At 71.3% G+C, this 54851-nt stretch carries 57 protein-coding genes (1 of these 57 cut by a window edge); 35 read left to right on the top strand and 22 right to left on the bottom strand.

Translation table 11 applies throughout. The features are described from left to right. The first annotated feature begins 499 nt into the window (after nucleotides 1–499). Genes BM041_RS13055 through BM041_RS13075 form a run of 5 tightly spaced genes read left to right on the top strand, consistent with a single transcriptional unit; the run spans nucleotide 500 to nucleotide 5582 of the window. A complete protein-coding gene (locus BM041_RS13055) occupies nucleotides 500–2113 on the top strand; it encodes an ABC transporter substrate-binding protein (RefSeq protein WP_092960122.1) in 1614 nt (537 codons plus the stop codon). Nucleotides 2114–2123: 10 nt separating this feature from the next. Next, nucleotides 2124–3131, top strand: coding sequence for an ABC transporter permease (locus tag BM041_RS13060; RefSeq protein ID WP_092960124.1), 1008 nt, complete (start codon nucleotides 2124–2126; stop codon nucleotides 3129–3131). Next, entirely contained in the window at nucleotides 3128–4021 is an 894-nt protein-coding gene (nikC, locus tag BM041_RS13065; RefSeq protein WP_092960126.1) for a nickel transporter permease, read from the top strand. The genes BM041_RS13060 and nikC overlap by 4 nt, the downstream gene beginning before the upstream one ends. Then, a complete protein-coding gene (locus BM041_RS13070; RefSeq protein ID WP_092960128.1) occupies nucleotides 4018–4851 on the top strand; it encodes an ABC transporter ATP-binding protein in 834 nt (277 codons plus the stop codon). Before nikC ends, BM041_RS13070 begins: the two co-directional genes overlap by 4 nt. Beyond that, a complete protein-coding gene (locus tag BM041_RS13075; RefSeq protein ID WP_092960130.1) occupies nucleotides 4848–5582 on the top strand; it encodes an ABC transporter ATP-binding protein in 735 nt (244 codons plus the stop codon). Before BM041_RS13070 ends, BM041_RS13075 begins: the two co-directional genes overlap by 4 nt. A gap of 26 nt (nucleotides 5583–5608) precedes the next feature. Here BM041_RS13075 and BM041_RS13080 read toward each other — a convergent pair whose 3' ends face one another. Together BM041_RS13080 and BM041_RS13085 are read right to left on the bottom strand one after the other, a co-directional pair. After that, complete coding sequence (locus BM041_RS13080) at nucleotides 5609–6205, bottom strand: type 1 glutamine amidotransferase domain-containing protein (RefSeq protein ID WP_092960132.1); 597 nt, start codon at nucleotides 6203–6205, stop codon at nucleotides 5609–5611. Nucleotides 6206–6320: 115 nt separating this feature from the next. Next, nucleotides 6321–7361 (bottom strand): MBL fold metallo-hydrolase, encoded by a 1041-nt coding sequence (locus BM041_RS13085; RefSeq protein ID WP_092960134.1) that lies wholly within the window; start codon nucleotides 7359–7361, stop codon nucleotides 6321–6323. 287 nt (nucleotides 7362–7648) lie between these two features. Between BM041_RS13085 and BM041_RS13090 the strand changes: the two genes are divergently transcribed. The 13 genes from BM041_RS13090 (at nucleotide 7649) to BM041_RS13150 (ending at nucleotide 22207) form a co-directional block, all read left to right on the top strand. After that, a complete protein-coding gene (locus BM041_RS13090) occupies nucleotides 7649–8425 on the top strand; it encodes an ABC transporter ATP-binding protein (RefSeq protein WP_092960136.1) in 777 nt (258 codons plus the stop codon). Next, nucleotides 8418–9128, top strand: coding sequence for an ABC transporter ATP-binding protein (locus BM041_RS13095; protein WP_092960138.1), 711 nt, complete (start codon nucleotides 8418–8420; stop codon nucleotides 9126–9128). The genes BM041_RS13090 and BM041_RS13095 overlap by 8 nt, the downstream gene beginning before the upstream one ends. A 45-nt stretch (nucleotides 9129–9173) precedes the next feature. After that, complete coding sequence (locus tag BM041_RS13100) at nucleotides 9174–10424, top strand: ABC transporter substrate-binding protein (RefSeq protein ID WP_092960140.1); 1251 nt, start codon at nucleotides 9174–9176, stop codon at nucleotides 10422–10424. A gap of 104 nt (nucleotides 10425–10528) precedes the next feature. Beyond that, a complete protein-coding gene (locus BM041_RS13105; RefSeq protein ID WP_245762069.1) occupies nucleotides 10529–11380 on the top strand; it encodes a branched-chain amino acid ABC transporter permease in 852 nt (283 codons plus the stop codon). Nucleotide 11381: 1 nt separating this feature from the next. Then, nucleotides 11382–12377, top strand: a complete 996-nt coding sequence (locus tag BM041_RS13110; RefSeq protein WP_092960144.1) for a branched-chain amino acid ABC transporter permease — start codon at nucleotides 11382–11384, stop codon at nucleotides 12375–12377. Nucleotides 12378–12450: 73 nt separating this feature from the next. Continuing rightward, entirely contained in the window at nucleotides 12451–14430 is a 1980-nt protein-coding gene (locus tag BM041_RS13115) for a methyl-accepting chemotaxis protein (protein ID WP_092960146.1), read from the top strand. A 126-nt stretch (nucleotides 14431–14556) separates the two neighbouring features. Continuing rightward, nucleotides 14557–15279 carry a DUF1028 domain-containing protein gene (locus BM041_RS13120; RefSeq protein ID WP_092960148.1) on the top strand — a complete coding sequence of 241 codons (723 nt, stop codon included), beginning with the start codon at nucleotides 14557–14559 and terminating at the stop codon, nucleotides 15277–15279. After that, on the top strand, nucleotides 15279–16268 hold the full coding sequence (locus BM041_RS13125) for an ABC transporter ATP-binding protein (protein ID WP_217648709.1): 990 nt from the start codon (nucleotides 15279–15281) through the stop codon (nucleotides 16266–16268). The genes BM041_RS13120 and BM041_RS13125 overlap by 1 nt, the downstream gene beginning before the upstream one ends. After that, nucleotides 16265–17317: an ABC transporter ATP-binding protein gene (locus BM041_RS13130; RefSeq protein WP_092960150.1), complete on the top strand. Its 1053-nt coding sequence runs from the start codon at nucleotides 16265–16267 to the stop codon at nucleotides 17315–17317. Before BM041_RS13125 ends, BM041_RS13130 begins: the two co-directional genes overlap by 4 nt. A 5-nt stretch (nucleotides 17318–17322) precedes the next feature. Continuing rightward, on the top strand, nucleotides 17323–18834 hold the full coding sequence (locus tag BM041_RS13135; protein WP_245762070.1) for an ABC transporter substrate-binding protein: 1512 nt from the start codon (nucleotides 17323–17325) through the stop codon (nucleotides 18832–18834). An 11-nt stretch (nucleotides 18835–18845) separates the two neighbouring features. Further along, on the top strand, nucleotides 18846–20348 hold the full coding sequence (locus BM041_RS13140) for an ABC transporter substrate-binding protein (protein ID WP_092960154.1): 1503 nt from the start codon (nucleotides 18846–18848) through the stop codon (nucleotides 20346–20348). Nucleotides 20349–20375: 27 nt separating this feature from the next. Continuing rightward, nucleotides 20376–21323 (top strand): ABC transporter permease, encoded by a 948-nt coding sequence (locus BM041_RS13145; protein WP_092960156.1) that lies wholly within the window; start codon nucleotides 20376–20378, stop codon nucleotides 21321–21323. Continuing rightward, a complete protein-coding gene (locus tag BM041_RS13150; protein ID WP_092960158.1) occupies nucleotides 21320–22207 on the top strand; it encodes an ABC transporter permease in 888 nt (295 codons plus the stop codon). The genes BM041_RS13145 and BM041_RS13150 overlap by 4 nt, the downstream gene beginning before the upstream one ends. Nucleotides 22208–22296: 89 nt before the next feature. Here the strand turns inward: BM041_RS13150 and BM041_RS13155 are convergent, their stop codons facing one another. From BM041_RS13155 to BM041_RS13170, 4 genes are read right to left on the bottom strand one after another with little or no spacing between them, the layout of a single operon-like run. After that, nucleotides 22297–22824: an SRPBCC family protein gene (locus BM041_RS13155; RefSeq protein ID WP_092960160.1), complete on the bottom strand. Its 528-nt coding sequence runs from the start codon at nucleotides 22822–22824 to the stop codon at nucleotides 22297–22299. Beyond that, a complete protein-coding gene (locus BM041_RS13160) occupies nucleotides 22821–23186 on the bottom strand; it encodes an ArsR/SmtB family transcription factor (RefSeq protein ID WP_092960162.1) in 366 nt (121 codons plus the stop codon). The genes BM041_RS13155 and BM041_RS13160 overlap by 4 nt, the downstream gene beginning before the upstream one ends. A 60-nt stretch (nucleotides 23187–23246) precedes the next feature. Then, entirely contained in the window at nucleotides 23247–25166 is a 1920-nt protein-coding gene (locus BM041_RS13165) for an ATP-binding protein (protein ID WP_092960164.1), read from the bottom strand. Nucleotides 25167–25194: 28 nt separating this feature from the next. Continuing rightward, nucleotides 25195–26049 carry a phosphate/phosphite/phosphonate ABC transporter substrate-binding protein gene (locus BM041_RS13170; protein ID WP_092960166.1) on the bottom strand — a complete coding sequence of 285 codons (855 nt, stop codon included), beginning with the start codon at nucleotides 26047–26049 and terminating at the stop codon, nucleotides 25195–25197. Between the two features lie 180 nt (nucleotides 26050–26229). On the opposite strand from BM041_RS13170, the gene BM041_RS30565 reads away from it, so the two are divergent. The 4 genes from BM041_RS30565 (at nucleotide 26230) to BM041_RS13185 (ending at nucleotide 29358) form a co-directional block, all read left to right on the top strand. Then, nucleotides 26230–26406: a hypothetical protein gene (locus BM041_RS30565; protein WP_175533905.1), complete on the top strand. Its 177-nt coding sequence runs from the start codon at nucleotides 26230–26232 to the stop codon at nucleotides 26404–26406. Continuing rightward, entirely contained in the window at nucleotides 26403–27173 is a 771-nt protein-coding gene (locus tag BM041_RS13175) for a hypothetical protein (RefSeq protein WP_092960168.1), read from the top strand. Before BM041_RS30565 ends, BM041_RS13175 begins: the two co-directional genes overlap by 4 nt. After that, entirely contained in the window at nucleotides 27170–28252 is a 1083-nt protein-coding gene (locus tag BM041_RS13180; protein ID WP_092960170.1) for a toxic anion resistance protein, read from the top strand. Before BM041_RS13175 ends, BM041_RS13180 begins: the two co-directional genes overlap by 4 nt. Nucleotides 28253–28389: 137 nt before the next feature. Further along, nucleotides 28390–29358, top strand: coding sequence for a tripartite tricarboxylate transporter substrate-binding protein (locus BM041_RS13185; RefSeq protein WP_217648710.1), 969 nt, complete (start codon nucleotides 28390–28392; stop codon nucleotides 29356–29358). A 4-nt stretch (nucleotides 29359–29362) separates the two neighbouring features. On the opposite strand, the gene BM041_RS13190 is transcribed toward BM041_RS13185, so the two are convergent. After that, nucleotides 29363–29893 carry a YidB family protein gene (locus BM041_RS13190; protein WP_281244544.1) on the bottom strand — a complete coding sequence of 177 codons (531 nt, stop codon included), beginning with the start codon at nucleotides 29891–29893 and terminating at the stop codon, nucleotides 29363–29365. Nucleotides 29894–29975: 82 nt separating this feature from the next. On the opposite strand from BM041_RS13190, the gene BM041_RS13195 reads away from it, so the two are divergent. Then, nucleotides 29976–30458 (top strand): hypothetical protein, encoded by a 483-nt coding sequence (locus BM041_RS13195; protein ID WP_092960174.1) that lies wholly within the window; start codon nucleotides 29976–29978, stop codon nucleotides 30456–30458. On the opposite strand, the gene BM041_RS13200 is transcribed toward BM041_RS13195, so the two are convergent. After that, on the bottom strand, nucleotides 30459–31748 hold the full coding sequence (locus BM041_RS13200) for an NtaA/DmoA family FMN-dependent monooxygenase (protein WP_092960176.1): 1290 nt from the start codon (nucleotides 31746–31748) through the stop codon (nucleotides 30459–30461). Nucleotides 31749–31915: 167 nt separating this feature from the next. Here BM041_RS13200 and BM041_RS13205 point away from each other — a divergent pair, with 167 nt between their 5' ends. The 3 genes from BM041_RS13205 (at nucleotide 31916) to BM041_RS13215 (ending at nucleotide 35489) form a co-directional block, all read left to right on the top strand. Beyond that, on the top strand, nucleotides 31916–32995 hold the full coding sequence (locus BM041_RS13205) for an alcohol dehydrogenase (protein WP_092960178.1): 1080 nt from the start codon (nucleotides 31916–31918) through the stop codon (nucleotides 32993–32995). A 119-nt stretch (nucleotides 32996–33114) separates the two neighbouring features. Beyond that, on the top strand, nucleotides 33115–34497 hold the full coding sequence (locus BM041_RS13210; RefSeq protein ID WP_092960180.1) for a cytochrome P450: 1383 nt from the start codon (nucleotides 33115–33117) through the stop codon (nucleotides 34495–34497). Beyond that, nucleotides 34494–35489, top strand: a complete 996-nt coding sequence (locus BM041_RS13215) for a lysophospholipid acyltransferase family protein (RefSeq protein ID WP_175533906.1) — start codon at nucleotides 34494–34496, stop codon at nucleotides 35487–35489. The genes BM041_RS13210 and BM041_RS13215 overlap by 4 nt, the downstream gene beginning before the upstream one ends. Nucleotides 35490–35547: 58 nt before the next feature. On the opposite strand, the gene BM041_RS13220 is transcribed toward BM041_RS13215, so the two are convergent. The 3 genes from BM041_RS13220 to BM041_RS13230 all read right to left on the bottom strand — a co-directional run bounded on the left by BM041_RS13220 (nucleotide 35548) and on the right by BM041_RS13230 (nucleotide 37830). Continuing rightward, a complete protein-coding gene (locus BM041_RS13220; RefSeq protein WP_245762071.1) occupies nucleotides 35548–36060 on the bottom strand; it encodes a cupin domain-containing protein in 513 nt (170 codons plus the stop codon). A 60-nt stretch (nucleotides 36061–36120) separates the two neighbouring features. Further along, entirely contained in the window at nucleotides 36121–37071 is a 951-nt protein-coding gene (locus BM041_RS13225; protein ID WP_245762072.1) for a CHAP domain-containing protein, read from the bottom strand. A 408-nt stretch (nucleotides 37072–37479) separates the two neighbouring features. Continuing rightward, nucleotides 37480–37830 (bottom strand): RidA family protein, encoded by a 351-nt coding sequence (locus tag BM041_RS13230; protein ID WP_092960524.1) that lies wholly within the window; start codon nucleotides 37828–37830, stop codon nucleotides 37480–37482. 47 nt (nucleotides 37831–37877) lie between these two features. Here BM041_RS13230 and BM041_RS13235 point away from each other — a divergent pair, with 47 nt between their 5' ends. Beyond that, entirely contained in the window at nucleotides 37878–38228 is a 351-nt protein-coding gene (locus BM041_RS13235) for a hypothetical protein (protein ID WP_139226047.1), read from the top strand. Here BM041_RS13235 and BM041_RS13240 read toward each other — a convergent pair. Genes BM041_RS13240 through BM041_RS13255 form a run of 5 tightly spaced genes read right to left on the bottom strand, consistent with a single transcriptional unit; the run spans nucleotide 38198 to nucleotide 41856 of the window. Then, nucleotides 38198–38500: a hypothetical protein gene (locus BM041_RS13240; RefSeq protein ID WP_092960187.1), complete on the bottom strand. Its 303-nt coding sequence runs from the start codon at nucleotides 38498–38500 to the stop codon at nucleotides 38198–38200. The genes BM041_RS13235 and BM041_RS13240 overlap by 31 nt on opposite strands. Nucleotides 38501–38541: 41 nt before the next feature. Beyond that, nucleotides 38542–39519: a Gfo/Idh/MocA family protein gene (locus tag BM041_RS13245; RefSeq protein ID WP_092960189.1), complete on the bottom strand. Its 978-nt coding sequence runs from the start codon at nucleotides 39517–39519 to the stop codon at nucleotides 38542–38544. Nucleotides 39520–39538: 19 nt separating this feature from the next. Beyond that, nucleotides 39539–40792, bottom strand: coding sequence for an MFS transporter (locus BM041_RS13250; protein WP_245762073.1), 1254 nt, complete (start codon nucleotides 40790–40792; stop codon nucleotides 39539–39541). Nucleotides 40793–40803: 11 nt separating this feature from the next. After that, nucleotides 40804–41265, bottom strand: a complete 462-nt coding sequence (locus BM041_RS31305; protein ID WP_139226048.1) for a hypothetical protein — start codon at nucleotides 41263–41265, stop codon at nucleotides 40804–40806. Between the two features lie 21 nt (nucleotides 41266–41286). Beyond that, nucleotides 41287–41856: a hypothetical protein gene (locus BM041_RS13255; RefSeq protein ID WP_245762074.1), complete on the bottom strand. Its 570-nt coding sequence runs from the start codon at nucleotides 41854–41856 to the stop codon at nucleotides 41287–41289. A gap of 75 nt (nucleotides 41857–41931) precedes the next feature. Between BM041_RS13255 and BM041_RS13260 the strand changes: the two genes are divergently transcribed. Then, nucleotides 41932–43200, top strand: coding sequence for an amidase (locus BM041_RS13260; RefSeq protein WP_092960193.1), 1269 nt, complete (start codon nucleotides 41932–41934; stop codon nucleotides 43198–43200). Nucleotides 43201–43223: 23 nt separating this feature from the next. Here the strand turns inward: BM041_RS13260 and BM041_RS13265 are convergent, their stop codons facing one another. Beyond that, the gene (locus tag BM041_RS13265) at nucleotides 43224–44774 is read right to left on the bottom strand and encodes a methyl-accepting chemotaxis protein (protein ID WP_092960195.1); all 1551 of its coding nucleotides are present in this window, start codon (nucleotides 44772–44774) and stop codon (nucleotides 43224–43226) included. Nucleotides 44775–45089: 315 nt separating this feature from the next. Here BM041_RS13265 and BM041_RS31825 point away from each other — a divergent pair, with 315 nt between their 5' ends. Further along, nucleotides 45090–46556: a methyl-accepting chemotaxis protein gene (locus tag BM041_RS31825; RefSeq protein ID WP_281244545.1), complete on the top strand. Its 1467-nt coding sequence runs from the start codon at nucleotides 45090–45092 to the stop codon at nucleotides 46554–46556. Here BM041_RS31825 and BM041_RS13275 read toward each other — a convergent pair whose 3' ends face one another. Continuing rightward, a complete protein-coding gene (locus tag BM041_RS13275) occupies nucleotides 46557–47366 on the bottom strand; it encodes a helix-turn-helix domain-containing protein (RefSeq protein ID WP_092960197.1) in 810 nt (269 codons plus the stop codon). A gap of 111 nt (nucleotides 47367–47477) precedes the next feature. Here BM041_RS13275 and BM041_RS13280 point away from each other — a divergent pair, with 111 nt between their 5' ends. The 6 genes from BM041_RS13280 to BM041_RS13300 all read left to right on the top strand — a co-directional run bounded on the left by BM041_RS13280 (nucleotide 47478) and on the right by BM041_RS13300 (nucleotide 51082). After that, nucleotides 47478–47885 carry a hypothetical protein gene (locus BM041_RS13280; protein WP_175533907.1) on the top strand — a complete coding sequence of 136 codons (408 nt, stop codon included), beginning with the start codon at nucleotides 47478–47480 and terminating at the stop codon, nucleotides 47883–47885. Next, nucleotides 47882–48712 carry an alpha/beta fold hydrolase gene (locus BM041_RS13285; protein ID WP_092960199.1) on the top strand — a complete coding sequence of 277 codons (831 nt, stop codon included), beginning with the start codon at nucleotides 47882–47884 and terminating at the stop codon, nucleotides 48710–48712. The genes BM041_RS13280 and BM041_RS13285 overlap by 4 nt, the downstream gene beginning before the upstream one ends. Nucleotides 48713–48790: 78 nt before the next feature. Next, on the top strand, nucleotides 48791–49591 hold the full coding sequence (locus BM041_RS29995) for a hypothetical protein (protein WP_139226049.1): 801 nt from the start codon (nucleotides 48791–48793) through the stop codon (nucleotides 49589–49591). Between the two features lie 95 nt (nucleotides 49592–49686). Continuing rightward, complete coding sequence (locus BM041_RS13290; protein WP_092960201.1) at nucleotides 49687–50157, top strand: hypothetical protein; 471 nt, start codon at nucleotides 49687–49689, stop codon at nucleotides 50155–50157. Then, nucleotides 50154–50729, top strand: coding sequence for a hypothetical protein (locus BM041_RS13295; RefSeq protein ID WP_092960203.1), 576 nt, complete (start codon nucleotides 50154–50156; stop codon nucleotides 50727–50729). The genes BM041_RS13290 and BM041_RS13295 overlap by 4 nt, the downstream gene beginning before the upstream one ends. After that, nucleotides 50726–51082, top strand: coding sequence for a hypothetical protein (locus BM041_RS13300; protein WP_092960205.1), 357 nt, complete (start codon nucleotides 50726–50728; stop codon nucleotides 51080–51082). Before BM041_RS13295 ends, BM041_RS13300 begins: the two co-directional genes overlap by 4 nt. 231 nt (nucleotides 51083–51313) lie before the next feature. Here the strand turns inward: BM041_RS13300 and BM041_RS13305 are convergent, their stop codons facing one another. The 4 genes in view from BM041_RS13305 to BM041_RS13320 are tightly spaced (each overlapping or abutting the next) and all read right to left on the bottom strand, a layout consistent with a single transcriptional unit that may run on beyond the window. Beyond that, nucleotides 51314–52960, bottom strand: a complete 1647-nt coding sequence (locus BM041_RS13305) for an NTP transferase domain-containing protein (protein WP_092960207.1) — start codon at nucleotides 52958–52960, stop codon at nucleotides 51314–51316. Next, nucleotides 52957–53655, bottom strand: a complete 699-nt coding sequence (locus BM041_RS13310) for an XdhC family protein (protein WP_175533908.1) — start codon at nucleotides 53653–53655, stop codon at nucleotides 52957–52959. Before BM041_RS13310 ends, BM041_RS13305 begins: the two co-directional genes overlap by 4 nt. Further along, nucleotides 53652–53981 (bottom strand): XdhC family protein, encoded by a 330-nt coding sequence (locus BM041_RS13315; protein ID WP_092960209.1) that lies wholly within the window; start codon nucleotides 53979–53981, stop codon nucleotides 53652–53654. The genes BM041_RS13310 and BM041_RS13315 overlap by 4 nt, the downstream gene beginning before the upstream one ends. Beyond that, nucleotides 53978–54851, bottom strand: the 3' portion of a protein-coding gene (locus BM041_RS13320) for a vWA domain-containing protein (protein ID WP_092960211.1). Its footprint extends 350 nt past the window's final position; 874 of the gene's 1224 nt are visible here — the last part of the coding sequence; its start codon lies beyond the right edge, outside the window — the gene reads right to left on this strand; its stop codon occupies nucleotides 53978–53980. Before BM041_RS13320 ends, BM041_RS13315 begins: the two co-directional genes overlap by 4 nt.

Genomic DNA, 54851 nt, shown 5'->3' on the forward strand with positions numbered 1-54851 from the left:
GATGGCGGCGATGAGGCCGTATTCGAGGGCGGTCACGCCCTTCTCGTCCTGGCGGAGAGCGGCGACGAGGCGGCGGAAATCGGAGAACGACATGGGGTGATCCCTTTCTGGTCTGCCCCGCGGCCTTCGCCAGGGGTGGGTTGGTGGTTGCACCGCGGTCCCGGTTGGGCTGCGATGCGTGGCTTTATTGAGCCGGTAACGAATTTATGAGTTGTGCGCCCGTCGGTTGCAAGACTAATTATAGTCCTAATTTCTAGACGTTGTTGGATGTGCGCCAACGGCACATCAAAAAAGCCGCAGCCGGCTGCGGGTCAGCCGATAACCCTCGCCGTCTCAACTTATGCGGATCATGGCCGCGATCCGGGTTGCGGCAATGACTACTCACGATTGCGTGATGTGGCGTTTTACGAGCTTCGTCTAAAAAGAAGTTCCGTTCCTCTGGGCTTCCCGCCAGCGCGGCGCTGCCGCTACGCTCTCCGCCATCCCCGGAGGATCCCCCATGCTGCCAACCGTGACCCGCCGTGCCCTGCTCGCCACCGGCACCGCCGCCGGGGCCGCAACGGCCTTCCTGGCCCCGGGAATCGGGCCGGCCACCGCGCAGTCCCCGCCCGGCGTCATCGTCATGGCCAAGCAGATCGACGACATCACCAGTCTCGATCCCGCGGAGGCATTCGAATATACCGGAACCGAAATCATCGGGAATGTTTACCGTAAGCTGGTGACCACCCCGAACGACGATCCGGCGCGGCTGGTCGGCGACCTGGCCGAAAGCTGGGCCACGAGTGATAACCGGATCTTTACGTTCACCCTCAAGGCGGGCGCGAAATTCGCCTCCGGCGCGCCCGTGACGGCGGAGGATGCGGCCTTCTCGCTCCGCCGCGCCGCCATCCTCAACAAGTCGCCCGCCTTCATCATCAACCAGTTCGGCTTCACCAGGGACAATGCGGAGGCGCGAATCCGCGCGACCGACGCCCGCACCCTGGTCCTCGAATGCGCCGCGCCGACCTCGCCCAGCTTCCTCTACTACTGCCTCTCCGCCGCGGTCGGATCGATCGTGGAAAAGGCGGTGGTCATGGCCCGCGCCCAGGGTGACGATCTCGGCAATGGCTGGCTGAAGCAGAATTCCGCCGGCGGCGGCGCCTATGTGCTCCGCCAGTGGCGGGCGAGCGAGAGCGTCATGCTCGACGCCAACCCGAATGCCGATCCCGCGCCGCGCACCCGCCGGATCATCATCCGCCACATGCTGGACAGCTCCGCCCAGCTGCTCGGCCTGCAGCGCGGCGACATCGACATCGCCCGCAATTTGGTGGCGGACCAGATCAACGCGCTGCGGTCCGACAGCCGCTTCCGTGTCATGCCCCAGCGCAAGGCCAGCCTGATGTATCTCAGCCTGTCCCAGCGCCACCCCGCCCTGGCCAGGCCGGAAGTCCGCCAGGCCATCAAGCTGGCGATCGACTATGAGGGCATCCAGCGCAACATCGTCTCCACCACCTATGCCGTCCACCAGGCCTTCCTGCCGGAGGGCCTGCCCGGCGCGCTGACGGAAAAGCCCTTCGCCCAGCGGCAGGAGGAAGCCCGCGCGCTGCTCCGCCAGGCCGGCTTCCCGAACGGGCTGGAGGTGGCGCTGGACTACAGCTCCGGCGCGCCGATCTCCGACATCGCCCAGGCCATCCAGGCGCAGCTCGGCGCCGTGGGCATCCGCCTGCGGATGGTGGCCGGGGAGATGCGGCAGGTCATCACCAAGACCCGCGCCCGGCAGCATGAGATGGCGATCGTCCGCTGGGGGTCCGACTATTTCGACCCGCACAGCAATGCGGAAGCCTTCAGCATGAACCCGGACAATGGCGACAACGCCCGCAACCGGACGCTGGCCTGGCGCGCGAGCTGGGAGATCCCGGACCTCACCGCCCGCACCGCCGCCGCGGTGACGGATACCGACGGGGCCCGCCGCGTCGCCACCTACCAGGCGCTGCAGCGCGAACACCAGCAGGTCTCCCCCTTCGTCATCCTGCTGCAGGAGATCGAGGTGGCGGTGACCCGCGCCAATGTCACCGGCCTCGAACTCGGGCCGATGAGCGACCGCACCAGCTTTTCCGGCATTGTGAAGGCGTGAGGCTGCCTCAGTGAGGTTGAAGGCGCTCGGCGCCACCCTGGTCACGGTGCCGATCACGCTGTTCGGCCTGGTGCTGGTGACCTTCCTGATCGGCCGGGTCGTCCCCATCGACCCGGTGCTCGCCATCGTCGGCGACCGCGCGCCGCAGGAGGTGGTGGAGAGGGCGAGACTCGAACTCGGCCTCGACCGGCCCCTGATCGAGCAGTTTCTCAGATTCGTCGTGCAGATCGCGTCCGGCGACCTTGGGCGATCGGTGATGACGGCCAATCCCGTCACGCAGGATATCGCGCGCTTCTTTCCCGCCACCTTCGAACTGGCGACGGTCGCGATCATCCTGGCGAGTCTGGTCGGCGTGCCGCTCGGCGTGCTGGCGGCGGTGCGGCAGGGGGGCTGGCTCGACCAGTCCGTGCGGCTCTTCTGCCTGGCGGGGCACAGCCTGCCGGTCTTCGTGCTCGGCCTGCTGTCGCTGCTGCTGTTCTACGCCAAGCTCGGCTGGGCGCCGGGGCCGGGCCGCCAGGGCATCGCCTATGAGGATATGGTCGATGTCCGCACCGGCGTGCTGACGGTCGATGCCCTGCTGGCCGGGGATTGGGGCGCCTTCTGGGACGCGCTGGCGCATCTGGCGCAGCCCGCGGGGGTGCTGGCCTTCTTCTCCCTCGCCTATATCGCCCGCATGGCCCGCGCCTTCATGCTGGCGGAGCTGTCATCGGAATACGTCACCACCGCCCGCGCCAAGGGGCTGTCGGAAACCCGCATCATCTGGCGCCACGCCTTCCGCAACATCGCCGTGCCGCTGGTGACGGTGCTGGTGCTGACCTATGCGGGGCTGCTGGAGGGCGCGGTGCTGACGGAGACGATCTTCTCCTGGCCCGGCCTCGGCCAATACCTGACCGTGTCCCTGCTGAACGCCGACATGAACGCCGTGCTGGGGGCGACGCTCGTGGTCGGGCTGATCTATGTCGTGCTCAACCTCTTCGCCGACCTGCTCTACCGCCTGCTGGACCCGAGGGTGCGATGATTTCCTCGGATTGGCTTCTCTCATCTGAGCCTGCTTCGCGCAGGCAGGCCGCCTGGGGCCGGCGCTACCAGGCCTGGCTGGCGTTCCGGCGCAACCCGCTGGCGGTGGCGGGGCTGGCGGTGGCGCTGGCCATGCTGCTGATGGCGGTCTTCGCGCCGCTGCTCGCCACCCATGATCCCGGCGCGCAGAACCTGGCGAACCGCCTGCAACCCCCCTCCGCCGCGCATTGGTTCGGCACGGATGAGCTGGGGCGGGACGTCTGGACGCGCATCCTCTACGGCGCGCGCATCACGCTCGGCATGGTGGTCGCGGTGGTGCTGCTGGTGGCGCCCGTGGGGCTGCTGGTGGGCTGTGCCGCGGGCTATGCGGGCGGGTGGCTCGACCGCATCCTGATGCGCGTCACGGACGTCTTCCTCGCCTTCCCCCGGCTGATCCTCGCGTTGGCCTTCGTCGCCGCCATGAAGCCCGGCGTGGAGAGCGCGGTCGCCGCCATCGCGCTGACCGCCTGGCCGCCCTATGCAAGGCTCGCGCGGGCAGAGACGCTGCGCATCCGCGATGCCGATTTCATCGCCGCCGTGCGGATGGCCGGCGCCTCCCCCTGGCGGATCGTGCTGCGCCATGTCGCGCCGGTCTGCATCCCCTCGCTCATCGTTCGCGTCACGCTGGACATGTCCTCCATCATCCTGACGGCGGCCGGGCTCGGCTTCCTGGGGTTGGGCGCGCAGCCGCCGCTGCCGGAATGGGGCACGATGATCGCCACGGCCCGGCGCTTCATCCTGGACCAGTGGTGGGTGCCGGTGATCCCGGGCATCGCGATCTTCCTGGCGTCGCTGTCGTTCAACCTTCTCGGCGACGGGCTGCGGGACGTGCTGGACCCGAAGCAGCGATGACCAACCCTTTGGTTGAGATAAACGACCTCCGCGTCGATTTCCCCGGCCCGAACGGCTTCGTTCCCGCCGTGCGTGGCGTGTCGCTCACGATGGGGCGGGAGAAGCTCGGCATCGTCGGCGAAAGCGGCTCCGGCAAATCCGTCACCGGCCGCGCGCTGATGCGCCTGCTGCCGCCGCAGGCGCGCGTGGCAGGGTCGCTGCGCTTCGATGGCATCGACATCGCGGCCGCCACGCCCCGCGCCATGCGGGCGCTCCGCGGCGCCCGCATCGGCCTGGTGCTCCAGGACCCGAAATTCTCCCTGAACCCCATCATGACCGCCGGCGCGCAGATCGCGGAGGCCTGGGCCACGCACCGGCGCGGCTCCGCGAAAGAAGCCCGCGACGCCGCCATGTCCCTGCTGGACCAGGTGCTGATCCGCGATCCCAGGCGCGTCTATGATGCCTATCCGCATGAACTCTCCGGCGGCATGGGCCAGCGCGTGATGATCGCGATGATGCTGGCGCCGCAGCCGGACCTGCTGATCGCGGACGAGCCGACCAGCGCCCTCGATGCCACCGTGCAGGCCGAGATCCTGCGCCTGATCGATCGCCTCGTCACCGATCGCGGCATGGGCCTGATGCTCATCAGCCACGACCTCCCGCTCGTCTCCCGCTTCTGCGACCGCGTCGCCGTGATGTATGCCGGCCGCATCGTCGAGGAGATCGCGGCGCGCGACCTGCACGCCGCGACGCATCCCTATACCCGCGGCCTGCTGGACTGCATGCCCCGCCTCGATGCCCCGCGTGCCCGGCTGCCCGTGCTGGCGCGCGATCCCCGGTGGCTCGCGTGATCGAGGTTCAGGACCTCGATGTCCGCTTCGGCGCCGTGCACGCCGTGCGCGGCGTCTCCTTCGCCATCGCGGCCGGGGAGAGTTTCGGCCTGGTGGGCGAAAGCGGCTCCGGCAAATCCACCGTGCTGCGCGCGCTCGCGGGTCTGATCCCCGGCTGGACCGGCGCGATGAGCCTGCAGGGCAGGGCACTCGGCCCGAAGCGCGACCGCACCTTCTTCCGCAGCGTGCAGATGGTGTTCCAGGACCCCTACGGGTCGCTGCATCCCCGCCAGACCGTGGACCGCATCCTGGCGGAGCCGCTTGCCATCCATGGCCTGGACGGGGCGGAGGCCCGGATCCGCCGCGCGCTGGAGGAAGTCTCCCTCTCTCCCATCGTCCGTTTCCGCTACCCGCACCAGCTCAGCGGCGGGCAGCGCCAGCGGGTCGCGATCGCGCGTGCGCTGATCGCGGACCCCTCCGTGCTGCTGCTGGATGAGCCGACCAGCGCGCTGGATGTGTCGGTGCAGGCGGAGGTGCTGAACCTCCTGGCCGACCTCCGCGCCGCCCGGCAGCTGACCTGCATCCTGGTCAGCCACAACCTCGCCGTGGTGGCGCATCTTTGCGAGCGCCTCGCGGTCATGCAGCAGGGGAAGGTGGTGGAGGCGCTGGACGTCGCCGCGCTCCGCGCCGGCCAGGCCCAACACCCCCACACCCGCGACCTCATCGCGCTATCGCGCGACCTAGATGGCTGACCCGCGCTATCGCGCGACCTGGAGGCTTAGCCCACCGCTTGCGTCGAACCCTGCTGGTCGTTCGCGCCACGGCGGTCATGCCGCCCCTCGCGGAACTCCTCGATCATCTTGCGGCAGAAGGCCGGGATGTCACCGGGGTTGCGGCTGGTGACGAGGCCCTGGTCGGTCACGACCGCCGAATCCTCCCAGATCGCGCCCGCATTCCGCAGATCCGTCTTCAGCGACGGCCAGGAGGTGATGCGCCGCCCGCGCACGCCATCGGCCTCGATCAGCGTCCAGGGGCCGTGGCAGATGGCGGCGATCGGCTTGCCGCTGGTCACGAAGTGCCGCGTGAAGGCAACGGCCTTCTCCGTCATGCGCAGCGTGTCCGGGTTCATCACGCCGCCGGGCAGCACCAGCGCGTCGAAGCCCTCGGCCTTCGCCTCCTCCAGCGTCTGGTCCACCGCGACGCTGTCGCCCTTCTCGTCATGCCGGAAGCCCTGGATCGTGCCGGGCTTGAGGGAGACGATGGTCACGCTGGCGCCCGCGTCCCGCAGCGCGCGGACGGGCTCCGTCAGCTCCACCTGCTCATACCCATCGGTCGCCAGCACCGCGACCTTCTTCCCGTTCAGTTCACCAGCCATGCCCGGATGCTCCTCGACGTGTTCCGGGGCAGAGCGCGCCGCACCCGCCGCGGTTCCCCGGGCCAGGCACAGCACCACCGCGGATCGCGCCGCGTCCGGGGAACAGGCGGTTGTCTCAGCCGGCCACGCGATACCGCACCACGCCATCGCCGCCGCGCGCCGCCACCAGCCGCCCGCGCGCCAGCAGCCAGTTGAGATGCGCCAGCCCCTCGCCGATCACGAACAGCATCTGGTCCATGTCGTAGTCCCGCTGGAACATCAGCCGCGCGGCCTCATAGGCCGTGCGCGGCGTGGCGCAGATGTCCTCCAGCAGCGCCAGCCGTTCCGCGTGATGCGCGGCCAGCACGGCAATGCGGTCATGCAGCCCGAAGAAGGGATCGCCGTGGGAGGGCAGGACAAGCGTGCCTTCCGGGAGTGCCAGCAGGCGGCGGTTCGACTCGAGAAAATCGGAGAGCGGATCGGCCTCCGGCTCCGGCGGGAAGACGCCGACATAGGGGGAGATGCGCGGCAGCACCTGGTCGGCCGCGATCAGCACGCCCTGTGCCGCATCGTGCATCAGCATCATCTCCGGCGCATGGCCGCCGCCGCGATGCAGCGTCCAGTCGGTCTCCCCCACCCGCAGCACCTGCCCGGCGGCGATGCGCCGGTGGCGCAGCGGCAGGGGCACCACATCCGGGCGGTAGAAAGGGCGTCGCCCCAGCAGGTGCCGCAGGTACTCGGCCGGCGCCCCGGCGGCCTCCCCCAGCGCGGCCTGTTCCGCCAGCAGCGACTCCGGCGCCTCCAGCAGCAGCAGCCGGGCCTGGAGGTATTCGCTGCGCGCCATCAGCAGCGGCGCGCCCCAGCGGTCGCACATCCACCCGGCCAGCCCGACATGGTCGGCGTGGAAATGGGTGACGAGCACGCGCGTCACCGGCAGGCCATCGAGGTGGGTGCCGAGGATCGCCTCCCAGGCCCGCCGCGTCTCCGGCCGGTCCAGCCCGGCATCGACCAGCAGCCAGCCGGGCCCGTCCCGCAGCAGCCAGCAGTTCACATGCCACGGCGGGCCGGCCAGCGGCATGCGGACCCAGAGCAGCCCGGTGCGGATCGCCACCGCCTCCCCGGGGGGCGGGGGATCGGGAAGCCGTGGGGCGGAAACCTCGCCGTCGGGAATGGTCATGGCCTCTTCATCTGCCGTTGTCCTGCCTACAGCCCGGGGCGGGCAGGGGCCACCCCGGCCATCGCGCCGGGCGTGACGCCGGCAGCCGTTCAACACCGGCCGGTAGCCTCCGGGCTTCCCACTGTTTCAGCCACATGCGCCCTTGCGTCGCGCGCCGCGCCCCTCCATGAATGCAGGCAGCGCACGGCGGGCATGCGCCGGGGGCATCCCGACCGGATCACCGGTCGGGCGCCCCCCGGCGCCCCACGACCTCGTCCGGCGCCAGGGGCAATGGGAGGCGTTCGAGGGTGTCCGACACGATCCTCGAGACCGAGGGAATGACGAAGGAGTTCCGCGGCTTTGTCGCGGTCAGCGACGTGCGCCTGCAGGTCAGGCGGGGCACGATCCACGGCCTCATCGGTCCCAACGGCGCGGGCAAGACCACCTGCTTCAACCTGCTGACCAAGTTCCTGCCGGTGACGCGAGGGAAGATCATCTATGAAGGCCGCGACATCACCAACCTGAAGCCCGCGGACATCGCGCGGCTCGGCCTGGTGCGGTCCTTCCAGATCTCGGCGGTGTTTCCCCACCTGACGGTGCTGGAGAATGTGCGCCTCGCGCTGCAGCGCGCGCGGGGCAATTCCTTCGATTTCTGGCGGCCGGAATCGCTGCTGAAGCGCTACGACAGCCGCGCCATGGAATTGCTGGAGGATGTGGGCCTGACCGAGTACGCCCGCCACAACGCCGGCGAACTCTCCTACGGCCGCAAGCGCGCGCTGGAGATCGCGACCACGCTGGCGCTGGAGCCCACCATGATGCTGCTGGACGAACCGACGGCCGGCATGACGCATGACGACGTCGATCGCATCGTGGCCCTGGTGCGCCGCGTCGCCGCGGGGCGGACGGTGCTGCTGGTCGAACACAATCTGAAGGTCGTCGAGGGTCTCTGCGACACCATCACCGTCCTGGCGCGCGGCAGCGTGCTGGCGCAGGGGGACTACGCCACGGTGTCGCGCAACCCCGACGTCCAGGCCGCCTATCTCGGCACCGATCCCGGCATCTCGGGGGGTACCGCCCATGGCTGACGCCACCGCGATGCTGCAAGTGCGCGACCTGGAAGCCTGGTATGGCGAAAGCCATGTCCTCCACGGGATGAATATCGACATCCGGCAGGGGGAGGTGGTGACGCTGCTCGGCCGGAACGGCGCGGGCAAGACCTCCACGCTCCGCGCCATCATGGGCCTCACCGGCCGCCGCACCGGGTCCATCAAGTTCGAGGGGCGGGAGATGCTGACCCTCCGCCCCGACCTGATCGCCCGCGCCGGCATCGCCTATTGCCCGGAGGAGCGCGGCATCTTCGCCTCGCTCGACGTGACGGAGAATCTGATGCTGCCCCCGGTGATCGCGCCGGGCGGCCTGAGCCTGGAGGAGATCTACACCCTCTTCCCCAACCTCAAGGAACGCGCGCGCAGCCAGGGCACGAAGCTGTCGGGCGGCGAACAGCAGATGCTCGCCATCGCGCGCATCCTGCGCACCGGCGCGCGGCTGCTGCTGCTGGACGAACCTTCGGAAGGCCTCGCCCCCGTCATCGTCCAGCAGATCGGCGCCATGATCCGCAACATCAAGCAGCGCGGCTTCACCGTGCTGCTGGTGGAGCAGAATTTCCGCTTCGCGCAGACCGTCGCGGACCGGCACTATGTCGTCGAACACGGGCGCGTCGTGGATGAGGTGGCGAACCATGAACTCACCGCCAGCCTCGACCGCCTGCACGAATACCTGGGCGTGTAAGCCCAGTCGGCCGGTTCACCTGGACCCCCATCGGAGGAAGCAAGCATGAGTCTCGACCGCCGTTCCATCATCAAGGGTGCCGTCGGCGCCGCCACGCTGCCGGCCCTCGGTGGCCTGCCCTATCGCAGCGCCCGCGCGCAGGCCGCGAACACCATCCGCATCGGCGTGCTGAACGACCAGTCCGGCCTCTATCGCGACATCTCCGGCCCGGGCTCCACCCACGCCGTGCAGATGGCGGTGCGGGAATCCGGCATCACCCAGCGCGGCATCAATGTCGAAGTCGTGCAGGCGGACCACCAGAACCGCCCCGATGTCGGCTCCACCGTCGCGCGCCAGTGGTACGACCAGAACGGCATCGACGTGATCGTCGATGTGCCGACCTCCTCCGTGGCGCTCGCCGTCAGCACCATCACGCGGGAGAAGAACAAGCTCTTCATCAATTCCGGCGCCGCGACGTCGGACCTGACGGGCTCCGCCTGCTCCCCCAACACCATCCACTGGACCTACGACACCTACATGCTCGCCAAGGGCACGGGTGGCGCCATGGTGGCGGCGGGCGGCCGGACCTGGTTCTTCATCACGGCGGACTACGCCTTCGGCCATGCGCTGGAACGTGACACGACCGCCTTCGTCAACGCCGCCGGGGGCCGCGTGCTGGGTGGCGTCCGCACGCCCTTCCCGGGCACGACGGACTTCTCCTCCTTCCTCCAGCAGGCGCAGCGGTCCCGCGCCAATGTCATCGGCCTGGCCAATGCGGGCGGTGACACGATCAACTCCATCAAGCAGGCGGCGGAATTCCGCATCACCCGCGGCGGCACCAAGCTCGCCGGCCTGCTGGTCTTCGTGACCGACGTCCACTCGCTGGGCCTCGAAGTCGCGCAGGGCCTGGTCGTGACGGAAAGCTTCTACTGGGATCTGAACGACCGCACCCGCGCCTTCACCCAGCGCCTCGGCGCCACGCCGGGCAACCTCCGCCCCTCCATGGTGCAGGCCGGCTGCTATTCCGGCGTGCTGCATTACCTGAAGGCAGTGGCGGATATGGGCGTCGCGGCCGCCAAGGCCAGCGGCGCGGAAGCCGCTAACCGCATGAAGGCGATGCCGACCAGCGACGATGCCTTCGGCGAAGGCACGGTCCGCCCCGACGGCCGCAAGGTCCACCCGGCCTATCTGTTCGAGGTGAAGACCCCCGCCGAAAGCCGCGGCGCCTGGGACTACTACAAGCTGGTCTCCACCATCCCGGCGAACGAGGCCTTCCGCCCGATCACCGAGGGTGGCTGCAGCCTCGTCCGGTCCTGATGCCGACCGCCCCGGGGGTGATCCCCCGGGGCCTTCCTGTCTGACCACCTGAGCGGGGCAAGCGCTGCGGTATGGAAGACCTGCTGTTCGAAATCCAACTGGCCATGCCGCAGGTCGTCCTCGGCGTGATCAACGGTGCCTTCTACGCGCTGCTGTCGCTCGGCCTCGCCGTCATCTTCGGCATGCTCAACGTCATCAACTTCGCCCATGGCGCGCAGTTCACGCTGGGCGCCTTCGTCGCCTGGATGCTGCTGTCCTGGCTCGGCGTGGGCTACTGGCCGGCGCTCATCCTCGCGCCCCTGATCGTCGGCGCGATCGGCGTCGCGATGGAACGCACGATGATCGCGCGATTGTATCGCATCGATCATCTCTACGGCCTGCTGCTGACCTTCGGCTGCGCCCTGGTGATCGAGGGCCTGCTCCGCAACAGTTTCGGCTCCTCCGGCCAGCGCTACGCGCCGCCGCGTGAATTCGCCGCCCTCGACCTCGAACTCGGGGATTTCTTCCTGCCGGGCTATCGCGTCTGGGTGCTGATCGCCGCCAGCACCGTCTGCCTTGCCACCTGGCTGATCATCGAGAAGACGAAGGTCGGCAGCTACCTCCGCGCCGCCACCGAACGGCCCCAACTCGTGCAGGCCTTCGGCATCAACGTGCCCCTGATGATGACGCTGACCTACGGCGCGGGCGTGGCGCTGGCCGCCTTCGCGGGCGTGCTGGCCGCGCCCATCTATTCCGTCAGCCCCGCCATGGGCGCCAACTTCATCATCACCGTCTTCGCCGTCGTCGTCATCGGCGGCATGGGCTCCATCGCGGGCTCCATCGTCACCGGCTTCATGCTGGGCCTCATCCAGGGCATCACGGAGGTGTTCTGGCCGGAAGCCTCGCAGACCGTCGTCTTCGTCATCATGGCCGTGGTGCTGCTGACGCGCCCCGCCGGCCTGTTCGGGAGGGCCTGACATGGCCGAGGGCAGCATCGCCACCGCGCCATCGCCCGGCGCCCCTTCCGTGGACGAGGAGGTGTTCTTCGGCTTCACCCGCCCGCAGGCCGCCGCCTTCCTGGCGCTGGTCGTGATCGTCGTGGCCAGCCCCTTCGTCATCTACCCCTTCTTCCTGATGAAGCTGCTGTGCTTCGCGCTGTTCGCCTGCGCCTTCAACCTGCTGATCGGCTATGTCGGGCTGCTCAGCTTCGGCCACGCCGCCTATTTCGGCATGGGCGCCTATGTCAGCGGCTATGCCGCCAAGGAATGGGGCGTGACGCCGGAGGTCGCCATCCTGCTCGGCGGCGCCACCGGCGCGCTGCTCGGCATCCCCTTCGGTTGGCTCGCTATCCGCCGCACCGGCATCTACTTCGCCATGATCACCCTGGCGCTGGCCCAGATGGTCTATTTCTTCTGCGTCCAGGCCCCCTTCACGGGGGGCGAGGACGGCATCCAGGCCATCCCGCGCCGTTCGCTGTTCGGCGTATTCAGCCTCGACAGTGATTTCGCGATGTACTGGGTGGTGGCCGGCGTCTTCCTCGGCGGCTTCCTGCTGATCCACCGCGTCGTCCATTCCCCCTTCGGCCAGGTGCTGAAGGCGATCCGGGACAATGAACCGCGCGCCATCTCGCTCGGCTACCGCACTGACGACTACAAGCTGATGGCCTTCGTCCTCTCCGCCGGCATCGCCGGCCTGGCCGGCGCGGTGAAGGCGCTGGCCATGAAGATCGCGACGCTGACCGACGTGCTCTGGACCATGTCCGGAGAGGTCGTGCTGATGTCCCTCGTCGGCGGCCTCGGCACCATCTTCGGCCCTGTCGCGGGCGCGGCCTTCATCGTCACCATGCAGACCTACCTGGCGGAATTCGGCGCCTGGGTGCTGGTGATCCAGGGCGTCATCTTCATCGCCGCCGTGCTCGCCTTCCGCCGCGGCCTGGTGGGTGAGGTCGGGCACCTGCTCAAGGTGAAGCTGTAGGGCCGGCAGCCCTACAGCAACGGTTAAGACTTCCGGTGCAAGGCTGCATCCCAGACCCCTGGGGTGCATCACGATGCCGCGATTTTTCCGGACGCTCGCCGCGAGGATCCAGATCGTCCTGGTCCTGCTTGCCCTCTGTGGCGTTGGGGGTGGCGTCGCCGCGCTCTACATCGTCACGGGCTACAATGGCGATGTGGAGGAGATGGAGGTGGCCCTCGCCCGCGCCCGGCTGACGGCGCAGCTGGATGGCCAGGTCTATGCCGCGGTGATGGAAAGCCGCGGCCTCTACCTCAGCAAGGACATGGCGGAGGTCAACCGCTTCGCCGCCGGGCTTCGCCGCCACCTCGCCAACCTCGACCGCCACCTGAAGGAGCTGGAGGCGAAGACGCCCCCCGGCGACCCCACCGTGGCGCCCGTCGCCGCCTCACTCCGCGAGTTCATGCGCTTCCGGGAGGAGATGGTAAGGGTCGCGCTGGTCGAAGGGGCCGCCGGCGCCGACCGGCTCGGCAACAACGAAGCCAACCGCGCCAACCGCAGTGCGGTGAACCGAGCCCTCGATGCCGCGACGCAGCGCTTCATGGCGGAAGCCGATGCGCTGACGGCGGAGATCAAGCACCATGGCAGCACGCTCGGCCTGACCGCGCTGCTGGTGATCGGCGGCCTGTCCGTCCTGGCCGGCCTGGCCGCCATCCTGCTGCTGCGCCGCCAGGTCATCCGCCCGCTCTCCCGCCTGACCGGTGCGATGGAGCGTTTGGCGGAAGGCAGCCTCGACATCGCGGTGCCAGAGGCCGGCCGCCGGGATGAGGTCGGCGCCATGGCCGCGGCGCTGGAAGTGCTGAAGCAGCGCAGCCGCGACGCCGTGCGCCTCCGCGACGAACAGGACGCCATCCGGGAAGCCGCCCATGCCGCCGAGACCCGCTCGCTCCGCGCCATGGCGGACCGGGTGGAGGCGGAGGCCCGCACGGCGGCGGAAGCCATGGGCCACCAGGTCGCGCAGGTCGCCGCCGATGCCGATGCGATGAGCGACCGCGCCGCCGCCGCCGCCGGCACCACCGCGGAAGTCGGCGCCGCCGCCCGCGCCGTGCTGGAGAATGCGGAGAACGGCGCCGCCGCGACCGAGCAGATGACCGCCAGCATCCAGAGCATCGCCTCCCAGGTGAAGGCCGCCGCCACCGCCACCGGCCGCGCGGTGCGGGAGACGGAGGCCGGCACCCAGGCCATCGCCGGGCTGCAGCAGGCGGTGGCGCGCATCGGCGACGTCGCCCGCCTGATCGGCGACATCGCCGGCCAGACCAACCTGCTGGCGCTCAACGCGACGATCGAGGCCGCCCGCGCCGGCGACGCCGGCAAGGGCTTCGCGGTCGTAGCCTCCGAGGTGAAGTCCCTGGCGACGCAGACCGCCCGCAGCACGGAGGAGATCGCCCGCCACATCCAGGAAGTCGGCACCGCGACAGAGGCCGCCGTCGGCGCCGTGCGGGCGACGCTCGGCACCATCGCCGAACTCGACACCATCGCGGGCAGCATCGCGACCGCCATGGCGCAGCAGCAGGGCGCGACGACGGATATCGCTCGCACCGTCTCCTCCACCGCCACGGCGGCGCGGGACATGGCGGGGCGCATCGCCGCCGTCGGCGATGCCAGCCGGGAACTCGGCGACCGCGCGGCGACGGTGAATGGCGCGGCTGCCAGCGTGGCCGATGGCATGGGCGCGCTGCGCCGCGCGCTGGTGGACGCCGTGCGCGGATCGGCCGATGCGGTGGATCGCCGGGGCGCGCCGCGCTTCCCCGCGGATCTGCCGGCCGTGCTGCGGGAAGGGGGGCGCGTCCATGCCGTGCGGGTGGAGAACATCGCCCGGGGCGGCGCCGCGCTGCGCCAGGCCCCCGCGCTGCCCGCCGGCACGCAGGCGTCGCTGGAGATGCCGGCCATCGGCCGCGCCTTGGCGGTGCGCGTGCTGGGCCAGGAAGCCGGGCAACTCCGCCTGGCCTTCGCCGCCGCGCTGACGGAGGCGGAGGTGGAGTCCCTGGCCGGCAGCGGCATGCCCATCGCCGCCTGATATCGGCGGGTTCTGCTGACGACCGGGGCAGCTTGTCCGGTCATTGGGCAGTTTCCTGCCCCGTGACGCGCCAAGGGGCTGGGATACAGGCTTGCGTCCACGCAAGTCTGTGTCACATGACCGCCCATGACCTGGTCCATCCTTGCGCGTGACGCGGCGACGGGCGAACTCGGCGTGGCCGTGGCCAGCCGCTTCCTGGCCGTGGGCGCCCTCTGCCCCCGCGTGGAGGGCGGCGTCGGCGCCGCGGCCACCCAGGCCCTGGTGAACCCCTGGATCGCGCCGCGCGCCCTCGCGGCGCTGAAGGCGGGGCAGGGGGCGGAAGACGCCCTCGGCAGCCTCATCGCCGCCGATGCCGGCCGCGCCACCCGCCAGGCGCATGTGCTTTCCGCCGATGGCCGTTCCGCGCGCCACACCGGCGCGGATTGCATCGGCTGGTGCGGCCATGTCGCGGCGCAGGATGTCTCCGTCGCCGGCAACATGCTGGCCGGCCCGCAGGTGATCGAGGCGACTCGCGACGCCTTCCTCGGCAGCGCCGGCCTGCCGCTGGCCGAACGCCTGATGCTGGCGATGGAAGCCGGGGAGGCTGCGGGCGGCGACAAGCGCGGGCGGCAATCGGTCGCGCTCCAGGTGGCGTCCGATGGCCCGATCCCCGACCTCGACCTGCGGGTGGATGACCATGCGGACCCGCTGGCGGAACTGCGGCGCATCTACCGCGTGTGGCACGGCTACACGCGCCATTTCCGGCGCTTCCTGCCCAGCGTAGACCAGTGGGGCGCCGACCACCCCGGCGTCTTCGACCGCGCCGTGATCCAGGCGGCGATCAGCGCCGCCCAGGCGGAGCAGGAATAGTGGCCGACAACGTCCTCGAACTGCGCGACGTCACCGTCAGCTTCCCGACCGATCGCGGGTTGCTGCGCCCGGTCGATGGCATCTCCTTCGCCGTCGCGCCGGGGCGCACCACCGCGGTCGTCGGCGAAAGCGGCTGCGGCAAATCCGTGACCGCGCTGGCCATCATGGGCCTGCTGCCGGGTGGCGGCCGCATCGGCGGCTCCATCCGCCTGGCGGGGAGGGAGGTTTCGACCCTGACGCCCGAGGAATGGCGCGGCAAGCGCGGCGGCGAGATGGCGATGGTGTTCCAGGAGCCGATGACGAGCCTGAACCCCGCCTTCACCGCCGGCGAACAGGTGGCGGAGGCGCTGCGCATCCACCAGAAGCTGGATCCCAAGGCGGCCTTCGACCGCGCGGTGGAGATGCTGGCCCGGGTCCGCATCCCCGATGCCGCCCGCCGCGCCCGCCAGTATCCGCACCAGCTCTCCGGCGGCATGCGCCAGCGCGTGATGATCGCCATGGCGCTGGCCTGCAAGCCGCGGCTGCTGATCGCGGACGAACCCACCACCGCGCTCGACGTCACGGTGCAGGCGCAGATCCTGGCCCTGATCGACGAGTTGAAGCGGGAGACGGGGACGGCCGTCGTGCTCATCACCCACGACCTCGGCGTGGTGGCCGACCATGCCGATGATGTGGTGGTGATGTATGCCGGCCGCGTCGCCGAACGCGCCCCGGCGGAGCAGTTGTTCGCCACGCCGCAGCACCCCTACACCATCGGGCTGCTTGGCGCCGCGCCGAAGCTGGAAGGCGGCGCCGCCCGCCTCGCCAGCATCGAGGGCACGGTGCCGGACCTGATGCACCCGCCGCCCGGCTGTCGCTTCGCCGCGCGCTGCCCCTTCGCGGTGGCGAAATGCCGGGAGGAAGCGCCGCCACTCGGGGAAGTCCTGCCCGGCCACCACGTCGCCTGCTGGCGTGAACCGCTCGATACGCTTCTTGAGAACGCCGCATGACCGCGCCGATGCTGGAACTCCGCGACGTCGTCCGCGCCTTCCCCGTGCGCGATGCGCTCGGCCGGTCGAAGGGCGCGGTGCGCGCGGTGGATGGCGTTTCGCTGAGCGTGCCGCGCGGCAGCGTGCTCGCCATCGTCGGCGAATCCGGCTGCGGGAAATCGACGCTCGGCCGCCTGGCGCTGCGCCTGATCGAACCCGATTCGGGACAGATCCTGTTCGAGGGCGAGGACCTTCGCAGCCTCTCCCCCGCCGCGCTGCGCGCCCGGCGGCGCGACATGCAGCTGATCTTCCAGGACCCCTTCGCCAGCCTCGACCCGCGCATGACGGTGGAGCAGGCGGTGGCGGAACCGCTGCGCCTGCACGGCATCGTGCCGCGGGCGAAGGAACGCGACCGCGTGGCGGAGTTGCTCTCCCGCGTCGGGCTCCGCCCCGAACTCGCGCGGCGCTGGCCGCATGAATTCTCCGGCGGCCAGCGCCAGCGCATTGCCATCGCCCGCGCGCTCGCCTCCGGCCCCCGGCTGATCGTCGGCGACGAACCGGTCTCCGCGCTGGATGTCTCGGTGCAGGCGCAGGTCATCAACCTGTTGCAGGACCTCATCCGCGAACTCGGCCTGACCTTCGTGCTGATCAGCCACGACCTCGGCGTGGTGCGCCACATCGCGGATCGCGTCGCCGTCATGTATCTCGGCCGCATCGTGGAGGAAGGCCCCACCGCGGAGGTTTTCTCGAACCCGAAGCACCCCTACACCCGCGCGCTGCTCGCCGCCGTGCCGGGGCAGGGCCACACCAAGGGCGCGGCCGCGCTGCTGGAAGGCGATGCGCCGAGCCCGATCGATCCGCCCAGCGGCTGCCGCTTCCGTACGCGCTGCCCCCATGCCGAGGCGATCTGCGCCGCGCAGATACCTCCCCTGGCGGATCACGGGCACCGCGCCGCCTGCCACCGGCAGGCGGAACTGCCCCCCGCCGCCGCGCGGCATGAACGCGATGCCGGCGGCGAACGCCTCAAGCGCCTGCAAGCCTTCTTCAGCGACCAACGAACGGGAGAATGACGGCAATGATCCGCAAGACCCTCGCCATGGGCCTCGTCGCCCTGGCCGCCCTTTCCGCCGCGCCCGCCGCGCAGGCGCAGAACATCCGCATCGGCCTGCGCGAGGACCCCGATATCCTCGACCCCACCCTGGCCCGCACCTTCGTCGGCCGCATCGTCTTCGCCGGCCTCTGCGACAAGCTCTTCGACATCAATGAGAAGCTGGAGATCGTCCCCCAGCTCGCCACCGGCTATCGCTGGGAAGACCCGCAGAGCCTGCTCATCACCATCCGCCAGGGCGTGAAGTTCCACGATGGCGACACGATGACGGCGGAGAGCGTCGTCTATTCGCTGACCCGGCACCTGACCATGCAGGGCAGCTTCCGCCGTGGCGAGATCAACTCCATGACCTCGGCCGAGGTGGTGGACCCCCAGACCGTCCGCGTGCGCCTGCGCGAACCCTTCGCGCCCTTCGTGTCGCAGCTCACCGACCGCGCCGGCATGATCGTGAGCCCCCGCGCCGCGGAGGCCGCCGGCCGCAATTTCGGCAACCGCCCCGTCTGCGCCGGCCCGATGCGCTTCGTGGAACGGATCGCCCAGGACCGCATCGTGCTGGAACGTTTTCCTGAGTACTGGGACGCGTCGCGCATTCACATCAACCGCGTGACCTACCTGCCGATCCCGGACAACACCGTCCGCCTGGCCAATCTGCAATCCGGCTCGCTGGAACTGGTGCAGACGATCGAGCCCGATGACCTCCGCCAGGTGAACCGCAATTCGCGGCTCCGCGTCAGCGTCTCCGACGAACTCGGCTACCAGGGCATCACCATCAATGTCGGCAATGGCGCCCGCGCGCAGACGCCGATGGGGCAGGACCCCCGGGTGCGCCGCGCCTTCGAACTCGCCATCGACCGCGCCGCCATCAACCAGGTGGTCTATGAGGGCCAGTACACGCCGACCGCCCAGGCCGTGCCGCCCTCCAACCCCTATCACGCCCGCTCCATCACCGCGCCCGCGCGCGATGTCGCCCGCGCCCGCGCCCTGCTGGCCGAGGCCGGCGTACGCACGCCCGTCCAGGTGGAGATGACCATCCCCAACAACCCGGATCTCCGCCAGGTCGGCGAGGTCATCCAGGCCATGGTGCGCGAAGCCGGCTTCGAGCTGCGGCTGAACGCGATGGAATTCGCCTCCTCCCTCCAGGCCGCGACGCGCGGTGAGTTCGAGACCTATCTGCTCGCCTGGTCGGGCCGCGCGGACCCCGATGGCAACATCTTCACCTTCATCCACAGCCAGGGCCCGCAGAATGACGGCAAGTATTCCAACCCCGAGGTCGATCGCCTGATCGCCGCCGCGCGGGTGGAATCCGACCAGGCCCGCCGCGCTGCGCTGTATGAGCAGATGTGGCGCGCCCGGGCGCAGGACCTCGGCCTGATCTACCTCTGGCACCGCAAGAACATCGTCGGCCACACCACGCGGCTGACGGGCTTCGTGCCGGTGCCGGACGGGCTGATCCGCCTGCAGGGCATGCGCCTGAACTGAGGAAGCGACCGATGCGCGGTGTCCTGACGCTTCTCGCGCTTCTCGCGGCGGTCGCACCCGCCGCGGGACAGCCGCTGCGCATCGGCCTGAAGGACGACCCCGACATATTGGACCCGACGCTGGCGCGCACCTTCGCCAGCCGCACGGTCTTCATCGGGCTCTGCGACAAGCTGTTCGATGTGGATGACAAGCTGGGGCTGGTGCCCCAGCTCGCCACCGGCTGGTCCTGGGCGGACCAGCGAACGCTGCGCATCACGCTCCGCCCCGGCGTCACCTTCCATGACGGCCGCCCGATGGATGCGGAGGCCGTGCGCCATTCGCTGCATCGCCACCTGACCATGCAGGGCAGCTTCCGCCGCGGCGAACTCACCAACCTCCAGGCGATCGAGGTGGTGGACCCGCTGACCATCCTGCTCCGCCTCGATGCCCCCTCCGGCGCCTTCCTGTCCCAGCTCTCCGACCGCGCCGGCATGATCCTGAGCCCCGCGGCGACGGAATCCATGGGTCGTGAATTCGGCCGCGCCCCCGTCTGCGCCGGCCCCTTCCGCTTCGTGGAACGCATCGCCCAGGACCGCATCGTCCTCGACCGCTTCCCGCAATACTGGGACGCGGCCCGCATCCACATCCCGCGCGTGACCTTCCAGGCCATCCCGGACAACACCGCGCGCCGTGCCAACCTCCAGGCCGGCGCGCTCGATGTCGCGATGCAGGTGGAGCCGGATGACGTGCCCGCGCTCCGCCGCAACGCGCGCCTCCGCATCGCCCAGGCCGAGGAACTCGGCTACCAGGTCATCACCTTCAACATCGCCAACGGCCCGCGGTCCCGCACGCCCTTCGGCCAGGATGCCCGGATCCGCGCGGCGTTCGAGGCCGCGATCGACCGGCAGGCCATCAACCAGGTGGTCTATGGCGGCCAGTACACGCCCACCGTCCAGCCCGTGCCACCGGCCTCCCCCTACCACCTCCGTGCCATCGGGCCGGTGCCGGGCAGGGACCTCGACCGCGCCCGCGCGCTTCTGCGCGAAGCCGGCGCCACGACACCCGTCTCCCTCTCGCTGACCGTCCCCAACAGCCCGGACCTGCGGCAGGTGGGGGAGATGATCCAGGCCATGGTGCGGGAAGCGGGCTTCGACCTCCGCCTCAACGCCATGGAATACGCCTCCGGCCTCGCCGCCTCGAACCGCGGGGATTTCGAGGCTTCGCTGACCGCCTGGTCCGGCCGCCCCGATCCCGATGGCAACATCTACCACGGCGCCCACAGCCGGGGTGCCACCAACGAGGGCAAGTACGCGGACCCCGAGGTGGACCGCCTGCTGGACGAAGCGCGCGCGGAGACCGATCCGCCGAAGCGCCTCGCGCTCTATGACGCCGCCTGGCGCATCGCCATCGGGCGGGACCGCAGCCGGATGTATCTCTGGCACCGCATGAACATCACCGCCTACAGCGCCCGTGTCCGCGGCTTGCAGGCGCATCCCGATGGCCTCATCCGCCTGCAGGATGTTCGCCTTGACTGACCATCTGACCCAAAGGATCGCCTGACCATGTGGGCCTGGCTCCTGCGACGCATCGGGCAGATCATCCCGACGCTCATCATCCTCTCCTTCATGATCTTCGGCCTGCAGCAGTTGATGCCCGGCGATCCCGCGCTGATCCTGGCCGGCGAGGAACGCGGCGACCCGCTGGTGCTGCAGCAGATCCGGGAGGAACTGAAGCTCGATCGCCCGATCGTGGAGCAGTACCTGTATTGGGTCGGCAATGTCGTGCAGGGGGATTTCGGCTTCTCCTGGCGCATCCGCATGCCGGTGACGGACCTCATCCTCCAGAAGCTGCCGGTGACGATCCAGCTCGCCACCATGTCCTTCATCATCGCCATCATCATCGGCGTGCCGCTCGGCATCCTCTCCGCCGTGAAGCGGGACACCGCGACGGATTGGGCGGCGAACGGCATCGCGCTGTTCGGCATCTCCACGCCGAATTTCTGGCTCGGCATCATGATGATCCTGCTGTTCAGCGTGGAACTCGGCTGGCTGCCGCCATCGGGCTACGTGCCGCTGTGGGAAGACCCCGTGCAATCGCTGGCCACCACCATCATGCCCGCCTTCGTGCTGGGCACCGGCGTCGCCTCCGTCCTCATGCGCCACACCCGCGCGGCGATGCTGACGGCACTCAGCCAGGACTACATCCGCACCGCCCGCGCCAAGGGCGTGTCGGAGAAATCGGTCATCCGCCGCCACGCGCTGCGCAACGCGCTGATCCCGGTGGTCACGCTCGGCACCATCGAATTCGGCCGCCTGCTGGCCGGCGCCGTGCTGACGGAGCAGATCTTCACCATCCCCGGCTTCGGCAAGCTGGTCGTCGATGCCGTCTTCAACCGGGATTATCCGGTGGTGCAGGGCGTCGTGCTGGCCACCGCGCTGATCTTCGTCCTCCTCTCCCTCATCGCCGATATCCTCTACATGGCGATCAACCCGCGCCTGAGGCAGGCATGAGCACCACCGTCGCCACCAAGGCGCCGCCGCTGGAGCGCGGCCAATCCCCCGCCCGCCGCGCCGTCCGCCGTTTCCTGCGCCACAAGCTGGCGGTGGCGGGCCTGGTGGTGGTGCTGTCCTTCATCCTGATCGCGGCGCTGGCCCCCTGGATCGCGCCCTACGACCCCATCGCCACCAGCTGGTCCAACATCCGCAAGCCGCCCTCAGCGCTGCACTGGTTCGGCACGGATGAGAACGGGCGGGACGTGCTGTCGCGCCTGATCTGGGGGGCGCGGGCGTCCCTCATGGCCGGCGTCATCTCCGTGCTCGGCGCGGTGCTGATCGGCGTGCCCATCGGCCTGCTTGCGGGCCTGGCGGGGGGCTGGGTGGATGCGACGATCTCCCGCATCGCGGATGCCATGCTCTCCGTCCCCTTCCTGATCCTGGCGATCGCGCTGGCGGCCTTCCTCGGCCCGGCGCTGGAGAATGCGATGATCGCCATCGCCATCACCGCCAGCCCCGTCTTCGTCCGCCTGGCCCGCGGGATGGCGCTGGATGCGAAGAGCACGGATTGGGTGGAGGCATCGCGCGCGCTCGGCAACCCGCCCTGGCGCATCGCCTTCGTCCACGTCCTGCCCAACATCATCCCGCCCCTGCTGGTGCAATCCACGCTGGCGATCGCGGAGGCGATCATCGCCGAGGCTTCCCTCAGTTTCCTCGGCCTCGGCCAGCAGCCGCCGGCGCCGTCCTGGGGGTCGATGCTCAACAGCGCCCAGCGTTTCCTCGATGGCGCGCCCTGGCTCGCCATCGCGCCGGGCGCTGCCATCTTCATCGTGGTGCTCGCCTTCAACCTGGTCGGCGACGGGCTGCGGGATGCGCTGGATCCCCGCGCCGACAGGCGCTGAAGGCAAGGGCGCCGACAGGCGCTGACGGCAAGGGCGCCGACAGGCGCTGAAGTCAAAGGCGCCGACAGGCGCTGAGGGGCGGGGGGCGCTCAGCCCCCCAGCCTTGCGGCATAGTCCTGCTTCAGCCGCAGCCACCCCGGCCAGAAGGGCGGCGGCAGCCGCTCCTCCGCCACCGCGACCAGCACATCCAGATGGGCGTGCCAGCCCGCGCTGACATTCAGCAGCGTCGCGCGCTCCGCCACCCGGCGATGCGTCAGGGTCAGCAGCACATGGCCCCCGGCAGGTTCCAGCAGGAAGGTCACGCCGCCCGTGCTGCCCCATTCGATGGCCAGCAGCCGAGGCGCTTCCAGCGCCGTGATGCGGCTCCGCATCCGGTGCTCCGCCGGGAAGCCTTCCGGCCGGGCGCCGGCGCCGCCGCTGAGGTCGTCGTTCCGCCAGACGAATTCGAACTCGGCGCCGACGCGCATCTCCATCTCGCCGGCCGCCAGCCATTGCCGGCGCAACGCGCCCTCCGTCAGATAGGCCCAGACCCGTTCGATGGGGCCGGGGAGCAGGCGCTGGATCGTCAGCGTGGAATCGGCATCCACTACGCCATGGGTATCGAGCAGGTCGCTCATCCTTCGTCTCCCTTCGGGGTCCGGTTGCGCATCGCCTCCTCCTCCCGGAGCAGGCGTTCGAGCACGTCGAGCCGGCCGGTCCAGAAGCCCTCGTAGAAGGCCAGCCAGCGATGGGCGGAAGCCAGCGGCCCGGGCGCCAGCCGGCACCAATGGGTGCGGCCCCGGACCTCACGGTGGATCAGCCCGGCCCGTCCCAGCGCCTGGATGTGCCTGGACGCGGCGGCGAGGGACATGGCAGCCGGCGCGGCCAGGTCGCCGACCGTCCGCTCCCCCGCCGCCAGGTCCTGCAGCATCCGGCGCCGCGTGGCATCGCCAAGGGCGCGGAAGACGCTGTCGAGGGCTGCCGGTTCTGATTCAACCATGTAGTTGAATATCGGCTGCGCCGATCTGTCAGTCAACCTTTATGTTGACTATCAGCGGCACTACCGCGCCGTCGCCTCCGCCACCGCGGACTGGATCGCGGGGTGCAGGTCCCGCAGCCGCATGGGCTTGGCCAGCAGCCCCGCCAGCCCCGCCGCCCCGCAGCGTTCGCGCAGCGCCGGGTCGGGCTGTTCGGAGGTGCCGATGATCGGCACCGCCGCCCGCCGCGCCGTGATGCCGCGCAGCCGCGATGCCATCTCCCACCCATCCGGCGCGTCGAGGTCCAGCATCACCACGTCGAAGGGATGGTCCCGCAGCGCCGCGGCCGCCGCTTCCCCGTCGCCCACGGCGGTGACGGCATGGTCCAGCTGCCGCAGCAGGGCGCCCGCCGCGGTGCGGTGGCTCGGCAGCGTCTCCACCACCAGCACGCGCCGCCCGCCCGACGCCTCCATCCGCGCCTGCGCCGGCAGGCCGAGCGGCAGTTCGAACCAGAAGGTGCTGCCAAGGCCGGGCTGGCTGTCGAAGCCGATCCGCCCCCCCATCAGCTCCACCAATTGGCGGGAGATCGCGAGGCCGAGGCCGGAGCCGCCATAGCGCCGCGTCGTCGACATCTCCGCCTGGGCGAAGCGTTCGAAGAGCTGGGGCCAGGATTCCCGCGGGATGCCGATCCCGGTATCGGCCACCTCCACCCGCAGCCTGCCGCCGGCGGGCAGCGGGATCCACCGCGCGCGGATGCGGATCTCCCCCTGTTCCGTGAACTTCACCGCATTGCCGGCCAGGTTCACCAGCACCTGCGCCACCCGCATCCGGTCCGCCAGCATCTGCCGCGGCAGGTCGGGCGCCATCTCCACCGTCCAGCCCACGCCCTTGCGCAGCGCGGCGGCGGCCAGGGCGGATAGCGGCTGGGACAGCATCGGCACAGTCTCCACCGGCGCGGCATCGATCTTCACGCGCCCGGATTCCAGGCGGGAGATATCAAGGATGTCGTTGATGATGCCGAGCAGCAGGTTCCCGCTGTCGAGGATCACCTGCACCGCCTCCCGGTCCGCCTCGTTCAGCTCGGAGGTCGAGAGGATCTGCGCCATGCCGAGGATGCCGTTCAGCGGCGTGCGCACCTCGTGGCTCATATTGGCCAGGAACTCGCTCTTCGCGCGGGTCGCGACCTCCGCCTGCTCCTTGGCGTTGCGCAGCAGCACCTCCCGCAGCCTCGCTTCCTCCAGCAGGGCGCGCTGCCGCGCCTCGCTGGCCGACAGGGCTTCCAGCCTCTCCCGCATCGCGGTCGCCATGGCGATGAAGGTGCTGCCGAGCCGCGCGATCTCGTCGCCCGCGCCCTCCCGCGCCGGATGGGCGCGCAGCGCGTGGGGGTTGAGCGGCGTGTCGTAGTCGCCCGCGCGGATCGCCGCCGCCGCCGCCTCCAGCCGCCGCAGCGGCCGGAACAGCCAGCGGGAGCCCAGCTCCACCACCGGCACCATCAGCGCCACGCAGAGGATCGCCGCCACCACGCCCCCGGTGACGAGGGCCGCGTGCGCGGCCTCGATCGGCGCCAGCGACATGCCGAAATGCACGGTGCCGAGCTGCTGCCCCGCCATGGTCACCGCCGTCTCGTACACCATCCGGGTATCGCCATCCGGCATGGCCAGCGGCCTGGCCTGGTGCCGGGGCGTGCCATCCCGGGCCACATCCCAGCCTGCCGCCGCCACCGGCTGCCCGCCCGCATCCAGCAGCACCATATGCGCGAAGCTGCCGGCGTTGACGCTTTCCGTGATGATGGCCTGGATGGTGGCGAAGTCCCGCTCCGCCAGCGGCGCCGCCAGCGCCGCCTGCAGGATCGGCCGGGCGGCCACCGCGCGGCTTTCGAACTGCGCTTCCAGCACCCGCAGCACCAGGCGGTCCTGGATCATGGTCAGGGCCGCCGCCAGTGCCACCAGCGCGCAGGCCGCCAGCGTGAACAGCTTCAGGCGGAAGGGGATGCTCCGCAGCATGCCAGGCGCAGCCAGGACAGCGCCGAAATCAGGCGCTGCGCAGGAGGGTGCGGGTCTCCTCCACCACGTCATCCACCTCCGCCAAATCGGCATCGGTCACCGGGCGGATGCCGCGGAAGCCCGTCAGCTCGAAGAACTGGCGCGCGGCATCGCTGCCGGGGAAGCGGCCGATGCAGGTGGTGATCCGGCGCGCCTCCTCCGGCGGGGTCCCGGCGCCCAGCAGCATCAGGAAGGCCGGCACGGCGGCGAATTGCTGCCAGACCACCAGCGTGTCCCGCACCGCGGGGCCGATGGCGTTGAACTCGCCCCGGCTCATCACCGCCAGCGGCGTGGCGGGGCCGGTGAGGAGCTGCGCCAGGCTGTCCTCGTTCCGCGCATGCACGGCGCTGGCGTCCTGCCCGATGCGGATGCCGCGGTCGCGCGCCCAGTGGACGAACTTCAGCGCCACCAGCGATTGCGGGTTGGTCATGGCGACCTGCCGGCCCCGGATCGCGCCGATGTCGGTGACCGGCCGGTCCCGGTGCGCCACCAGCAGGCCGGGGATGCGCGGTTCGTAGATCGCGAAGGGGCGCAGCCCCGCATCCTGCTGCGCGACGCGGCCGAGATTGGCCGCCGTCACCACCAGCCCATAGGCGCCGGCGACCGTCCGTTCATGGAAGGGCGCCAGCCCCGGTGCCGTCACCACCTCCACCGGCCGGGCGAGGTCCTGTTCCAGGAAGGCACGGAAGGGCTGGTACTGCGTCAGCAGCACGCGGGGGCTGACATTGGGCATGACGCCGAATTGCAGGGGCGCCGACTGCGCGCTGGCCGGGCCGGCCAGCAGGGCCGGCGCGCCCAGCAGGGCAGCGGCGCCGACCGCCCGTCTTGTCAGGTTCTGGGTCACTGCCCTGCGTCTCCCTCCGCTGCCGTCCTGGTCCGGCGATCATTCTGGCACGCAATCGGCCCGGACGCAGCCATTCTCGCGCCGCCGCCTTTCCGAGGTCAAAACAGGGCCTGTCCTGCCCGCAACTTGCCGCAAGCGGGGCTTGATGCCGCCTGGCGAAGGGGCGATCTCTGGGACGCCATGCGCGACACCGCCCCCCCTCCCGATGCCACCCGAGGCCTGGAAGCCCGCCCGCGCCGCCTGGCGCGGCCGCGTATCCTGCTGCCCGCCATTCCCTGGCCGGTCCGGCGGGTGGCGGGCATGTGGCTGCTCGGCCTGACGCTCTGGATGGCCTGCATCCTGGCGCTGTTCCGATGAACCAGGCGGGCCCCGGCTGGCACCGCCCGGATGCCTGGCGCGATGCGCGCGCGAAGCTGGAAGACCAGGCCGGGCGCTTCCGCGCCGGCACGCGCGGCCTGCTGCTGCCGCTCTTCACCTGGCCGCTGCTGCCGGATGCGGTGATCGAGATCGCGCGCGGCAACACGCGGGGCGTCGTTGCCGCCGCGCTCGGGGTCGGCCTGCCGCTTCTGGCGGTGCGGATTCTGCGGCGGGGCAGGGCAGGGGATACGCGCCGCGCCGCCGTGATCGTCGCGGTCGCCACCGGCCTCATCGCCGGGCTGGGCGCGCAGATGGCCGCGCCGCTGGCCGTGCTGCTGGCCGCCGGTGCCTGGGCCGGCACCCGCCTGTTGTATGACGGCGCGGTGCCGGAAGTGGAGGCGCCGGAACCCCCCGCCGCCCCCGGCCCGCTGGACGATGCCCGCGCCCGCCTGGCCCGCATCGCCGCGGTGCCGAGCCTGGCCGGCGTCACCGGCGCCATCGCCGCCGTGCTGGATGACCTCGATGCCCGGCCGGACCGGCTGCCGCTGGCCCGCCGTTTCCTGGCCGTCCACCTCGATGGGCTGGACCGGATCGCCGACCGCCTGGAGGCCGGCGCCGAGCCGCCGCCCGGCATGGCGCCCCTGCTGGCGGACCTCCAGACCGCCGCGGAGGACCTCCGCGCCCGGCTGCGCGCGGAGGAGAGTGCGGCCCTCGAGATCCAGGTGAAGGTGCTGGCCGACCGGCTGCGCCAGGAAGGATACGCATGAGCACCACCCAGCCGACCGCGACGCCCGCCCCCGGCACGCCGGCTCCCGCGATCGAGGATCTGGCCCGCCAGATCGACCTCTCCGACCCCGGCTCCATCCTCCGCTTCGGGCAGCAGACGCAGACGCGCGCCCAGGCCGCGGCGGATGCGATGCTGGAAGGGGCGAGGAACCAGGAGACGGGGGAGGCCGGGCGCACCCTGTCCTCCCTGCTCGCGACCCTGCGCGGCTTCGATGTCACCAGGCTCGACGAACGCCCCGGCTTCTTCGCCCGCGTCTTCACCAAGGCCGGCGCGGAAGTCACCGGCATCATCCAGAAGTATGAGACGGTGAAGGGCCAGATCGAGGGGATCGGCGACAGGCTCGACACCCATCGCACCCGGCTGCTGGAGGATGTGGAGCGGCTGGAACGCCTCTACCAGGCGACGCTCGAATGGTTCCATGCCCTCGGCGACCACGTCCAGGCCGGAGAGGCCGTGCTGGCCCGCACCGACCAGGAAGCGATCCCGGCCATGGAAGCCGCGCTCGCCGCCAATCCCGGCGACGATCTGGGGCCGCAACGGCTGCGGGACCTGCGCGGCGCGCGGGACGAGTTGGACCGCCGCGTGCATGACCTGCGCCTGACCCGCCAGGTGGCGATGCAGGCGCTGCCCTCGATCCGGCTGATCCAGGAGAATGACAAGGCGCTGGCCAGCAAGATCCACTCCGTGCTGGCCAATACCGTGCCGCTGTGGCGCCAGCAGCTCGCCCAGGCGTTGGCCATCCACCGGATGCGCGAAGCCGGCGCCGCCGTGAAGCAGGCCACCGACCTGACCAACCAGCTGCTGACCGCGAATGCGGAGACGCTGCGCCGCGGCAATGCGGAGGCGCGGACGGAGCTGGAGCGCGGGATCTTCGACCTGGCCGCCGTGCAGAAGGCCAATGCCGCGCTGGTCGCGACCATCGAGGATTCGCTCCGCATCGCCGATGAGGCCCGCGGCCAGCGCGCCCGCGCGGCGGAGGAACTGGCCAAGCTGGAAGGCGACATCCGCCGCGTGCTGGTCCAGGCCAAGGCCGGCGCGCCGGTCACGCGGCCGGTCTAACGGGCGTCCGGGGCGTGGCCTGCGCCACGTCGCCCGGCCCGTCGGTCAACCTCCCCCGGCGCCGCGCGAATGCGCGTTGCGCCCTCGTGCCTTCCCGGGCCAGATGGCGGGCAAGAACACCAGGGAGGATCACCGTCATGACGCATCTCTCGCGCCGCGCGCTGCTGGCTGCCGCCGGCGCCACGCTCGCCCTGCCGGCCCTTGCGCAATCCTGGCCGAGCGGCCCGGTCCGCATCGTCGTGCCCTTTCCGCCGGGCGGGTCCACCGATGCGCTGTCCCGCCTGCTGCAACCCCATCTCCAGGCCGCGCTCGGCCAGCCCATCGTGGTGGAGAACCGGGCAGGGGCCTCCGGCGCGCTCGGCACCGCGCTGGTCGCGCGCAGCGCGCCGGATGGCAACAACTGGGTGCTGGTCTTCGACACCCATGCGGTGAACCCGGCGCTGATCCCGACCATCGGCTTCGACACGGAGCGCGACCTGACGCCGCTGCTGCTGTTCGGCACCGCGCCCATGGTGCTGACCGCGCATCGCACCCGCCCCTGGCGCAGCTTCGCCGCCATGGCGGAAGCCGCGAAGGCGCGCCCCGACACGCTGACCTACGGCACCATCGGCAACGGGTCGCTGGCCCACCTGACCATGGCGCTGGTCGGCAAGGCGGCCGGGCTGCAGCTGGTGCATGTGCCCTATCGCGGCGGCGGCCCGCTTTCCGTCGCCGCCGTGGCCGGGGAGGTCGACATGCCCATCGCCACCCGCCCCGCCATCGGCGTCCATATCGACAGCGGCGCCTTGATGCCCCTGGCCCAGACCGGGGCCACGCGCTCGCCCTCCATGCCCGACATCCCGACTCTGGTGGAATCCGGCGTCCCTGGCATCGATGCCCGCGCCTTCTGGGGCTTCCTCGGCCCCGCCGGGCTGCCCGCCGCGATCCGCCAGCGGATGGAGGCGGCGCTGCGCAGCGCGCTTGCCATCCCGGAGGTCCGCGCCCGCGTCATCGGCCTCGGCATCGACCTGGACCCGCAGGGGGAGGCCGTCTTCGGCCCCTTCCTCTCCGCCCAGATCGCCACCTGGGGCCGCGTGGTGCGGGACAACGCGATCCGGCCGGATTAGGTTTTCAGCCCCGCCGCCCCAGCCCGAAGGGCGAGAGCAGGTCATCCGGCTCCGCCTGTGGCAGGTCCTCGTCCCGCATCGGCAGGCGCCCCCGGGGCGCCTGCCGGTCCACCATCCCCGGCAGGCCGCGGCCTAGGCGGGACAGGATGTCGTCCTGGCCCTCGCCGGTCGCGGCGGCGACCTGGTCCAGCGCCCCCGGCCGGATGGCGCGGCGCAGTTCATCCGGGGTCAGCGCCGCATTCGGCCCGTCCTGCACCCAGCTATCCACGCGGTCGCCGAGCCCGGCGCCGCGCAACTGCTCCGTCAGGCTGGCCAGCCCCCGCGCGCCGCCCTGGCCCCGCATGAGGGTGGCGAGCAACGCCATCAGCGCCATGCCCTTCATGCCGCCCAGCCCGCCGCCCGACGGCATCGGGGATGCCGCGCCCCCGGATCGCCCCGCCTCCCCACCCCGCAGGCGGGGCCTTCCGCGCGGCGAACCCCCCGGGGCAACGCCGCCCTTGGCGCGGGGTTCGGCATCCCCGCACCCCGCGGGCAAACGCCTGATTCAGGCTTTTCGGCGATGCTGGCGGCCACGCCCCGCGCCTCCGGCGGCGGGCCGGATGGTGAGGAGGCACGGCATGGGAAGGGTGGGCGTGCTCGCGCTCGCGATGCTGCTGGCCTGCGCGGCCGTGGCGGCGGCGCAGACCCACCGGCAGCAATTCGTCGGCCGGGCCGGTCACGCCGCGATCATCCGGGTGTTCGAGAATGGCGTCTTCCAGCGCTGCGCCGCCAGCAATGGCAGCGTCACCGCCCTGATGCGCATCGCCTTCACGCGCGACCGCGCCTTTTCCATCAGCGTCCCCGCCATCCCCCCGCTGCAGGCGCCGCATGTGCTGACGGTCTTCACCGCCGCTGGGCGACGCGAGTTGCCCGGTGCCGCCAGCGGGGATCGCGCCTGGGCGGAACTCGATGCCCGGACGGCGGAGGCGCTGATGGCCTCCCGCGGGCCGCTCGTCATCGAATACGGGCGGCACCGCTACAGTTGGGAGGCCGGGATGCCGATGCGCGACATCATGCTGGCGCTGGAAGCCTGCACCAGCCGCGCGCTCGGCCTGCGCTGATCAGAAGGCCAGCAGGTTATCCCGGAATGTCGCGTGCTCGTAGCGCCGCCGGGTCAGGCCGCGGCGCTGCAATTCGGGCACCAGCCCGTCGCAGATCTCCGCGATGTAGCGGCGCGTGAAATCGGCATGGACGATCAGGAAACCGTCGCCGCCGGCCTCCTGCATCGCCTCCGCCATCATCCCCGCCACCTGGCCCACCGTGCCGGTGAAGCGGATGCCGAGTTCCGCCCGCCCCGCCACCTGCCGCGGCGTCAGCCCGACGAAGCGATCCACCACCGATTGGTGGCCGTTGCTTGTCAGTTTCGGCAACGGCTCATCCAGCGGAAAGCGCGAAAAATCGATCCCGCTGAGCCGCGAGGCGGAGGCCAGGTGCTGGTCCACATGCAGCGCCACATCGGCTTCCAGGATGCGCCGGCGATGCTCCGCGGCTTCCGGGCTGTGGTCCACCAGCGGGTCGATCAGGAACAGCACCTTGATGCCATCGGGGTCGCGCCCCATCGCCACTGCATCGGCGCGGATGCGATCCCGCGTCGCGCGCATCGAAGCCACATCCTTCGCCGAGGTGATGATCGTGTCCGACCAGCGCGCCGCGAATTGCCGCCCGCGCGGCGATCCGCCCGCCTGGCACAGCACCGGCCGCACCTGCGGCGATCGTGGCGCGCTGAGCGGCCCGCGCACCTGGTGGAAGCGCCCCTTGTAGTGCAGCGCCTGCACCTTGGCGCCATCCGCGAACAACGGCGCCTCCCGATCCATCACCACCGCATCCGGCGCCCAGCTTTCCCAGAGCCGCGTGACGATCTCGACGAACTCATCCGCGCGGTCATAGCGCTCATCATGCTCGAACTGCCGGTCCAGGCCGTAATTCTGGGCGCCGCCATCATTGCTGCCCGTCACCATGTTCCAGCCGACGCGGCCTTCGGTGACGTGGTCCAGCGTGTTCACCAGGCGGGCCAGCAGGAAGGGCGGGTATTCGGTGGTGGACATCGTCGTCACCAGCCCGATCCGCTTCGTCGCCATCGCCATGTAGGGAACGAGCACCGCGGGATCGAGCTTCGGCGTCGCCATCGCGTATTTCAGGTAGTCGTCATGCGTGCCCTTGTGCGTGTAGGGGACGTTCGAACTGTCCTCCATCATCACATAGTCGAAGCCCGCGCGTTCCATCGACACGGCAAGGTCGACGAAGAGGTCCGGCATCATCCAGCGGGACTGGTCGCCGCCCCATTCATACCGCCAGGCCTTGGGACCGTAGCCGCGGGAGACGAACCAGGCGAGGTGAAACGGGCGGTCCATGCGCAGCCTTTCGCGGGTTGACGCGACCGGCGGTGTTCCATCCCCCGCGGCGCTTCCTGATCCGCGCCGGCAGCGCCAGTGGGCCAAGCCGCGCGCGCCCCTGTCAAGCTTGACCCCGATGGGCCCCGGTGCTGGCCTGCCGCTGAAGCGTGAGGAGGGAATGCGCCATGCGGGCCTGGGCCGTGGTCGAGACGGGAAAGCCGTTGCAGGAGATCGAACTGCCGACGCCGGTGCCGACCGGCAAGCAGGTGCTGCTGGAAGTCACCCATGCCGGCGTCTGCCATTCCGACCTGCATATCTGGGAAGGCGAATACGACCTCGGCAGCCGGGGCAAGATGAAGCTCTCCGACCGCGGCGTGAAGCTGCCGCTGGCCATGGGGCATGAAACGGTGGGCCGCGTGCTGTCCTGGGGGCCGGAGGCGGAGGGCCAAAAGGGGGGTGAAGGGCTGGAAGTCGGCCAGACCCGCATCGTCTTCCCCTGGGTGGGCTGCGGCACCTGCGCCCGCTGCCGGGCGGAGGAAGACAATATGTGCGCCAATGGGCGTTCCCTCGGCGTCTTCCAGAATGGCGGCTACGCCACGCATATCCTGGTGCCGGAACCGCGCCACCTCGTCGATCCCGGCAATCTCGACCTCGCCTTGGCCGCGACCTATGCGTGTTCCGGCATCACCGTCTATTCCGCCATCAACAAGCTGATGCCGATGGAGCCGGACGATCCCATCGTGCTGGTCGGCGCCGGGGGCCTCGGCCTGCAGGCCATCGCGGTGCTGAGGGCGATGGGGCATCGCCGCATCGTCTCCGTCGATATCGGCGCGGAGAAGCTGGAGGCCGCGAAGGCAGCCGGCGCGACCGATACCGTCGATGCCCGCGGCGACAACGTCGCGGCGAAACTCGTGGAAGTCTGTGGCGGGCCGGTGATGGCGGTGGTGGACCTGGTGAACGGCAGCGCCACCGCGCGCTTCGCCTTCGATGCGCTGGGCAAGGGCGGCAAGCTGGTGCAGGTCGGGCTGTTCGGCGGCGAATTGTCGCTGCCCCTGCCGCTGATGGCCATGCGCGCCGTCACCATCCAGGGCAGCTATGTCGGCAATCCCAAGGAACTGCGCGCCCTGGTCAGGATCGCGCAATCCGGCAGCCTGCCCGGCATCCCCATCACCCGCGAACCCTTCCCGCAGGCCGACAGCGCGCTGATGCGGCTGCGGGCCGGGCAGGTGACGGGGCGGATCGTCCTGACGGCGGAGGCCGTCTAAAGCGGCCCGACGGCGGAGGCCGTCTGAAACGGATCTGACGGCGGAGGCCGTCTGACCAGGACCGCCGGGCGGACCGGCCCGGGCATGGTGCGGCGCGAAATCCGTCCTACAATCGCGCCATGCCCGGCATCGCCGCCTCACCGCCGCCCTTCACGCCGCCTTTCCCGGCCCGGCCCCCGCGGCTGCCGCCGATCCGGCGATTCCTCGCCCTCGCCCGGCGCAACTGGCTGTCCGTCTTCCCGCCCAGCGCCTTCAAGGCCGATGTCATCTTCCGCCGGATCCTGTTCCGCCAGCTGGTGATCTGCAACAGCCCCGCGACGGTGGCCGAGGCCTTCGTGGACCAGCATGAGGCCTTCCAGCGCAAATCCGCCCCGCATCGCCGCGCCCTGATCCCGCTGCTGGCCGACGGGCTCTTCGTCTCCGACGGCCCGCTCTGGCGCGAGAGGCGTCGCGTCGTCGCCCCCGTCACCCACGCGACGCGCCTGCCCGAACTCGCCCCCGCCATCACGGAAGCCGCCACCGCCCGTGCGGAGGCCTGGCGCCGCCTGCCCCCCGGCACGTCCATCGATGCGCTGGCCGCGATGGGCCAGCTCACCGCCGAGATCATCTGCCGCACCATCTTCGGCCGCGGGCTGGGGGCGGAAGCCGCGGCGGATGTCGTCGCCGCCTTCGCCGAATACCAGGCGCTGGTGGACCAGATCGACCTCGCCTCCTTCCTCGGCCTGCCGGCCTGGCTGCCGCGCTTCACCGGCGGCCGCACCCGCCGCGCGGCGCGGCGCATCCATGCCGTGGTCGATGGGCTGATCGCCGGAATCCTGGACGGGGACGCGCAGGAGGCCTCCCTCATCCGCTCCATGGCGGAGGCCCGCATCCCCGGCACCGGCCTGCCGATGGACCGCCGCGCCTTCCGGAACGAGGCGATCGTGCTGTTCATGGCGGGGCACGAGACCACAGCCAATGTCATGGCCTGGGCACTGTTCATCCTGAGCCAGGACCAGGCCAGCGCCGCCCGGCTCGACGCCGAACTCGCCGCGGTATTGGGCGGCCGCCCGGCGGTGCTGGAGGATCTGCCGAACCTCCCCTTCACCCGCGCGGTGCTGGAGGAGACGATGCGCCTCTACCCCCCCGTGCCCCTGTTGACGCGGGAGGCGATCGCCCCCGGCCGCATCGCCGGGCGGGAGGTCGCGCGCGGCACCATGCTGCTGGTCGCGCCCTGGCTGCTGCACCGCAAGCCCGGCCTCTGGGACCAGCCGGACGCCTTCATCCCGGATCGCTTCATGCCCGGCGCGCCGCGCCCCTCCCGCCACGCCTATATCCCCTTCAGCGTCGGGCCCCGCGTCTGCACCGGCCAGCAGCTGGGCCTGGCGGAGGCGATGATCTGCCTCGCCACGCTCCGCCAGGCGGCACGGCTGGAACTGGTGGAGGGGACGGTGGTGGAGGCGGTGGCCCGCCTGACGCTCCGCCCGGGTGAGACGCTGCCGATGCGCGTATGGCCGGCGTGAAGCCGCCGCCGGACCCGGCGCGGGACAGCCGCGCGCTGGATGTCCTCTACCCGCCGCCGCCCTGGCGCTGGGACCAGCGCCGCGCGCTGTGGCGGCACTGGGTCCGCGACCCCGCCTGGGGCCTGCTGGACTACAGCGTCCATCACCTCATGCGCCTGCTGCCGAGCCAGGCCGTCTCCTCCATGGGCGCCACACTGGGGCATCATCTCGGCCGCAGGCGTCCCGCCGACCGCGCCCGCGCCCTGCTTCGGCACCTGCGGCCCGAGGCGGCGGATGCGGAGATCGAGCGCCTGCTCGATGCGCATTGGGTCCATATCGGCCGCTGCTTTGCCGAATTCTCCGCCCAGTACCGTTTCCTGTTGGAAGACCGCATCGAGATCGAGGGGCGGGAGGTGATCGACTGCCTTCGCCAGGCCGGGCGGCCGATCATCGTCGCGGGGCTGCATGTCGGGAACTGGGAGATGGTGCATCTCGGCCTCGCCAAGGTTGGCCTGCCCTTCCATGCCATCTTCCAGCGCCTGCCCAACCGCTTCCGGATGCGGATCGCCTTCAGGATGCGCAACCTTGGCCGCCGCTTCGCCGACGCGCCCATCTCCAACCCCATCCTGCCGACGCTGGATGCTGCCTTCCACGCCCACCGCCTGCTGGCCGGCGGTCATTCCGCGCTGCTCTACTACGTCGACGAATACTGGGAAGGGCGGGTCCATGCGCCGCGGTTCGGGCGGGCGCCGAAGCCGGACGGGAACATCATGCGGGCCGTGCGCCTGGCCGCGCATACCGGCGCCGCCATCGTGCCGTGCTACGCGCTCCGCATCGCGGAGGGGCCCCGCTTCCGCCTGACCTTCCTGCCCCCGGTGGACGTCGGACCGCCCGGCCGTGGCCGCCAGGGGATGCTGGACGACATGGCGCTGCTGGATGCGGCGATCGAACCCGTGGTGCGCGCCCATCCCGAGCAATGGTTCATGCTGCACGCGTTTCGCTTCGACCGCTGAGCGGTCGGGGGAGGTTCGACCGCTGAGCGGTCGGGGGAGGTTCGACCGCTGACCCGCGTCACGCCGCCGGATAGGGCGCGCCCGTCACGGGATCGCAGGGCGGGTCCGGCGTGGCGGGGATGGCATGGGCGGCTTTCGCGGCCTCCCCGGGCCGTCCCGTGAACTGCTCCGGCGGATCGCCCGGGGGATAGGCGCCCACCACCAGCAGCCGGGCGGAGGCGCCGAGGTTGCGGTGCCCCGTCCCCGCCGGCAGCACCACCACATCCCCCGCCTGCAGGTCGATCGTCACGCCGGGATCGCCGCCGAGCCGGACGCGCACCGCCCCCTCCACGATGGCCAGGGCCTCATGCGCGTTGGGGTGGTAGTGGTGGAAATCGTAGATGCCGTTGCGCCAGGCCGGCGGCCAGCCATGGCGGGCGAACAGCGCCTCCGCCGCCGCCGGATCGCCGGCGCGCACCGCGCCGCGATGCAGCAGCACCGGCAGGCGCGGATTGTTGGGAATGGTGCCGTTTTCGCAGGCCCCCTCCGGCAGCAGCAACCGCTCCGCCCCATCTCCGCCGCGTTCATGCATCGCCCGATCCTCCCATCCTTGCTGGCGCATCATGCCAGCAGGCCGGGGGAAGCGGGCAAACTACTCCGCGAAGAGCTGCGACGTCAGGCGCATATGCTGCGCGACATGGGGGGAGGGCGCGCCCTCCGCCACTTCCTGGTAGGCCGGCGCGCGCGCTTCCATCATGCGGCCGCCGCCATGGGCCGGGCGGTTGTAGATGAAGCCATGCGTGGAATAGGTGCGGCCGAAGGCGTCGTCATGATGCCCGACCTGCACGCGCACCGCCGTCCAGTCATTCCGGTCGGAAGCATCGATCACGACGACGCCGCGCATCACGGCGCCGCGGCGGATGCCGGGGCCGCCCCAATTGGCGTGGTCGATATGGATGGTGCGGGAATTCACCACCCGGCTGACCACGGCGACATGCCCGCGCGACATGCCGCCGGAGGCGGTGAAGGCCAGGACGGAGCCGCGTTCCGGCGCATTGCCGCGGGCATAGGTGCCGGCGGCGTTGTGCCACCACATGCGGGCATCGCCGCTGATGTTCATGCCCGTCGCCATCCGGGCGAAGGGCACGCAGGACAGGCCGCCGCTGATGGAGACCGGCAGGATGGGCGTGCCGCCCAGGCCGATGGCGGGGCTGGCGATCGCCGGGCGGATCACGCCGACCGAGGCCAGTCGCACCGGCGCGGGCTGCGCGGTGGCGGGCGCGCGGCTGGCCGGCATCTCGTTCAGCACGCGCACGCGCGGCGCGGGGGCGGGCGGCGGGGGTGGCGGCAGCGCGGCCATCTGGGTGCCGCGCGGCGGCGTGGCGGCGGCCTGGCGGCTGGCGGGCTGGGCGGGCTTGGCGGCGGCGGTGCGGGTTGCGGCCTGGGTCGCGGGGGGGCGGGGCGGGGTCACGGCCACCTGGCCCGGGCGCGCCTGCTTCTGGGCCGTGCGCGGGTTGCGCTCCGTCGCCTGAGCCGTGTCCGCGCTGAAGGCCGCCGTCCCGAACAGGACGCAGAATACAGCCAGCGTGCCCGTCGCCCGCATGAGTGATCCCCCGATTTGCCTGCCCTCCGGGCACCGACTGGCGCTCCGTGACAACGGCGGTACCCGGCACCTGGAGGAGGGACAACCCGATCCTTTGTTACCCCGCGAAATCCGGCGTGATTCGCTCATCGAGCGTCCGTGAATGCCGCGCGAAACAGATTATCATCCTAGAACGAAACCTGACGAAACACGACGACACAGTGTTGCGGCATTTTTGTCACGGTTCTGGGGCCTTCGCGCCGCCGGTCGTGACTCCGTAACATGACAGTCATGCCATCCAGGAATATGCCCCCGCGGCGGGGGTATTTCGGGCCGCCTCCGGAGCAGGCGGCGCCCACCGAGGGCCCAAGAGAAAGGGCGGCGCCGGGGTTCACCCGACGCCGCCCCGGCAGGCCCGGACCCGCTGCCTCAGCGGCAGGCCGTGACCATGATCTCCACCAGGTGGCGCGGATCGGCCATGTTGGCCTCCACGCAGGCGCGCACCGGGCGGCCGGCATCGCCCAGCCACTCCACCCACACCTTGTTCATGGCGTCGCGGTCGCGGATGTCCTTCAGCCAGATCTGCGTCTGCAGCAGGCGGGTGTTGTCCGTGCCGTTGGCTTCCAGCGCGGCATCGATCTTGGCCAGCACCTGGCGGGTCTGGCCCGTGATGTCCTGGGACAGGTCATCGGCCGTCATGCCGGCCAGGTAGACGAAGTTGTGGTACTCCACCGAGGAGGACAGGATGGGGTTGCTGCCCTGGCGGGTGATCTTGGACATCGCGCATTGCTCCTCGAGCGGTTTGGCGCCCATCTCCTAGGCGGGCCATGACAGACGGGCAAGACGGTGCCGCGCGCGGCATCAAGGTGATGCCGGACTACCGATGCTGGCCGCTGTGGCGGGATGGGGGGGAGCCCGGGAACATCGACCCCGCCGCCCTGCCGATCCCGCCTGCCCTGGTCGCGGCGCTGCTCGCCTGGGCAGACGCCTTCGAAGCTGGCTTCGATTGGAACGACCCCGCCGCATCCCCGGCCATGCCGGATCCCGAGGGGTTCGAGGCCGAGGGACGGCACCTGGCCGCGTGGCTCGCCGCCGAACTCGGGCCGGGATGGCGCGTCCGCTACTGGCGGGATCAGCCCCCTTCGGATCAGCCCGGGATGGGCCGGTTCTCCCCGTGATCCGCGGCGCCGGCCACGCCGCAGCCGCAGAAGGGGCAGCGCGCCAGGCGGGCCAGTTGCGGGTCGATCGGCGCGGGCAGGGGGCGGCCTTCCAGCAGCCGGTCCAGCTCCGCGCGCAGCGCCTCATGCACCTGCTGCTCCGCGCAGGCGCCTTCCCCGTATTCCGCCGCCACCGCGGCGCCCGGCGCTTCCAGCCGGAAGGCGAGGGCCGGGCTGGCGACCAGGGTCGCGACCGGGAGGCAGGAGAGAAGGCTGCGGCGGGGCGTGCTCATGCGCCGATCATAACGCATCCGCGCGCCGCGCCGCCACGCCCTTATGCCACCACGGCGTAGGTGCTGCCCGAATTCGCGGCACCGATCATTGCCTCGAACACCGCCACGCCATGGATCGCGTCCTCGACGGGCAGGGGATAGGCCGGGCCGCCGGCCACCGCCGCTGCAAATGCTGCAAGTTCAGCGGCTTCGATATCGGTCTTCGGAAACTCCTTCACCCAACCCTGGCCCTCCCGCGGCGTCCAGGTCAGGTGCTCATGCCCTTGCAGCGCCAGGATGCCCTCCGTCCCGAACAGCGCCACGCGCCAGAAGCTGGGGGACAGGGACAGGGTGGCGAAGCCGACGGTCGCGCCGCGCTCCAGCAGCGCCAGCATCGCCGTGGTGTCGTCGATGGTCTGGCTGACCTGCGCATGGCTGCGCACCGTCACCTCCTTGAAGCGGCCCGCCAGGTTGATGATGGCGTCGATCATGTGGATGCCCATGCCGCCCATGCCGCCGAGCGGGCTTTCCGCCCGGTCCGCCCGCCACATGCCCGGCACATAGGCGCGCGCGCCCGGCCCGCTGAACTGCCCTTCCACATGCAGCAGCGTGCCGAGCGCGCCATCCGCCAGCATCGCCTTCATGATTTGGATCGCCGGCAGGAAGCGCCGGTTGTGGCCCAGCGCCATGACAACGCCCGCCTCCCGGCAGGCCGCGACGGCGGCGGCGGCCGAGGCCCGGTCCAGCGTGAAGGGCTTCTCGACAAAGACGTGCTTGCCGGCGCGGGCGGCGGCGATGACCTGCTCCGCATGCTGCCCATGCGGCGTGGCGAGGACCACCGCCTTCACGGCGGGGTCCGCCAGCACCGCCTCGTAGTCCGGCAACAGTCGGATTCCCTTCTCGGCGGCCCAGGCCTCGGCCTTGGCCGGCGTCCGGGTGCAGCCGGAGACGAAGCGGATCCCCGCATCGTTCTTCCCCTGCACGCTGTTGGCCAGCACCTGGCCCCAGCGCCCCATGCCCACGATGGCGGCGTCCAGCATCGATCCCGTTTCCCTATCTCTATCGGTTGGCCGAGGAGGCTGACTGGCCCTCCAGCGCCGCCTCGATCGTCTTCAGCTTCGTCATGCCCCAGGCGAAGACGCCAAGGAACAGCAGCGCGGCCGCGAATGTCGGCAGCCGCAGCCCGAACAATTCACCCAGCCCCCCCAGGATCAGCGCCCCCAGCGCCGGGAAGGCCCGCGTGATCAGCCCCCAGAGGCTCAGCATCCGCCCGCGATAGGCCGGGTCGGCCGCGCTTTGCAGCAGCGTCTGCACGCTGATGCCATGCATCGATGCCACCGCCCCGATCAGCGCCCCGCACAGCATGCCCAGCGGAAACCACCCCGTGGCGACGAAGCCCACCGTCGCCACCGCCTGGGCCAGCGCCGCGAAGATCGCGATCCGCACCGTCCCCTCCAGCCGCCCGCGCGACGCCACCCACAACCCGGCGCACAACGCGCCGACGCCGAAGCAGGCGGTCAGCACCGCCAGGCTCTCCGCCCCCCGCCCGAACAGCCGTTCCACGAAGGGGGGCAGGATCTCCTGCACGCCCCGCATCAGCAGCGCGCCCATGGCGGCGTAGAGCAGCAGCGGACCCAGCCCCGGATGCCGCCAGGCATAGCCGATGCCGCCCGTCACCTCCCGCCACAGGCTGGCGGAGGCCGGGTGCCCGCGGCGTTCCCGCGCATCGACGCGCAGCAGGGCGATGGACAGGCAGGCGAAGCCGTAGCCCACCGCATTGGCGGCGATGGCCGGCACCACCCCCCAGGCCGCGATGACCGGCCCCGCGATGGCCGGGCCGGTGAAGCGCGCGACCGCGAAGCACAGCGAATTGGCCGCCACCGCGGCCGGCAGGTCCGCCCGCGCCACGATCCCCGGCATCAGCGTCTGCCGCGCCGGCTGCGCGAAGCTGGCGGCGACGCCGCCCACGACCTCCAGCACCAGCAGGATGGCGATGGTCATGTGCCCGCTGGCGGTGATGGCCGCGACGGCCGCCGCCTGGAGCGCGATCGCCACCTGCGTCCAGATCGCCAGTTGCACCCGGTCCACCCGGTCCGCGATCGCCCCGGCGATGGGGCTGATCAGCACCGCCGGCGCCAGGTCGCAGAAGGCCACCATGCCGACCCAGAAGGCATTGCCCGTCAATTCCCAGGCGAGCCAGGAGACGGCGATCCGCTGCATCCACAGGCCCGTCCAGGCCACCATGGAGCCGGAGAAGAAAAGTCGCGAATCCCGGGTGGTGAGCGCGCGGCCGAGGGCGCCGAGCGACGCCACCGGCTTGCCCGTCAGCGCCCCCCGGCGCCCGGCGGCGGCAGCGCGCGGCTGGTGGCGGGCCGGCGCGTGCCGGTCGTGGTGGCGCTGTCGGTCGTGGTGGTCGTGGTGGTCGTCGCGGCCGCCTGGCCCGGCCCGCGCACCGGATCGGGGCTGGCCCGCAGGCATTCCGCCACCAGCCGGTCGCGGTCGATCTGCGCGGCCCCGCGGTCATTGTCCACGCGCATCATGGGGGAGACGCCCATGGTGCCGCGGCCCGACTCGGTCTCGTCGCTGCGCATCAACTGGCCGCGCTCGCGATACTGCACCACCCGCGTCGCCTGTTCCCGGCATGCCTCGTAGCGCGCATCGCGTTCCCCCCGCGGCACCGGCGCCGGCGCCGTGATGGGCGAGACCGACGGCAGCGGCGCCCCGCAGGCCGCAAGGGCCGCGATCGGCGCGATGACCAGGAGGCGGAGCGGGAGGCGGCTTGGCATGGAATCACTCTCTCGGGCAGGTCACGCCGGCATGCGCGCGGGCAAGGCGCGCGACAATAGCCCCCGAAGCGCCTCCGCGTCGAACCTCGCCGCGGAATCGAGCGGCATGGTCGCCGCGGCGCGCAGCAAGGCGGGGTGCAGCTCCACCCCCTCCGCCGTCACGCTGAACAGCCCCGCGAGCCAGGCCGAACGCCCCATCACCTCGACCAGCGCCAGCAGCCGCAGGCAGAGCGCCAGGCCCCCGATGGTGGAGAGGTCCGCCCGGCGGTCCACCGCCTCCGCCCAGCTCCGCGCATCCCGGTCGGCGATGGCGAGTCGCGTTGCGCCGCCATCGGCGCGGCGGAACAGCAATTCGCGCGGCGGCCCCCAGCAGCCCTGGTGCGCGCGCGCGCGGGCGGCATCCCAGGCACCGAGCAGCGCGGTGGGGGTGACGGCGGGCAGCGATTCTGGCGGCACGGCGATGGCATAGCTCAGGCTGCCATCGGCGCTGCCGGCGACGCGGATCGGGTTGTCGCGGGCGACACGGATCGGGTTGTCGCGGGCGACACGGATCTGGTTGCCGCGAGCGACACGGGCCGGGTTATCAGGCATCTCCCCCAGATAGGCGCGCCGCCGCCGGTTGCGCCACCCCTTCGCAAGCGGGCCTGACCATGGCGTGATGCGGGCATGACCGATCCCAGCCGCCTGACCGCCACCGAGGCTTCCCGCGCCATCGCCGCCGGCACCCTCTCCCCCGCCGCCCTCATGGAGGCCTGCCTGGACCGCGCCGCGGCGCGGGAGGGCGTGACCCGCGCCTTCGCCTGGCTGGACGCCCCCGCCGCCCGCCGCGCCGCCGCCGCCGCGCGGCCGGGGCTGCTGCATGGCATCCCCTTCGGCGTGAAGGACGTGCTGGATACCGCCGATCTGCCGACGGGCTATGGCAGCCCGATCTGGGCCGGCCACCGGCCGAGGGGCGATGCGGCCGCCGTCGCCGCCGCCCGCGCCGCCGGCGGCGCGCTGATGGGCAAGACCGTCACCACCGAATTCGCCACCCGCAACCCCGGCGCCACCACCAATCCGCACAATGCCGCGCATACGCCGGGCGGCTCCTCCTCCGGCTCCGCCGCCGCGGTCGCGGATTTCATGGTGCCCTTCGCCTTCGGTACCCAGACCGCCGGCAGCATCGTGCGCCCGGCCGCCTATTGCGGCGTGGTCGGCTACAAGCCCTCCTTCGGCACGCTCCATCGCGGTGGCATGAAGGTGTGTTCCGAAAGCCTCGACACCATCGGGATCATGGCCCGCAGCGTCGCCGATTGCGCGCTGGCCATGGGGGCGATGACGGGCCGCGACCTCGGCGACCCCGATGCGAAGCCTGGCCGCGCGCCGCGCCTCGGCCTCACCGTCGGGCATGACGCCTCCTCCGCCACGCCGGAGACGCTGGCCCTGCTGGACCGCGCCGCCGAAGCCGCCCGCCGCGCGGGGGCGGAGGTGGTGCCCTTCGCCCTGCCGCCCGCACTGCTGCGCGCGGCCGAGTTGCACGGCCACATGATGAACATGGAAACGCGCCAGGCCCTGGCCTGGGAATACGCGCATTGCCGCCCGCAGCTGTCGGCCGTGCTGCTGGATCGCCTGGACTGGTCCGGCACCCAGCCCCCCGCGATGCTGGATGAGGCCCGCGCCGCGGCCGCCGCCGCCCGCGCCGCCTTCGCGGCGGCGACCGAGGGCCTGGACGCCATCCTGACCCCCTCCGCCCCTGGCGAGGCCCCGGAAGGGCTGAGCTACACCGGCGACGCCACCTTCAACCTGCTCTGGACCCTGCTCTGGGGCCCGAATGTCACGGTGCCCGTGGCGACGGGGCCGAAGGGCCTGCCCATGGGCGTGCAGGTCGCGGGCCGGATGGGGGACGACCGCCAGGTGCTGGCCGTGGCGCGCTGGGTGCAGGCTGCGATGGGGTAGCGGGCCGGCGGGGGAGGTGGCCGCTACGCCGCCTCCCGCAGCCCCAGCCTGCCCAGCCCCGCCTCCAGCGCCGCCGCCGTCGCCGTCGGCATCGCCAGGAAGCGCAGGCGCAGCGCATCCCCCGCCAGGCCGTTCTCCGCCTGCACGACCTCCGCGCGGAGCGAGAGCCCCGGCGCCACCACATCGGCCAGCAGCGTCACGGTGCTGCCCACCTGCACCGGCGGCGCGCCGGGCTCGAAGCGGCAGCCGCCGATCGAGATGTCGGCCAGCACCGCCGCCGCCGGGCCTTCCGGCGCGCCGGTATCGACCCGCACGGGCAGCGGCTTCGCCAGCCGAGGATGGGCGCGGCGCTGCGCTTCCGGCGCGGATTCCCGCACCGCCCGCACCAGGTTCCGTCGCAACTCCCCCACCCCCGTCCGCGCGTCGGACGCCGCGGAATTGACCTGCATCGCGCGCTCCACCGCGCCCGAGGTCTCCGTCGCCACGATGTCGATGCGTTCCGTCACGGCGTCGGTGGCGCTCGTCGTCTCCGCGACGGATTGCACGATCCGCCGCGTCGCCTCGCTCTGGCGTTCCATCGCGCTGGCGATGGCGGCGGCGGCGGCGTCGACCTCCGCCACCGCATCGGCCATGTCGCCCACCACCGTCACGGCGCGGGTGGTGGCCTGCGTCACCTCCTCCACCTGGCGGGCGATTTCCGTCGTCGCCTTGGCGGTCTCGGCCGCCAGGCTCTTCACCTCATTCGCCACCACCGCGAAGCCCTTGCCAGCCTCCCCCGCGCGGGCGGCCTCGATCGTCGCGTTCAGCGCCAGCAGGTTGGTCTGTCCGGCGATGCCCGCGATCAGCCGCGCCACGCCGCCGATCCGCGCCACCTCCTGCGCCAGGGCATCGATGCTCTCCCGCCCCTGGATGCCGCTGCGGGAGGCGCGGCCGGTGGCGTTCGTCGCCTCCCCGATCCGGGCACTGATCTCGCTGATCGCGGTGCTGAGGTCCTCGGTCGCGGCTGCCACCGCCTCCACGTTCCGGCGGGCCGCCGCCGCCGCTTCTGCCACATCGGCGCAGTTGACGGAGACGGTGGCCGCGGACCCCGCCATCGCCTCCGCCTCATCCGCCATACGGTCCATGTTCCGCGCTACCAGGTCCACCGCGGCGCCGGTCGCGGTCTCCACGCGGTCGGCCATGTCCCGGATGGTCTTGGCCCGCGCGGCATCCGCGGAGAGGCGGGCGGCGGCCTCGGCCTCCCGCCGCGCCGCATCCTCCCGCAGCGCCAGGCGCAGTCTCTCCAGCGCCCGCGCCGCCGCACCCCATTCATCGGCGCGCCCGATGCCGGGCATGGCGGTGTCGAGCCGCCCTTCGGCCAGGTCCCGCATCGCCGCCGTCATGGCCCGCACCCGCACCGCCAGCCGCCACCCGGCCAGCCCGGCCAGCACCACCGCCACCAGGGCCAGCGCCGCCTCCAACCCCCATGGCTGCCCGTCGGCGAGCAGCACGGGCAGCAGCATCACCCCCGTCAACAGCAGGAAGGTCGGCGCGATGCCGACCAGGGCTGTCCGCGTGGAGTCGGGAAGGGGCATGGGGCAACCTCGAAGACCCGCGGAAGGCGGGGCGCTCCCAATTTCGCCGCAAAGGATTGAGCGACGGTTAGGGTCCAAACCCACTCATCGGCCGGGCGCCTGGTCGGTCGCGCGCGGCATCCCCGGCGTCAGGCTGCTTGCCGATGCAGCCCGCATCGGCGGCGCGTCCTTCCTTGCGGCCTGCCACGCGATCCTCGGCCATCCGTCTGGGATCTGATTGGGTTTGGACCCTCACGCGCCCCGCAGCCGCCCCGTTTCTATACGATATGGAAATAAGATCCAGTCTACAGCGGCCCATCCGACGGAGGACTGCCCTTGTTCATCCGCCCCGCCCGCATCGACCGCGCCGCCGAACGCCTGGCCGCGCTCGACCATCTCCGGGCCCGCATCATGATCGCCGATCCCGCCCTCACCATCACCTACATGAACGCCTCCGTCATCGCGATGCTGCGTGAGGCGGAGGCGGAGCTGGCGCGCGAACTGCCGCGCTTCAGCATGGACAGGCTGCTGGGCAGCAACATCGACGTCTTCGACAAGGTGCGCGACCCGGGGCGCCCCCTGCTGGCCGCGCTGGACAGGCCCCAGGCGGCCACCATCGCGATCGGCTCCCGCGCCTTCGACCTGGTGGCGACACCGCTGCTGGAAGCGGGCCGGCGCAGCGGCTTCGTGGTGGAGTGGGAGGATGCCCGCCCGCGCCTGCTGGGCCTGGATAACGCCGCGAAGGCCGCCGCCATCAGCCGCGCCAAGGCCGTGATCGAATTCACCCCGGACGGCACCATCCTGAAGGCGAATGAGAATTTCCTCGCCGTCATGGGCTACCGGGCGGAGGAGATCGTCGGCCGCCACCACCGCCTCTTCGTCGATGACGCGACCGGCCGGTCGCAGGAATACGCGGCCTTCTGGCAGAAGCTCGCCGCCGGCACGCCGGCGACGGCGGAGGGAAGGCGCATCGCCAAGGGCGGCCGCGTCGTCTGGATCGACGGGTCCTACAACCCCATCCTCGACGAGGATGGCCGGGTGACGAAGGTGGTGAAGTTCGCCTCCGACGTCACGGCGCAGAAGGAACTCCTCGGCAGGCTCCGGGGCTACATCGACAGCGTCGATACCGCCGTCGGCCGATCCAACCGCGAAGCCGAAGCCGCCCGCGGCGCCGCCGGCACCGCGACGGGGGATGTGCAATCGGTCGCCGGCAATGCCGAAGCGCTGGCCGCCTCCATCCACGCCATCGCCGGCAACATGGAAACCTCCCGCGGCGCCACCGATGCCGCCTTCGCCCAGGCCGAGGCCGTGGGCACGGACACGCAGGGCCTGGCCGGCGCCGCCCAGGCGATGGGCGGCATCGTCGCCCTGATCCGCGACATCGCCAGCCAGATCAACCTCCTCGCCCTCAACGCCACGATCGAGGCCGCGCGTGCCGGGGAGGCCGGCAAGGGCTTCGCCGTCGTGGCCGGGGAGGTGAAGAACCTGGCCGTCCAGGCCGCCCGCGCGACGGAACAGATCACGCGGGAGATCGATGGCCTCCAGGCCCGCTCCGCCAGCGTCGCCAAGGCCATGGCCAGCATCCGCGAACAGGTGACGACGGTGCGGGAGGAAGTGGGCCGCGCCGCCGGCGCCGTCAGCGAACAGGCCGCCGTGACGCAGGCGATGTCGGCCAGCGCCCGATCCGCCGCCACCGCCGTCTCCGCCGTGCTGTCATCCGTGGAGGAGATCTCCACCGCCGTCCGCGACGTCTCCGACACGGTCGGGCAGACGATGGAGGCCGCCCAGGCCCTGGTGAGCTGATCAGCCCGCCAGGTCCCGCAGGATGGATGCCGTCGCCTCATCCGCGGGGTAGAAGGCCTCGATCGCCAGCTCCGCCAGCGTCACCTCCACCGGCGTGCCGAAGACGGTGGTGGTGGACATCAGCGCCAGCCGCCCCGCCGGCACATCCAGCACCAGCGGCACGGCGATGCCGCCGGGCACCAAGGCGGGCGATCCCGCCACGCGATCCTCGGCCGCCGGCAGCGCGGAAAGCTCCGCCAGCAGCGCCGCCAGCACCGGATCGGCGCCGGCCGCCACCTGGCGGCGCAGCCTTTCCAGGATATGCGCCCGCCATTCCGCGGCATTGGCGATCATCGGCAGCAGCCCGCGCGGATGCAGGCTGAGCCGCAGCACATTCACCGGCGGCGTCAGCAGCGCCCGGTTCTCCACCCCCGCCAGCAGCGCCCCCACCGTGTCATTCGCCGCCAGCATCACCCAGTGCCGGTCCACCGCCAGCGCCGGGAAGGGCGCATGGGCGCGCAGGATCGCCTGCACCACGCCGCGCGCCGCGCCCAGCGCGGGGTCGTCCAGCGGGCGTTCGGGGAAGGCCGGCGCGTAGCCCGCGGCCAGCAGCAGCGCGTTGCGGTCGCGCAGCGGCACCGCCAGCTCCTCCGCGATCCGCAGCACCATGTCCCGGCTCGGGGTGGCGCGGCCGCCCTCCACATAGCTGAGGTGCCGCTGGCTGATCCCCGCCTCCAGCGACAGATCCATCTGGCTCCGCCGCCGCCTTTCGCGCCAGGCGCGCAGCAGGGGGCCGACGGCGGGGGCGGGCAGGGGCTGGTGCGTCCTCATGCCCCGCATCCTACCGGCGCCCCGTCCCGCCTTCGATGACCTCCCACGTCATCGCCCCGTGACCGCCCCCGGGTGTTGGCTGCCGTCGTCCGAAGCAGAAGGAGGACGAGGATGTTCACCACCAGGCTGATGCCCACCCGTTTCCTGCGCCTGTCCCTGCTGGCCGATGCCGCGGCCAGCGGCGCCACCGGCCTGCTGCTGGCCGCCGGCGCCGATGCGCTGGCCGCGCCCTTCGGCCTGCCCGCACCGCTGCTGCGCGGGGTCGGCCTGTTCTTCCTGCCCTGGGCCGCGCTGGTCGCCTGGCTCGGCCTGGCCGCCGCCCCGCCCTGCAACGCGGTGCGGCTGGTCGTCTGGCTGAACCTGGCCTGGGTGGCGGAAAGCGGGCTGGGGATCGCGCTGCTCGGCCCCACCACGCTGGGCACAGCCTTCATCGCCGTCCAGGCCGCCGCCGTGCTCGGCCTTGCCATCGCGCAGGCCGCCGCGCTGCGCCAGGCCAAGCGGGCGGAGGCGCTGGCATGAGCGCGCTGCTCCCGACGGGCCCCATCGTCACCCGCGACGGCGTGGCCCTGTTCACCCGGGCGGCGGGCGCCGGCCCGCCCGTGGTCCTGCTGGCGAGTTGGTCGCTCTCCTCCCTCTCCTGGGGGCCGGTCATGGCGCGGCTGGCGGCGCAGGGGTTCCGTGCGCTGGCCCATGACCGCCGTGGCCATGGCCGCTCGGCCGATCCGGGCGGTGGCATGGATTACGACACGCTCGCCGAGGATTTGGCCGATGTGCTGGCGGCGCATGACCTGCACGCCGTCACCCTCGTCGCCATGTCCGGCGCGGCCGGGGAGGCCGTGCGATACCTGACGCGCCACGGTGCATCGCGCATCGCGCGCCTGGTCCTCATCGGCCCCACCACGCCGCTGCTGGTCCAGCGCCCCGACAATCCCCTCGGCATCCCGGCAGAGGCGCTGGCGGCGCTGCGCGCCACCCTCCTCGACGATTTCCCGCGCTGGCTGGCGGAGAATGCCCGCCCCTTCGGCGGCCCCGATGCCTCCGACGCGCGGCTCGACGCGCTACGCGCCGATGCGCTCACCGCCTCTCTCCCCGCGCTGCTGGCTTTTCATCAATCCCTGGCCGAGATCGATTTCCGCGCCGAACTCGCGACCCTCGGCCTGCCGCTGCTGGTCATCCAGGGCGCTGCGGATGCGACCTGCCCCCTCGACCTCACCGGCCGTCCCACCACGGCCCTGGTGCGGGGCGCAGGGCTGCTGGTGGTGCCGGGCGGCACCCTTGGCCTGGTCGCGAGCCATCCGGCGCTGGTGGCGGCGGAGATCGCGGCCTTCGCAAGGGGGGAGGGGTAGCGGAGATCGTTTCGATTGTTCTTGATTTATCCCCAAAAATAGGCATATAGTCCGCATCAACCTTCTGGGAGTTTTGGGATGCCGACGCTGCCCATCAACGAAGCCGCCTTGCGCGAAGCCATGCGCGATCGCCGCTACTGGCAGCCCGGCCATCCCGAACGGGAACGCTACGGTGCCTGGGTGACGGAGGGTTGGCAGGCGCTCGTCGCCGCGCCGGACCAGGGCGCCGACACCGTCGTCCATGTTCGCGCCTACGAACGTCGCGGGCCGGATGGCGACGTCATCCAGGTCCAGGCCCACACCCGCGGCGCGCCGCCAAGGCCCTGGGAGAACCAGCCCAATCCGGAATGGCGGGCGCAGATCGCGCGGGAGGAAAGCGACAGGGATGGCGGTGACCATGGCTATGGTCTCCGGGGACGGACGAACCTGGACGCGCTCGGGCGGTATCAAATGACTCCGGTAGCTTTGCGAGCAGCGAGGTGGCGGGACAGCCAGAACCGCTGGTCTGCGCGAGCACGCGCGGCGGGTGTCGCCAGTGATGCCGACTTTCTCGCCAACCCCTCGGCGCAGGAGGCCGCCCTCAACGACTATCTGCGCGACAACGAAAGTCAGATGCGTGCTCTGGGTGTATGGTCACGCATCGGTGGAAGTGTGGAGGGCATGCGTGACGGTCCCGTTCCCATCACGGCGAGCGGGCTGGCCGCCGCTGCGCACCGCGAAGGACCCGAAACCGTCCGCAGGTATCTTGCGCATCGAGATCAGCGACTACCGATCCCGCCATCCGTCACTGGGCGCGGCGATCTGTCAAAATTCAACCAGGTCGAGGCGCGGCTGCGAAATTTCGCCGCTACGCCCTTCGGCGGTGGCCTGTCTCGATGAGGTGCAGCGCCGTCGCCCTCCTCGCCACATTCACCCTCATCGCCGCCACACCCGCCGGCGCGTCCGATCGGCTTCGCTGGCAGGTCGTCCCCCCATTGGTCGTGGAGGCGCTTGAGGCACTCCGCAACTCGGATGAAAGCCTGGGCGAGGCGATCACGCGCAACCTGGATGGCCCTGTCACCGGCCGGGACACGGAGGCCGGACGCTCGCTGAACTTCGACCCATCATCGCAATTGAGCTGGGCTGTGACCGACCTCAATGGCGATGGCCGCGCAGAGGTATTCCTGCTGTTCTTCATCCCCACCGGGACGGCAGCGCCACCGGGCGTGGTCATGCAGCGCCACGGCGATGGCTGGCGGGTCGCGTGCGAAATCGCCGATCCCGGCCTGATCAGCCGCGGAAGCCACGCCGTTCCGGGCCTGATCCAGCTGCTGCCCGCCCGCACACAGGGTTGGCGCCATTTCCGCGTCTTCTCCGGCAGCTATGGCTGGTACCCCGCGCCCGACGCGCCGGGCGCCATGAACTGCGCGCCGCTGCCATTGGGGACGGAGATGCGGCGACGATGATCCGGCTGGCCCGCATCTCTGTCTGCATCGTGGCAATGACCATCCAGCCCGCCTCCGCGCAACGCCTTCCCTGGTTCGGCGTCGATCCGCTCGTCGCCGATGCTCTTGGTGCCTTGCGCGAGACCGATCACTGGATCGCTACCGCCATCAAGCCTTTCCACCCTCCAACCGTGATTGAGGGCCGGGATGATGGTGCGGCAATTCCCTCATTCGATCCCACCCAGCATCTGCGCTACCGATTGGTTGACATGCGGCCAGGCACGCCGCGCGCCGTGTTCCTTCTCCTTGCCTGGCACAGCATCTCCGGCAACGGCCCATCCCCCGGCGTGATCATGCAACAGGTGGTGACAGCCGCCGGCCGACGCTGGCACATCGCCTGCGAGTTCCGGGACTACGGCCTTTCCCTCACGCTCCTTGATCGCCGCAGCCATGGCTGGCGGCATTTCCGCGTGGCCTCGGGCGAATACGGCTGGCGCCCCGCCACCTTCACGCCGGACGCGCCGTTGCCGGGAGGGGCCCCAGAAGGGGCCATGGAATGCGTTCCCCTGGTTCTGACGGAGTTCCCGCCATGATGGCGACGGCCGCCGTCTTCCGCGCCGCACTTGCCCTGTCACTGGCCATCCCGCCCGCCGCCGCCCAGCGCCTCCCCTGGTCCAGCATCGACCCGAAAGCCGCCGTCGCGCTCCGCGCCTTTCGCCAGACCGATCATTGGGTGGCCGAGGCGTTGGAAGACAACTACGATGGCGAACGGCTGGGCCGGCACACGGAAGAACGCCGGTCGTACAATTTTGACCCCGCCTCCGATCTCCGCTACCGCGTGGTCGGGATGCGGCAAGGCGCGCCGCCCGCCGTCTTCCTTCTGTTCGAATGGTCGCCAGTACGCGGCAATGCGAGGCCCCTGGCTTCGTCATGCAGGAAATCGTGACGGCGACCAGCCGACGATGGCACATCGCCTGCGAGTTCCCGGACTACGGCCTCTCCCTGACGCTCCTCGACCGCCGCAGCCATGGCTGGCGGCATTTCCGCGTGGCCTCGGGCGAACACGGCTGGCGCCCCGCCACCTTCACGCCGGGCGCGCCGTTGCCGGAAGGGGCCTTAGAAGGGACCATGGAATGCATCCCCCTGGTCCTGACGGAATTCCCGCCGTGGCGCCCGCCTACTTCTTCCCCGCGAATTCCGGCAGCCCCTTCAGGCTCTCCGTCGTGTCGAAGTCGCGCAGCACCGCGTCATTCGCCATCTCCACATCCACCAGGCGATCGGCATGCTTGCCCGCCAGGTGCCGCGCGCCGACATCGCCGGAGATCGCCAGCATCTGCGGCAGGAATTCCCGGCTCCACAGCATCGGGTTGCCCTGCTTGCCGCGATAGGTCGGCTGCACGATGGCGCGGCCTTCCTCCGGATCGAAGGCGTTCAGCAGCCGGTCCAGCATCGGCGCCGTCACCAGCGGCATGTCGCCGAGGCAGACCAGAACCCCCTCCGCATCCGGCGGCACCGCCGCCAGCCCGGCCTTGAGGCTGGCGGACAGCCCCTCGGAATACCCTTCCGCATGGGCGAACAGCACCGGGCGCCCCGCCAGCGCCTCCTCGATCCGCTCCCGCTCATGCCCCGTCACGACGATGACCGGGGAGGCATGGGACGCCAGCGCATTGTCCACCACGCGCAGGATCATCGGCAGGCCCTTGGTATCGGGCACCAGCAGCTTGTTCAGCGGCGCCATGCGGCGCGAACGCCCGGCCGCCAGCACCAGCGCGCAGACCTTGCGCGCGCGGCGCGGCGCCGTCGCGGGCGGCGTCACGCGGGGCGCATCGGCGCGGGGCAGGGGGCGGGCCTCGATCTCCTTCAGCAGGCCGCCGACCCCCATGCCCATCACCTCCCGCGCCGTCACGCGGCGGCCGGCGAAGATGCGCGCCAGCACCCAGTCGAAGCCGTTCAGCTTCGGGCTGCGCGCGCAGCCCGGCAGCACCAGCGCCGGGATGTCGCCGATCCGGCCGAGGCAGATCAAATTCCCCGGATCGACCGGCATGCCGAAATGCTCGATCACGCCGCCGGCGCGGACGATCGCCGCCGGCCCGATATCCCGCCGGTCCACCACGGCCGACGCCCCGGCCACCAGCAGCAAATCGGCCCCCGCCTTGCGCAGCCGCGTCAGCGCTTCCGCGACCGGCCCTTCCTCATGCCGCACGCGTTCCACCGGCAGCATGGTGCCGAGCAAGCCCTTGATGCGCGCCTCGGTCGCCTCGACCGCGCCCTCCATCACGCTTTCCTTGATGCCCGGCAGTTCCGTCAGCACCAGGCCGACGGAGAGCGGCTGGAAGGGATGGATGGCGATGCCGGCGCGGCCGCGGGCCATCGCCTCGACGACCTGAAGCACGCGCCCGGGGCTGGAGAAGGGGATGACCTTGATGGTGGCCAGCATCTCCTTCGCTGCCACCACGGAATTATTGGGCAGGGTGGCGACGGTGACGCTTTCATCCACCGCGTTGATGCGGTCGATGAGGCCCGCATCCACGGTGAACAGCCCGGCGCTTTCCGCAAACAGGTTAACCCGCCCCGTCGCCGCGCGGGACTTGGCGACAAGGGGCGCCATCAGCGCATCCGCCACGCGGTCCGCGGCCTCATCCTCCGGCACATCGCCGGCTTCCATGCGGGCGGCGATGACGTCGCGCTTGCCGGCTTCCCGCAGGGCCGCGATCGCGCCCTCATCCAGCACCGTGCCCTTCTTCAGGACGCGGCCCGCCAGGCGGACGGTATGCGCCAGCACGGCGCCCTTCGCTTCATCCAGCGGTGTCGGCCCGAAGATCATGCCTCAGCCCTCTTCTTCGGCCCGCCACGACGGGCGGAGACGATCTGCGCCAGGATGGACACCGCGATCTCCGGTGCCGTCACCGCCCCGATATCCAGGCCCACCGGCGCGGCGATGCGCGCGATCTCGGCCTCGCTCAGCCCCGCTTCCGTCAGCCGCGCCACGCGCTTGGCGTGCGTCTTCCGGCTGCCGAGGGAGCCCACATAGAAGGCCGGGCTGCGCAGCGCCACTTCCAGCGCCGGGTCATCCAGCTTCGGATCATGCGTCAGCGTCACGACGGCGGTGCGCGCATCGGGCTTCAGCGCCACCATCGCCTCATCCGGCCAGTCGGAGGAGATGGTGACGCGGTCGCCCATCCGTTCCCCGGTCGCGAAGGCACGGCGGGGGTCCACAACCGTCACCGCGAAACCCAGCGGCAGCGCCATCGGCACCAGCGCCTGCGCGATGTGCACGGCGCCGACGATGATGAGGCGCAGCGGCGGGTTCTCCGGCGCGATGAACCAGGTCTCGTTGCCGATGGTGACGTTGCGCGCCGCATCGGCGCGGATCGCGGCCTCGGCCTCCGCCGCCAGCGCCGCCGGCACATCATCCCCGGGCAGCAGGGCCTGCGCCCCATCCGGCAGGCGCGTCAGCAGGGCGAGGGGCGTCTTCGCCGCCCGCGCCGCCATCAGCCGTTCAAGAAGATCGGCCTTCACCCGAGGCGCTCCACGAAGACCTTGAGCTTGCCGCCGCAGGCGAGCCCCACTTCCCAGGCGCGTTCGTCGCTGATGCCGAAATCCAGCAGCTGCGGCGTGCCGCTGGCCATGGTCTGCCGCGCCACCTCCGCCACCGCCCCCTCGATGCACCCGCCGGAGACGCTGCCCGCGATGCGCCCGGATTCCGTCACCGCCAGGCGGGACCCGGCGGGGCGGGGGGAGGACCCCCAGGTCTCCACCACGGTGGCGATCGCGACCGTCTCGCCCTCCCCGGCCCAGCGGGCGGCGGTGGCCAGGATATCCTCGGAATCGGTGGTGGTGCTCATGCGGCACTCCCCATTCGGCCGGCGCGCGGGTCGCTGAGGACGGCCACCAGGTCACGCAGGCTCGCGAGATTATGGACCGGGCGAAACTCGTCGACATGCGGCAGCATCGCCCGGATGCCCTGGGATTTGGGCTGGAAGCCGGCGTAACGCAACAGCGGGTTCAGCCAGATCAACCGCCGGCATGATTTCCGGAGGCGATCCGTCGCCTCCGCCAGGCCCTTTGCCCCCTCCCGGTCGAGCCCGTCGGTGATCAGCAGCACCACCGCCCCCTGGCCCAGCACCCGGCGCGACCAGGCCTTGTTGAACAATTCCAGCGATTCGCCGATCCGCGTGCCGCCGGACCAGTCCGGCACCGCATGGGCCACCATCTCGAACGCCACCTCGGCATCCCGGTATTTCAGCTGGCGCGTGACGTTGGTCAGGCGGGTGCCGAAGAGGAAGGTGTGCACGCGGTCCCGGTCATTCGCGACGGCGTGCAGGAAATGCACCAGGATCTGCGCATAGCGCGCCATGCTGCCGGAGATGTCGCACAGCGCCACCAGCGGCGGCGGCCGCACCACGCGGCGGCGGCGGGATATGTCCATGATCTCCCCCCCGGTGCGCAGCCCTTCGCGGATGGTGGCGCGGAGGTCGGTGTAGGGCCCGGCATGGTCCGGCCGGAAGCGGCGGGTGGGGCGCGCATCCAGCGGCAGCACCAGGCGGCGGATCTCCTTCTTCGCGGCATTCAGCTCGGCCGCCGACATCGCCTCGAAATCCATGGTCTGGAGGCGCTCGCGCTCGCTGACCGTGAAGGTCATGTCGATGCGGTCCTCCGGCGGCTCCTCCGGCGGGCGGGGAGGCTTCGGCTTGTCGCCCTGCAAGGCCTCCGCC

The sequence above is a fragment of the Falsiroseomonas stagni DSM 19981 genome, from assembly GCF_900114315.1.
GTDB lineage: Bacteria > Pseudomonadota > Alphaproteobacteria > Acetobacterales > Acetobacteraceae > Falsiroseomonas > Falsiroseomonas stagni.

What these genes read in the sequence shown, in the direction of transcription:
- BM041_RS30565 (WP_175533905.1), top strand. Translation starts at nt 26,230, where the DNA reads ATGCGCGACACCGCCCCCCCTCCCGATGCCACCCGAGGCCTGGAAGCC.
- BM041_RS13275 (WP_092960197.1), bottom strand. Translation starts at nt 47,366, where the DNA reads ATGAGGACGCACCAGCCCCTGCCCGCCCCCGCCGTCGGCCCCCTGCTG.
- BM041_RS13130 (WP_092960150.1), top strand. Translation starts at nt 16,265, where the DNA reads ATGACCGCGCCGATGCTGGAACTCCGCGACGTCGTCCGCGCCTTCCCC.
- BM041_RS13305 (WP_092960207.1), bottom strand. Translation starts at nt 52,960, where the DNA reads ATGATCTTCGGGCCGACACCGCTGGATGAAGCGAAGGGCGCCGTGCTG.
- BM041_RS13160 (WP_092960162.1), bottom strand. Translation starts at nt 23,186, where the DNA reads ATGGTTGAATCAGAACCGGCAGCCCTCGACAGCGTCTTCCGCGCCCTT.
- BM041_RS13255 (WP_245762074.1), bottom strand. Translation starts at nt 41,856, where the DNA reads ATGCCTGATAACCCGGCCCGTGTCGCTCGCGGCAACCAGATCCGTGTC.
- BM041_RS13185 (WP_217648710.1), top strand. Translation starts at nt 28,390, where the DNA reads ATGACGCATCTCTCGCGCCGCGCGCTGCTGGCTGCCGCCGGCGCCACG.
- BM041_RS13260 (WP_092960193.1), top strand. Translation starts at nt 41,932, where the DNA reads ATGACCGATCCCAGCCGCCTGACCGCCACCGAGGCTTCCCGCGCCATC.
- BM041_RS13175 (WP_092960168.1), top strand. Translation starts at nt 26,403, where the DNA reads ATGAACCAGGCGGGCCCCGGCTGGCACCGCCCGGATGCCTGGCGCGAT.
- BM041_RS13210 (WP_092960180.1), top strand. Translation starts at nt 33,115, where the DNA reads ATGCCCGGCATCGCCGCCTCACCGCCGCCCTTCACGCCGCCTTTCCCG.
- BM041_RS13240 (WP_092960187.1), bottom strand. Translation starts at nt 38,500, where the DNA reads ATGAGCACGCCCCGCCGCAGCCTTCTCTCCTGCCTCCCGGTCGCGACC.
- BM041_RS13300 (WP_092960205.1), top strand. Translation starts at nt 50,726, where the DNA reads ATGATGGCGACGGCCGCCGTCTTCCGCGCCGCACTTGCCCTGTCACTG.
- BM041_RS13085 (WP_092960134.1), bottom strand. Translation starts at nt 7,361, where the DNA reads ATGACCATTCCCGACGGCGAGGTTTCCGCCCCACGGCTTCCCGATCCC.
- BM041_RS13145 (WP_092960156.1), top strand. Translation starts at nt 20,376, where the DNA reads ATGTGGGCCTGGCTCCTGCGACGCATCGGGCAGATCATCCCGACGCTC.
- BM041_RS13165 (WP_092960164.1), bottom strand. Translation starts at nt 25,166, where the DNA reads ATGCTGCGGAGCATCCCCTTCCGCCTGAAGCTGTTCACGCTGGCGGCC.
- BM041_RS13200 (WP_092960176.1), bottom strand. Translation starts at nt 31,748, where the DNA reads ATGGACCGCCCGTTTCACCTCGCCTGGTTCGTCTCCCGCGGCTACGGT.
- BM041_RS13135 (WP_245762070.1), top strand. Translation starts at nt 17,323, where the DNA reads ATGATCCGCAAGACCCTCGCCATGGGCCTCGTCGCCCTGGCCGCCCTT.
- BM041_RS13120 (WP_092960148.1), top strand. Translation starts at nt 14,557, where the DNA reads ATGACCTGGTCCATCCTTGCGCGTGACGCGGCGACGGGCGAACTCGGC.
- BM041_RS13095 (WP_092960138.1), top strand. Translation starts at nt 8,418, where the DNA reads ATGGCTGACGCCACCGCGATGCTGCAAGTGCGCGACCTGGAAGCCTGG.
- BM041_RS13225 (WP_245762072.1), bottom strand. Translation starts at nt 37,071, where the DNA reads ATGCGGGCGACGGGCACGCTGGCTGTATTCTGCGTCCTGTTCGGGACG.
- BM041_RS13140 (WP_092960154.1), top strand. Translation starts at nt 18,846, where the DNA reads ATGCGCGGTGTCCTGACGCTTCTCGCGCTTCTCGCGGCGGTCGCACCC.
- BM041_RS13280 (WP_175533907.1), top strand. Translation starts at nt 47,478, where the DNA reads ATGTTCACCACCAGGCTGATGCCCACCCGTTTCCTGCGCCTGTCCCTG.
- BM041_RS13245 (WP_092960189.1), bottom strand. Translation starts at nt 39,519, where the DNA reads ATGCTGGACGCCGCCATCGTGGGCATGGGGCGCTGGGGCCAGGTGCTG.
- BM041_RS13115 (WP_092960146.1), top strand. Translation starts at nt 12,451, where the DNA reads ATGCCGCGATTTTTCCGGACGCTCGCCGCGAGGATCCAGATCGTCCTG.
- BM041_RS13055 (WP_092960122.1), top strand. Translation starts at nt 500, where the DNA reads ATGCTGCCAACCGTGACCCGCCGTGCCCTGCTCGCCACCGGCACCGCC.
- BM041_RS13295 (WP_092960203.1), top strand. Translation starts at nt 50,154, where the DNA reads ATGATCCGGCTGGCCCGCATCTCTGTCTGCATCGTGGCAATGACCATC.
- BM041_RS31305 (WP_139226048.1), bottom strand. Translation starts at nt 41,265, where the DNA reads ATGCCAAGCCGCCTCCCGCTCCGCCTCCTGGTCATCGCGCCGATCGCG.
- BM041_RS13235 (WP_139226047.1), top strand. Translation starts at nt 37,878, where the DNA reads ATGACAGACGGGCAAGACGGTGCCGCGCGCGGCATCAAGGTGATGCCG.
- BM041_RS13180 (WP_092960170.1), top strand. Translation starts at nt 27,170, where the DNA reads ATGAGCACCACCCAGCCGACCGCGACGCCCGCCCCCGGCACGCCGGCT.
- BM041_RS13100 (WP_092960140.1), top strand. Translation starts at nt 9,174, where the DNA reads ATGAGTCTCGACCGCCGTTCCATCATCAAGGGTGCCGTCGGCGCCGCC.
- BM041_RS13220 (WP_245762071.1), bottom strand. Translation starts at nt 36,060, where the DNA reads ATGCATGAACGCGGCGGAGATGGGGCGGAGCGGTTGCTGCTGCCGGAG.
- BM041_RS13150 (WP_092960158.1), top strand. Translation starts at nt 21,320, where the DNA reads ATGAGCACCACCGTCGCCACCAAGGCGCCGCCGCTGGAGCGCGGCCAA.
- BM041_RS13205 (WP_092960178.1), top strand. Translation starts at nt 31,916, where the DNA reads ATGCGGGCCTGGGCCGTGGTCGAGACGGGAAAGCCGTTGCAGGAGATC.
- BM041_RS13105 (WP_245762069.1), top strand. Translation starts at nt 10,529, where the DNA reads ATGCCGCAGGTCGTCCTCGGCGTGATCAACGGTGCCTTCTACGCGCTG.
- BM041_RS13230 (WP_092960524.1), bottom strand. Translation starts at nt 37,830, where the DNA reads ATGTCCAAGATCACCCGCCAGGGCAGCAACCCCATCCTGTCCTCCTCG.
- BM041_RS29995 (WP_139226049.1), top strand. Translation starts at nt 48,791, where the DNA reads ATGCCGACGCTGCCCATCAACGAAGCCGCCTTGCGCGAAGCCATGCGC.
- BM041_RS13195 (WP_092960174.1), top strand. Translation starts at nt 29,976, where the DNA reads ATGGGAAGGGTGGGCGTGCTCGCGCTCGCGATGCTGCTGGCCTGCGCG.
- BM041_RS13070 (WP_092960128.1), top strand. Translation starts at nt 4,018, where the DNA reads ATGACCAACCCTTTGGTTGAGATAAACGACCTCCGCGTCGATTTCCCC.
- BM041_RS13285 (WP_092960199.1), top strand. Translation starts at nt 47,882, where the DNA reads ATGAGCGCGCTGCTCCCGACGGGCCCCATCGTCACCCGCGACGGCGTG.
- BM041_RS13080 (WP_092960132.1), bottom strand. Translation starts at nt 6,205, where the DNA reads ATGGCTGGTGAACTGAACGGGAAGAAGGTCGCGGTGCTGGCGACCGAT.
- BM041_RS13315 (WP_092960209.1), bottom strand. Translation starts at nt 53,981, where the DNA reads ATGAGCACCACCACCGATTCCGAGGATATCCTGGCCACCGCCGCCCGC.
- nikC (WP_092960126.1), top strand. Translation starts at nt 3,128, where the DNA reads ATGATTTCCTCGGATTGGCTTCTCTCATCTGAGCCTGCTTCGCGCAGG.
- BM041_RS13110 (WP_092960144.1), top strand. Translation starts at nt 11,382, where the DNA reads ATGGCCGAGGGCAGCATCGCCACCGCGCCATCGCCCGGCGCCCCTTCC.
- BM041_RS13155 (WP_092960160.1), bottom strand. Translation starts at nt 22,824, where the DNA reads ATGAGCGACCTGCTCGATACCCATGGCGTAGTGGATGCCGATTCCACG.
- BM041_RS13265 (WP_092960195.1), bottom strand. Translation starts at nt 44,774, where the DNA reads ATGCCCCTTCCCGACTCCACGCGGACAGCCCTGGTCGGCATCGCGCCG.